Here is a 57,358-nt window from a genome sequence, read left to right as displayed (position 1 = left end):
GTTATCCAGGCTCAGATAGAAGATGCCGAGCTTGCGGCCGGCATCCCCGGCCTGCTCCGCCAACAGCTCGATCTTTTCGTAGGCGATGATATGGGTGGCCGAAGGCAGCGCCGCGTCCCGATCCAGCAGTTCGGCCATACCCGCGCGGGTTGAAGCCAGGGCGGCGTTGAGGTTGAACTCCTCTTCAACCAGAAGTGCCAGTTCGGTGAGCGTGTGGCGGGCATTGGGCTCGAACGCCCGCGGCTTGAAGTCCATTAACGCCACACAGCCCACCACCTCGCCGGTATCGGCCCGCAGCGCCTGCGCGGCGAAAAAGCGGATATTGCGAGACTGCGACGACTCGGCGTCCGAGCTGACTCCAGCGCCCGCGTCCAGGTCTTCAATCACGAACGGCGTTTCGTGGGCGCCGGCCTGGCGGCAAAGTTCCAGCTCCTGTCGCACGCTACCCAACTGAAAACCAAAGCGCGATTTGAACAGATGCCGGTCCGCGTCGAACAACAGAATCAGCGTCTCCGGGGCATCGAATATACGGGCCGCGAGTCGAGTGAAGCGGTCGTAGCGTTCCTCCTGCGCGTCGTCCCAGAGGTCCGAGCGAAGCAGTTCGCCGACCCGGGCATCGAGCGATTTAAGCTCGGGCGGGTCTGAAGTGCCCGCAGCCGCGTGGCCGCGCTTGCCGGCGTCGAGCGTGCCCGTTTCCGGCGCGCCGCTGCCTGCCCGATCATGCGTGTCCGCATTCTTGCGCTTTTTCACCACTGCCCCCGCCCTGGTCCGCCTGTGTCGCAGGATGCGACTTTCCCGCCAGCGCCTCGACGTGACGGCGCGTATTCGCGAGCGTATTCGCCACGCACGTATACCAGCTCGCCTGGGCGCAAGCAGGTTTCTCCCAACGACTGTACGCGATTACGTTTTTGTTATCGGCAAAACCGGCTCGGGTTGTAGTGCGCCGCGTTCATCCAATCGAGCCGATCGAGTCGATAAAGTCGGACGGGGCGATCATGAAACGTCATCAAATCGAAACGGCCAAAGCCAGCCTTCTCGGCCACCTTTAGCGATGCAACATGGTCAGGTTCGATAATCACCACAACCGACTCCACGCCTTGGCCTTGAAACGCGTGCGCCAGGACAGCCTTCGATGCCTCGGTAGCCAACCCTCTGTTCCAAAAGCGAGTCGCCAGGCGATAGCCGAGGTTCATCTCCTCGACTCCGTTCACGTTCTCCGGCCCCACCCCGCAGAAACCGATAAGCGAGGCGTCGTTTTTATCGACCAACGCCCATGGCCCGACACCATGGGTCGAATACGACTTTCGACACCAGACAATAAACTCAAGTGTGGCCCGCTCGTCGCGCACGCCACCCAGCGAGTGTTTCATAACCGCTGGATCCCCGAGGATCGCGGCCAACGCCGGCACGTCGTGCATCGAGAACGGCCGAAGACGCAAGCGTGGTGTTTCGATCAAAGTAGATTCAAAGTGCATCACGCCCCATTCCCGGCTTGTGCCAGGCTATAAGCAAAAGAAAGGTCCCGTGCCGAAACCCTGTAGCGGGCGTTGCGCGCCCATAGCTGAGCACGAGTCAGGCCGCTCGCCGCCGGGCGCAGCGCCATAGAGCCCGCAAAGAACTCAGGGTTATTGTAAATATTCGGTTCCACGGGCCTGCACAAGGCTTCATGTGACTTCGCGACGTCTGCAGAGCCCGGCGACTTCCCTGCGTTACCGCCGCCACGTGCCCTGTTCGTCGACCAGCACGTGGTCGCAGCCGCGCACCACTCGCAGCCGCCCATCCTCATGGACGTAATAGGTCACATTGCCGTTCTCGAAACGGTAGCCGAGAAAGCGACAGGGCGTGACACCGTCCGCGCAGCGTGAATGCCAGGTTCGGCCTTCGAGCGTGATCGCCTGACCACTGCGCTTGCTTTTGCCCTGGTAAGCAACGCGATCGCAAGAGACATTGCCCTCTTCGCACTGCGGGCTGATATCGACAACGTAGTGCGGGGTTTCCAGCACAGCCGCCGAGGCGGTGCCGGACCATAGTGCGATCGCAAGTAACCGTTTCATCATGAATTTGCTTGTTGCTGCTGCCCCGCCCTCGGCAACAGTTTACGCGATGAACGATCTTCGGCCGCAGCCTGCTTAACGCGGCTTTCTGCCGGGGGCGCAGACGTCGCTGGGAATCAAAACCGGCACGAGCATTCGCCCATGCCCCACGGTCGTTGAAGCGCGGGCGCCACCTCGACGCGTCATGAGCGGCGCTTATGCGGGACCGCATCAGTCGCGAGCAGTGCCCGGCCAGGCATCGAGCCGCCGAGCCAGGCCGGCTTGTCCCGATAGCCGGCCTTGTCTAACCCGTCCGGGCGAGTATGGGGGCACTCCACATGACTTTGCCGGGCGGCGTCGAGCCCGCCTGATCGCTGGCCCCCGCATCTTCCATGGACACCATCAGCTTCGCCTTCGAGGCCATCTGCTCAACCGTGGACCGGCTGAGCGACACGCTATAACCGCCCTTTTCATGCGGCCAGACGCCCAGCGGGATCGCCGCGCCGTCTTCCGGCTTGAGCCAGGCACGCAGCTCCTTGCCGTCGGGAACGTCATAGTCCCCCAGGGCGACCACCTGCATTTCGTCGTCGCCTGCCCAGGCGGTCACCAGCCAGCCGGTACCGGTCGGGTCGTCGTAGACGATGCTGGTGTAGGCATGCGGCGGATCAGGCTCGCCGTAGCCGTGGTGATACGTCGGCTGGGTCAGCAACAGGGCGCCCAGCACCATGGCCACCACGGAGGCAGCAATCGCCGCGCCGCGCCAGAACCTCAACTTGTTCGCCGCCGGGGCCTGGACGTGACGGGGCACGGGCGTAGGCGAAACCGACGCAGAGTCCTTGCGCGATATCGTGCGGGACACCTCTTCCCACACGTCGGCCGGGGGCTCGACGGGTTCCAGGGCCAGGCCGAGGCTGCCAAGCCGCTGCTCCCAGTAGGCCAGCTCGCGACGGGCGGCCGGATCTGTTTCCAGACGCCGCTCGAAGGTCGCGCGCGCATCGGGCTCGAGGGTGCCCAGCACGTATTCACCGGCTTCGAACACGAGGTTGTCGTCCCGTTCCTGAGATGTCACGACGCACGCTCCGCAAGGCATTCCCGTAGCCGCAGCAAGCCACGGCGAATCCAACTCTTGACCGTACCCAGAGGGGCATCCAGTCGCTGCGCGAGTTCCTGATGCGTCAGCCCCTCGTAATAGGCAAGCAACACACTGTCGCGCTGCTGTGCCGGCAACGTCTTCAGGCATTCCTGAATGGCGTCGAGCGACTGCTGGTTTTCGTTCTCTTCCAACGGAGAGAGCGCCTGCTCATCCTCGAGCAGTGTAGCCATCATGTCGGGTTCCTCCGGCATCGCCACTTCAGGGCGCTTGCGTCTGAGTACATCCAGTGCGCGATAGCGGGCAATCGACAACAGCCACGTCAGAGGCGCCCCCCGGTCCGGAGCATAGGTATCGGCTTTCTGCCAAACCCTCACGTAGGCATCCTGCAACGCATCCCGAGCCTGCTCCGGGTTACGCAGGATACGCAGCAACAGCGCATAGAGTTGCGCGGAAGTCGCCGAATAAAGCTGCTGAAAGGCGCGCTCGTCACCCTCGGCCGTGCGCGCCAACAACGCGGCCAATTGCTCCCGGTCGGCCACGTGCTAGCGGGCCGCCTCGCCCGCACCCGATTCGGCGGCGAACAAAGAGCTCGAAAAACAATGGCTTGATGTCAAAGTTCGACCTTATAAAAACGCGACGGCGCGTCATTATACGCGCGAAGCCCGCAGCCCGGCGTCGCTTGGTTTCGCTGCAAGGCAGCTTGCAAACTGCGGATTCGTGACCGCCATGTTGACGGTCGCGCAATGCCTTACACCCCAAAGCGGGTGCATAGGCTAACCTCCCCGCACACGGATCGCCACCCGGCCGGACTTTGGCCATTACCCCTACGCCAGCGCTGCGCGCGCAGCGCGTAAATGCGCTGCTACCGCAAACACAATTGCCGGTTCTTCGCCGAGCCCCGGCGGCAGGCAAACCAACCCACGTCGCGGCGACGAGTCCAGAGTCCACCATACCGCTTCCGGTTAAGAACCGGATGGGCTTTAATTTTCAGCGCGTCGCCGGTGCCGCCAAGAAAACACGACCACCTAGAGATTTTCGCAGTTCTCCTCTTCGCTGAAGGCGTCGATCATCTCGGGAAAATCCTTGAAGTGGGAGCTGATCGGAAGCTTGGTATTCGCGAACTCTTCATGCGCGGATTCGTACGTGTCTAGCGCCGTGGCATATCTCTCGCAGGTTTTTTCATGATCGTCGTCGATCGAGTACGCCACGCCCTGATTGAACTGATCCAACGCCATGCCGACATGATTATCGATCGATGCCCAGGTCTGTTCGGCTTTCTCGAAATGGAAGATCGATAAGCCGCTCGTTGGATCATAACGCCCCTGCTCGGCGAACCACTGCGCGTGCTCCCGGTATAGACCGCTTTTGTAGAAGTTGCCCAGATAGCGATGCGAATTCGCGATCGCCACCGGGTCACCAGACTGTTCGGCCATGGCTAGGGCTTCCCGACCCAATCCCTCGGCGGGAACCCATCGACCTACGCTCCACATTTGATACGCCTGATCTATCTTGCGGAGCGGGTCGCTGGTTTCCGGAACCAGCGCGTAAGAACAGCCTTGAAGCACGAGAACGACGGGAAAGAGCAAGGGCACACGGTTCAGACTCGGCATGGAAGACTCCTTGAAACCGAACGCTTGAAAGCCACCGATGCCAGGCAAGTGACCTCTAACTCCTCGCATCAGAAAGCATCGTATCCCGTTATTTGAACTGGCGGACAGAGCCTCGCGATCGTCGATCAGCGGCGTGGTAAACGCATGATGCAAGGCCTCCGAGCGCCCGCCCTACGGTTCGTACCCGGACAACGTCTAGTCGAAGCTGGGACAGACCTCTGATAGTTGCGTAGTGGTTGTACCACGTCCGGCGTGTATCTCTCGTAGTGCCGCGTGCTGGGCTCGCGGCGGGATGCGCCTTGCGTAGGAGGCTGGTCGCGAACCGCTGATTGAACCTGGCAGCCGCGCCCACGCCGCTATGGGCTCGCGCTAGCGTGCGGCAGACAGGGGTAAGCCGCCGTTCAAGCCTTCTTAACGAACGCCGCCGTCACCATCATTTCGCCGGCGCCGTCCACCTTGCAGTCCAGCTCGTGATCCTTCGCATCGAGAATTCGTCTCACCACGGCTTTCGTGCCGATTTTCAGCACCGTCGAACTGCCCTTTACCTTCACGTCCTTCGCGAGAGTGACCTTGTCGCCTTCGGATAAATCTGTGCCGTTCGCGTCTTTAACCCGGGGCTTGTCTTCCAAGGCCACCTCGTCCGGATTCCATTCGTGCGCACACTCCGGACACACCAGAAGCGCTTGATCACGATAGGCAAACTCGGACTGACATTCAGGGCACGGCGGCAACGACATACGACTCATCCCGGATGACTTGACGCGCCATAATAATGGCCGGGCGTGCCGCTAGCGAGCACTACCACGCTGGAGCTGAAAACCTATTCCCACGAACGTGATCGTACGCTGGCTTCGCCACACGACGAGGGGTGCCAAGACGCTATCAGCGTCTAAACCGTCGCAGCCGGCCTGCGCGCAGCTTCAAGACTCGTGCGCGCAGGCTGCCAAGGTCTCTACATCACCCGATACGATCCGCTCGAGGTGCCTCGTAATCTTTTCGATGGGCCAGTCCCACCACGCGATCTTGTTGAGCGTTGCAATCTCTTCGGCGCCGAAGCGCTGCTTTATCGGCCTGGCCGGATTGCCGCCCACGATCGTGTAAGCCGGCACGTCGGATACGACAACAGAACGAGAAGAAACAATCGCCCCGTTGCCGATATGGACACCCGGCATCACCAGCGCGTCGTAGCCTATCCACACATCATTGCCGATCACGGTATCGCCCTTGTATGGCAGGTCTTGGGGAGCCGGCATGACCTTCTCCCAACCATTCCCGAAAATCTGGAATGGATAGGTAGATATGCCTGACATCTTGTGATTCGCCCCGTTCATGATGAACTTCACGCCACGGGCGATGGCGCAGAACTTGCCGATAATCAGCTTGTCGCCGATGAATGGGAAGTGATAAAGCACGTTGCGCTCGAAATTTTCCGAATCCACCGGGTCGTCGTAGTAGGTGTAGTCGCCAATGACAATATTGGGATTACGCACCGTGTTCTTGATGAAGCACACCTGTGGGAACCCCTCCATCGGGTGCTTCGATTCTGGGTTCGGTCCTTGCACAACGCTTCTCTAGTGGCTAACGCCTAAGCTCAGCCGACGGCTGATCGCGCAGCGAGTAGCCGTGCGGCTGGAGCGCTTGGTCGGGCGTCATTCCGGATTTACCATACGCTGCCGGGCCTGGGCTGACGTGACACGCTCTCTATGCTCGTCCGAAAGCGGTGCAACGATTACTTCGATTCCAAAATGCTTAACCGCAGCAGCGACCCAAGACTGCCCTGTAACGTAGGCAGCTGCTTCTTCCGATGCGAAGCAAAGGATCCGACGCCAGTCGGGGCCGGCCTGCTGCCCAATCAGTGCCAGTTTGAGAACATCGCCTTTGATCTTGTGAAGCTGCGCGCCCTTTACCGGACCAACTCGGGCATATACCTCAACGATGATCTTTTTCACCGGATCGATCGCATCCGGTTGAACTCGAGAAGGAATGGGCAGCGGTGCGGCCGGATCGAACGTGGCACTCAACTCCGCTTCAAGTAACCGAAGAATGTACGTTTCTGCGTCCACCTGCTCAGTTGAGTCAGATTTGTGCATAGCAAACTCCATGTGACGCTCAACGCCGAAGGTCACTTGCCGCCCGAAGCGCGGCAGCGCTTTGGGCGGTCAACCGCAGCGCTTTGTCATGCGCCTGCCTATCGTTTTTCTCTAACGTTCTATATTCATTGCGCTCTAACGGGCCATATCCATACATGTGCTGAAGGCATCTTGACCGAACTTTGTCGCGTTTTGTGCGACTTCTTCGTTAGTATTGCCAAGCGGTCGATCATAAGCCGCGTCGACAATTGCAGAAAGAACCCCCCTCCGACGGTCGGGCATTTCCTTCTCAGAAAGCTTGTTATGCCAAGCATCGCGCTCAATTCCTTTGTACCGGCCAACGAACACGCCCTGCGCAAATTCTCTATTACGCTTGCAGCGCGTGGCATCTCTTTCGACTTGGTCGCGTAAGTGTTGATGCAGTTCTTCTCGACTTTTGTGTCGAGCGGCACCGCTGCCATCAGATGGCGATGACGTCGAGTGAACTTGTTCTTTGCTGGAATCGGTAGCGCACCCCGTAATGGCAATTGCCAAAAGAGCCATTGCAAGAACAATTGATCGCAACTCTTACCCCCCCTTTTTTACCTCAAATGTAATGCGTATCTTTTATGGTGACGATCGCGCATAACGCCCAAGGTCAGTTTGGGCAGTCAACTGCAGCGGACTGTTATGCGTAAAAGCTCAAGATCACGCCTATAGTTGAAACTATGACGCTTATACCACCGACAGCTTTTCCCTTTCCAACACATATTAGGAAAAGGATCGACCTCAGAAAAAACTGCGCCCAAAGAACCAACGGCGTCGCGGCGTAGAAAATTAGATACGCCTTGATATTTATCAATGACTCTAGGGCCTGGTCCTTAAGCTCTTGCGCTGTAACGACCTGGGGGCCCTTTAAAGCCTTCTTCATAGCCTGATCTGCTCTAGAAGCTAACTCTCGGAATCTTTCTCCGTATTCGACTCGAAAAGATTCAAGCGAACTTATACCTCGATTAAGGTTTCGCTCTATAGACTTCGAGACTTGGGGAAACCAAATTTCCACAACCGCGAGTAGAGCCCCGATAACTGTTACAGCTTGGCTAAAATATTGCAAAGAAAATCTAAATTATTTCGAGAAATAGGCATAACGCCTAAGCTCAGTTGCCACCGGAGCGGCCGAAGGCCGCGGAGGGAACCCGAAGCGCGCCAGCTCTTTGGGCGGTCAACTGCAGCGACTCGTTGTACGTGAACTGCGTCGGCTGACGTCCTCTCGAACTTGCCAGCGGATCCCAAAACCTGACGCGCCTCAAGAAAGAACGCGCTGACTTCGAATTTACCGCGAATAGCCGCTTACACAAAGGTGCCCAGCTCACCGACCCCGACAAGGCAGCTTCGATCCGACGAATGTCGAACGAAGGGGCCAAAGCGAGCTATTGGTACGAACTGGCTATCCGACTCCAACGCTAAACAGCCATACCAACCAACCGCCGTACAACGCCTGAGCTCAGCCGCCGCCGGAGCGGCCGAAGGCCGCGGAGGGAACCCAAAGCGCGACAGCGCTTTGGGCGGTCGGCTGCAGCGACTCGTTGTACGTGAACTGCCCCATTCGACGCTCCCTCGAACTTGCCAGCGGACCCCAAAACCTGACGCGCCTGAAGAAAGAATGCGTCGAATCCGAACTTACCGCGAATAGCCCATGACGGGAAGGCGTCGAGCTGGCCGACGTGGAGAAAGCAGCTTCAATCGGATAAATGTCGAACAAAGGGGCCAAACCGAGCTATTGGTACGAACTTGCTATCCGACTCCACCGCTAAACAGCCATACCAACCCACCGCCGTACAACGCTTAAGCTCAGTTGCTGCCGGAGCGCAAAGCGCGGAGGGTACCCAAAGCGCGGCAGCGCTTTGGGCGGTCAACTGCAGCGACTTGTTGGGTTTATTTCTTTTTGTTCGGATTCGTAGTGATCAGTCCGTGAGCTACGAAAGAACCACCAACAGCCCCTCCGAGAATTGTTGTTAGCTGAGTTACGAATTCCGGCAACGCTGTGGCATTAACTGCCGCGCTAGCGTCAGTCATATTAAGCGCAATCAGCGGTAGTGCTATGGATGCGAATACCAACACAATGCCGCCCCAGACCAGTGAGTACCTACATTTTGGATAGTGATCGACAAAGTAGCAGACAGCTAGGAATACCAGTAACCATACGATCAGAGCTACATAAACAGCCATAAGTTTCCCAAGTTTAGTCGTACCCAACGCCAAGTATACGGCTGATGCTAGGTATAGCACGCAACCCGAAATTCGTATAGCAATACGAACGTCTCATGCATTGCTCGTGTTTGCTGCTATTCTAAAACCCTATACCCCGTAGTCTGTGAAGCAATGACGGATTTGGCAAAGCGTCCGCGTAAGCTGATGGATCAGGTCAGCGATCGACTACGTCTGGGTCATTACAGCCTGCGGACCGAGAGAACGTATCTCGCCTGGATCAAGCGTTTCATCCTGTTCCATGACAAGCGCCATCCAAAGGATATGGGCAAGCCGGAAATCGAGGCTTATCTCACCCATTTGGCGGTCGATCGTCACGTGGCTGCCTCGACGCAGAATCAGGCATTGAACGCGATTCTCTATCTCTACCGGCAAGTGCTCGAAATCGACCTGCCGTGGATGGATGACGTGGTGCGTGCGAAACGCCCCGAACGTATCCCAGAGGTTTTAAGCACCCAGGAAGTGGGCCGACTGCTCGCTCAGCTCGAGGGCACCTACAAGCTGATGGCGTCGCTGCTCTACGGCTCCGGCCTGCGGCTGATGGAGGTTATTCGTCTTCGTGTGAAGGACGTGGACTTCGATTATCAGCAGATCGTGGTACGCGACGGTAAAGGGGCCAAAGACCGGGTAACACCCCTGCCCGCGTCGGTGACGGCCGATCTGAAGGCGCAGCTGGATTACGTGGCCTGCCTACATCGGGACGATCTGAAGGCCGGCTATGGTGCGGTGTACCTGCCGAATGCGCTGGCGACAAAGTATTCGAACGCGGAACACGAACTGGCCTGGCAGTACGTATTTCCCTCTTCGCGGTTATCCAAGGATCCGCGTTCGGGCGCGACGCGACGCCATCACGTCAACGAGAAAGGCCTGCAGCAGGCGGTGAAGCGTGCGGTGCGCCGGGCCGGCATCCACAAGAAGGCGAGTTGCCAAACCCTGCGCCATTCGTTCGCGACGCATTTGCTGGAACGCGGAAGCGATATCCGCACCGTGCAGGAGCTGCTGGGGCACAAGAATGTGCAAACCACCATGCGCTACACGCATGTGCTCAAACGCGGTGGCCGCGGTGTGGTTAGTCCGTTGGACGCCTAGCCGTTTGCCCGCAGTGTCGCGCATCGGCGTGAGATGCCGACGCGCTTACTTCAGGCCGAGCCGCCATGGCGCGCCACCACGTCCATACGATCGAGCACCGCATGAGCCTGGCGTACGTGGCCGACCCGCCAGCAGTCGCTGGTGCGTGCCTGGGCGTCGGTCATCGGTCCGGCGACGTCGTGGCGAGCCGCACGGGCCTTGAGCGCACTGACGCGTTCGGGGGTGGCCGGGCAGCAGTCGAGATACTGCACGAGGCGTTTGCTGATCAGGTTCACCACTGATAACAGCGCCAGCACGATGCCGGGCATGAGCACCCAGACATCGACGCCGGCGTTGGCGTGGCTCAGCCCGGCCATCACGCAGATCACGCTATAGCCGAAGCCGGCCATGAATACACCAAGCGACGGCAGCCGCCGCAGGGCGACCAGCAGCACGAGCGCGCCGCGGGGTTCGTGGTTCTCCAGGACAAAGGGCGCCTGATCGGGCCAGTCATCCATGTTCCCGCCGGTGGGCGGCGGCGATAGGTCGCCTACGAGCATACGTTCGTTATACATGTTCTATTCCTCTTGGCCGCGCGGCGCCAGGGCCGCTGCGGTTTGGGTGTTCGGTGGAAGCCGGCAGAGAGGCGGTGCGCTAGTGCGCGGGCCGGGCCGGCGGTTTGCAGAGGCGCGGCATGCGGCCTCTGCTCGACGAGCACGGAGGATGAAGGTCGAAATACCGAGATTCCATCCGTACAAGGCGGGATATTCGGCGCAAATGGCGGTCGATTTCTCCAACTCGCGTATTGCGCGCATAAAAAGGCCCGCCGAAGCGGGCCTTTCAATCCGGGCGGGAACCGCCCTATTTCTTGATGCCGCCCTTGGTGAGATCGGCTGGGTCGAGCAGGCGGTCGATCTCTTCTTCGCTGAGATCGGTCTGCTCCAGGGTGAGTTCCTTGATCGGCTTGCCTTCCTTGTACGCCTGCTTGGCGATGGCCGCGCCCTTGTCGTAGCCGATCACCGAGTTCAGCGCGGTCACGAGGATCGGGTTCTTCGACAGCGCATCGTCCAGGTTGGCCTGGTTGACGGTGAAGCTCGCAATCGCCTTGTCGGCCATGATCTGGCTGGTGTTGGCCAGCAGTTCGATGGACTGCAGCAGGTTGTAGGCAATCACCGGCAGCATGACGTTGAGCTGGAAGTTGCCGGACTGGCCGGCGACGGTAATCGTGCTGTCGTTGCCGATGACCTGGGCGGAAACCATGGCGGCGGCTTCCGGGATCACCGGGTTGACCTTGCCGGGCATGATGCTGGAGCCGGGCTGCAGCGCTTCCAGCTGGATTTCGCCCAGACCGGCGAGCGGGCCGGAGTTCATCCAGCGTAGGTCGTTGGCGATCTTCATCATGGACACAGCAATGGTCTTGAGCTGGCCCGAGAGCTCCACGGCCGCGTCCTGCGAGGACAGGCTTTCGAAGTAGTTGCTGCTGGTTTCAAAGCGGCAGCCGCTGGCCTTGCCGATGGCCTTGGCGAAACGCTCGCCGAATTCGGGATGGGCGTTGATGCCCGTGCCCACGGCCGTGCCGCCCTGGGCCAGCCGGCGCATGCGCGGCAGTGCGGCTTCCACGCGGTCGATGCCGGAATCGATCTGTGCGGCCCAGCCGCCCAGCTCCTGGTCAAAGCGGACCGGCATGGCATCCATGAGATGGGTGCGTCCGGTCTTGACCACTTCCGAGAGCTCTTCGCCCTTCTTGCGCAGGGTATCGCGCATGTGGGTGAGCGCGGGCAGCAGCTTGCGTTCGCATTCGATGACGGCCGCGACGTGGATGGCGGTCGGGATCACGTCGTTGGACGACTGGCCCATGTTGACGTGGTCGTTCGGGTGCACGGTCTGGCCGGCAGCTTCGGTGGCCAGATGAGCAACCACCTCGTTGGTGTTCATGTTGGTCGAGGTGCCCGAACCGGTCTGGAAGATATCCACCGGGAAATGATCATCGTACTGGCCTTCGGCCACGGCCGTGGCGCTGTCGATGATGGCCTGAGCGATATCGCCGTCGAGCAGTTCCAGGTCGCGGTTCACGTCGGCCGCACTCGCCTTGATCAGGCCCAGGGCGTTGATCATGGCGCGCGGCGCACGCAGATCCGAGATCGGAAAATTGTCGACCGCCCGCTGCGACTGGGCGCCCCAGAGCGCATCGGTGGGCACCTTGAGCTCGCCCATGCTGTCTTTTTCGATCCGGTAATCGTTATCTGCGGCCATCGAGTGCTCCTTCGTTTTCAAGGCTTGGCGGCCGGGCGCGGCCCGGACCGGGATGAAATCGTTCATGCGTGAACGAGGCCACGCACCACGAATGAATTCGGTAGAATCCGCAATTCTATCACCGACTATTGCAACCTCCGATCGCCTTGCGGCCCATGGCCAGGGCACGGCGGCGGCCGCAGCGTTCGCGCGCTAACGGCCTGCCCCGCCCAAGCCGGACACGCCCGCCACGATCGACGGTTACACAACGGATACACCTGCTCATGGCCATGCAACTCACCGCGCTCTCCGCGATTTCACCGATCGACGGCCGCTATGCGGATAAAACCTGGGATCTGCGCTCGATCTGCAGCGAATACGGTTTGATCCGTTATCGCCTGATCGTGGAGGTACGCTGGCTGCAGGCGCTCGCCGCAGAGCCCGAGGTGGGCGATATCGAGCCGTTCTCGGCCGAGGCCACCGAATTTCTCGACAGCCTCGTCAACGAGTTCGATATCAACGAAGGCCAGCAGGTGAAGTCCATCGAGGACACCACCAACCACGACGTGAAGGCCGTGGAGTACTACCTGCGCAACAAGATCAAGAACGTCGAGGAAATCGCGCACGTCAACGAGTTCATCCACTTCGGCTGTACCTCGGAAGACATCAACAACCTCGCCTATGCACAGATGCTGCGCGACGCCCGCGACGACAACCTGCTGCCCGCCATCGACCGGGTCATCGAAGCGATTTCGGCCCTGGCCGAAGCCCATGCCGATACGCCCATGCTCTCGCGCACCCATGGCCAGTCGGCCTCGCCCACCACGCTGGGCAAGGAAATGGCGGTGTTCGTACAGCGGCTTACGCGCCAGCGGGCCCTGCTCGCGGAAGTGACCATCTTCGGCAAGATGAACGGCGCGGTCGGCAACTACAACGCCCACTTTGCGGCCTATCCGAACGCCGACTGGCCGGGCATTGCCACCCGCTTCATTCGGGGCATGAATCTGGAAGTCAGCCCCGCCACCACGCAGATCGAGCCGCATGACTTCATCGCCGAGTTCTTCCATGCGCTCATGCGTGTGAACACCGTGCTGCTGGATTTCGCCAAGGACATCTGGGGCTATATCTCGCTGGGCTATTTCAAGCAGGCCACGGTCGAGGGCGAAGTGGGCTCTTCGACCATGCCGCACAAGGTGAACCCCATCGATTTCGAGAACGCCGAGGGCAACCTGGGCCTGGCGAACGCGATCATGGATCATCTGGCCGCCAAGCTGCCCATTTCGCGCTGGCAGCGCGACCTGACCGATTCCACCGTCCTGCGCAATCTGGGCGTGGGCCTGGCCCATGGCGGCGTGGCCTATGCTTCGCTGCTCAAGGGCATCAACAAGCTCGAGGCCAACCCGGCGCGGCTCGACGCCGATCTGGAAGATAACTGGATCGTGCTCGCCGAAGCCGTACAGACGGTGATGCGGATTCGCGGCATCAGCGGTGCCTACGAACAGCTCAAGGCGCTGACCCGCGGCAAGGTGATTGATGCAAACGCCATGCGCGACTTCATTGAATCGCTCGATATTCCGGCCAACGACAAGGCGCGGCTCAAGGCCATGCGCCCGCACGACTACGTGGGCAACGCGCCCGAACAAGCGCGTGCCATTCGCGGCACGCAGGGCTGATTCATGGATTTATTCGAAGCCATCTCCACGCGCCGCTCGGTGCGCCATTTCGACCCGGACCATCGCATGGCCGAGGACGAAGTGCGCGAGCTCATGGAGCACGTCCTGCTCTCGCCCACGGCCTTCAATATCCAGAACTGGCGCTTCGTCGCGGTCGAGAACGACGAGCTGCGCAGCGAAATCCGCAAAGCGGCCTGGGACCAGGCCCAGGTGACGGAATGCTCGCTGCTGCTCGTGCTCTGTCTGGACCTGAAAAGCTGGGCCAAGTCACCGGAGCGCTACTGGCGCAACGCGCCCACGGCGGTGGCCGAAAGCATGGTCCGCGAGATCAAGCACTTCTACCGCGACGACGAATGCCTGCAGCGCGATGAAGGCATGCGCTCCTGCGGCATGGCAGCCCAGACCGCCATGCTCGTTGCCCGCGCCATGGGCTACGACTCCTGCCCCATGGATGGCTTCGACTTCAAGCGTGTGGGCCACCTGATCAACCTGCCGCCGGATCATCGCATCTGCATGATGATCTGCATCGGCAAGACGCTTAAAGGCGCCCACCCGCGCAGCGGCCAGCTCGGCCTGGACGAGGTGCTCATGCGCGATCGTTTCCCCGAAAGCGAGCACGACGCCGACTAGGCGTCGCGGTGCCGGCTTATTCCTCCGGCGGCACCGCCTCGTATTCACGAATCCGTTCGCGAATGGTTTCGGGCACGCGCATGCTCGTTTGCGCACCGAAATCGAACCACACCACCACGGTGTTGTAGACCGCGATCACGTCGTCGGTTTCGGCAAAGAACAGGCATTGTTCCAGCTCGAAGCTGCTGCGGCCGATGCGCTTGACGCGCGTACCGATCTCCACATCCGCAGGAAAGCGCAGCTGCTGGCGAAAGCTGCAGCGCAGGTCGGCCAGGATCGGCCCGTCGCTGGTCTGCGTATCTCCGCCGTCGGAAATCATGTGGATGTAGTCGATCCGCCCGTCTTCCGAGTAGCGGTAGAACACGGTGTTGTTCACGTGGCCGAGGCTGTCCATCTCGCCCCATTTCACGCGGATCGGCACGTAGTGAACGAAATCGGAACGGGTGGGTTGACGCATGCAGGCTCCGCAAAAACTCCAGATCGGTCGACAACGGGCCCTCGCGGCCCGCCCAACTCCAACACGAACGCCGTCGCGTCTGCGCTTGCCAGACCACGGCCACATTACGCGCCCGCCTTCAGCGGGGGCGCTATCGTCGCCCAGCGGCCCCGCTGACGACAACCATTGCTTGTGTGCGGCCATTCGCTGTATCGGCTGCATTCTGTATCGGCCGCATGGTGAAACTCTTTTCCATACGCTGGCGTATTGACACGCCGCCACATATGCGCGAAGTTATACGTAAGTCTTATTGGTGCAGCGCCGCATGACGAAATCGCAGAAGGTGATGCTCACTGCCAACGATTGGGCCGAGGCCGCCCTCGACGCGATCGGGCGCCGCGGCGTGGAAGGCGTCGGGGTGGAGCCGATCGCGCGCGAACTCGGCGTGACCAAGGGCAGCTTCTACTGGCATTTCCCCAACCGGGAAGCGCTGCTGGTGGCCGCCCTGCAACGCTGGGAAGCCCGCGAAACCGACGAGGTACTCGACCGCGTACAACAGGAAACGGACCCACGTGCGCGGGTGAAACGGTTGATCACGGAAGTGAATACGTCCAAGAAGGCCAGCCGTATCTACAGCGCGCTTTCCAGCGCGACCAAACCGGCCTTCGTGCGCGATTACGTCGAGCGTGTTTCCAAGCGCCGGCTGGATTTCATCATCGACAGCTACGCAGCGCTGGGCCTGTCGGCCGAGAACGCCCGCCGCTGGGCGCTGATGACGTTTTCCGTGTTTCTCGGCTCGCTGCAGATCCGTCGCGATCTGCCGGATGAATGGCCGAACGCTGACGAGCCGGCGTTCGCGGAGTATGTGCGGTTTCTGATGGTGAGTCTCATGCCCTCGGAGCTCGACGCCGCCAGTAATACGCCGGCGCCCCAGGTGCCGGAATGGCCTGCCCGCAGCGGCGGCCACGGTTTTTAAACGGGAGGTTGTTATGACAGCTTTGATATCGATACTGGTCGCGATCGCGGCCGTCTGGACGCTGGCGTATGTCGGCGCATCCCTGGCGGTCTGGAGTGCTGCGGTCGTTGTTTATTTCGTGGCCCTGGCCGCGGTCGGCGCCATTGGTTGGCCGGGCATCATCGCAGCGGCGGTGATCTTCGTGCCCATTCTGGCTATCTTCAATACCACGAGCCTGCGCAAGAAGCTGGTCACCAAGCCGGTGTTCAAGGGCTTCAAGGCCGTGCTGCCGCCGATGTCGGACACCGAGCGCGAAGCGCTGGAAGCCGGCAGCACCTGGTGGGAAGCCGAGATGTTTCGCGGCAAGCCCGACTGGCAGTACCTGCTGGACTTCAAGCGTACCCAGCTGACCGCGGAAGAACAGTCGTTTCTGGATAACGAAACCGAAACGCTGTGCGACATGCTGGACGAATGGGAAATCATGTCCGAGCTCAAGGACATTCCCGAAGAAGGCTGGAAGTACATTCGCGACAACAAGTTCTTCGCGATGCTCATTCCCAAGGAGCATGGCGGCCTTGGTTTCTCGGCGGTCGCCCAGTCCACCATCGTGGCCAAGATCGCCTCGAGCTCGCTGACCACGGCCGTGACCGTGATGGTGCCGAACTCGCTTGGCCCGGGCGAACTGCTCGTGCATTACGGCACCAAGGAACAGCAGCAGAAATGGCTGCCCGGCCTGGCCGACGGCAGCGAAATCCCCTGCTTCGGCCTGACCGGCCCGGAAGTCGGCTCCGACGCCGGCGCACTGCCGGATACGGGCGTGGTCTGCAAGGGCGAGTACAACGGCGAAGAAGTGCTGGGCATGAAGCTCACCTTCTCCAAGCGCTGGATCACCCTGGCCCCGGTGGCCACGGTTATCGGTCTGGCGTTCAAGCTGTATGACCCGGAAGGTCTGCTCGGCGACGAGAACAAGACCGAATACGGCATTACCTGTGCCCTGATCTCGGCCGACGAGCCGGGCGTGGAAATCGGGACCCGTCATGCGCCGGGTGCGTTCATGAACGGTCCGATCTACGGCAAGGACGTGTTCGTGCCGCTGGATGCCATCATCGGCGGCAAGGAAAAGGCCGGCGGTGGCTGGCGCATGCTGGTCGAATGCCTGTCGGCCGGTCGCGGTATTTCGCTGCCGGCGCTGTCCTCGGCCGCTTCGAAGACGGCGTATCGCATGACCGGTGCCTTCGGTCGTATTCGTCGCCAGTTCAAGGTGCCGGTCGGCAAGTTCGAAGGCGTACAGGAAGCCACGGCCCGTATCGGCGGTCTGAACTACAAGATGGAAGCCGCACGTATCTTCACCGCCAGCGGTGTGGATCAGTGCACCCCGTCGGTGGTCACGGCCATGGCCAAGTACCACATGACCGAGTGGATGCGTCAGATCGTCAACGACTCCATGGACGTCCATGGCGGCCGCGGCATTCAACAGGGTCCGCGCAACTACCTGTTCGGCTCCTATCAGTCGGTGCCGATCGCCATCACGGTGGAGGGTGCGAATATCCTCACCCGCAGCCTGATGATCTTCGGCCAGGGCGCGATTCGCTGCCATCCGTTCGTCTTCCCGGAAATGGAAGCCGCACGCGAGGACGATCTGGACGAGTTCGATCACCTGCTGTGGTCGCATGTCGGCCATTCGGTCAACCGTGCCGCGCGTACGCTGACCTTCGGCCTGTCCGGCTCGATCACCGCCAAGGCACCGGTCGATGGTGTGGCTGCGCCCTACTATCGCAAGCTCGAGCGTTTCTCCTCGGCGCTGGCGATCTGTTCGGACATCACCATGGGCATGCTCGGCGGCGAGCTGAAGAAGAAGGAACTGCTCTCGGCGCGTCTGGGTGACGTGCTCTCCGAGCTGTACTTCGGGTCGGCCACGCTCAAGTACTTCTATGACGAAGGCAAGGAAGAGCCGGAAGATATCGCCCATCTGCAGTACGTGATGGAAGAGTGCCTGCACAAGATCGAAGAAGCCTTCGACGGGTTCTTCCGCAACTTCCCGAACAAGTTCGTGGGCGGTGCCATGCGGGTGCTGGTGTTCCCGACCGGCCGTCGCCACAAGGGCGCGAGCGACAAGCTCATCAACGCCCTGGGCAATGCCATTCTGGAACCCTCGGCCTTCCGCGATCGCATGACCGCGAACATCTATCTGGGCACGAGTGCCAAGAGCGCCACCGGCCGGATGGAGCGGGCCTTCAACAAGCTCGTGGAAGTCGAATCGGTCTACGACAAGTTCGCCAAGGCCGTGGCCAAGGGCGAGGCCGAAGGCTTCACCGTGGATGCACAGCTCAAGTCGGCTGTCGCCAACGGCGTGCTCACGGATACCGAAGCCCGCAAGGTCAAGGAATACGACGACCTGCGTTACGACGCCATCCTCACCGATGCGTTCACCAAAGAATACCTGCGGGATCCGGTGAACCACAAGCACGAGGACACGCGTCTGGAATCGCGCGTCGCCTAGGTTTTATAACCTGACACTCGCACCGCTTCTGCGGTACAAGGCCCGGGTGTTCTCACCCGGGCCTTTTTTATGTCCGACGACCTGCGCGCCGCCTTCGAAGCCACCAACTATCGTGTCTTCCTCGACGGCGACAGCCATGTGCTTCGAATCGGCGCGCCCTGCCCGCCTGCCGTGGCCGACTGGCTATCGCAGCGCGCCTGTGCCCGCCGCGCCTGGCTGATCACAGCCTACAACCCGAATGCCGAGCAGACCGACGACGCGAGCAACCACGCCCGCGACGCGCTGCTACGCGACTGGGCCGACCGCCGCGCCACCGCCTGGCTGGAAACCGTTAACGAAGATCCGCACGGCGATTGGCCCGACGAACCCGGTGTGCTGATCGCCGGCGTGGAAGAAGGCGAAGCACGGGCCATGGCACACCGCCTCGGCCAGGCCGCCTTGGTGCAGGTCGCGATGAATGAACCCACAGCGCTGGTCTGGCTGCTCTAATAAGAAGCGATTCGTTCAATTAGCGCGACGGACGCGGGTGGCGCTGCGCTGTTCAGGCAGGTTTGGCGCGCCTGCGCTAAGTACCCGCGATTCAGCGATCGCTGTGGCCGAGCCCGCGCTCGGGATCGATCCGATCGCGGATCATCTGCTTGATGGGCTTGGTTTCGGGAAAGCCGCCGTCGCGTTTGCGTGAGTGCAGCAGTTCGCCGTCGAGATGGATCTCGAACACCCCGGAGGCCGCCGGCACGATCGCGACTTCGCCGAGGGCTTCGCCGAAGGTGGTGAGCAGTTCCTGGGCCATCCAGGCAGCACGGGCCTGCCAGCGACAGCCGGGACAGAAATGGATTTCCACACGCGGCGCGGGCATGACTAGGCGTCGGCCGCGGGCCGGTAGGCGTCAACGAACAGCTGCGGCATGCGGCGGGCGCGCCCGTTCGACAGCTTGACCGTTACATAGTGGGTACGGGCACGGAATACCGTGCGGCCATCGCCGACCCGCCGAAACTGGAAGGCACGCCACATGGCGAGCCGGCCGTCGTTCTCGGCGATCCAGGTCGCCACTTCCAGCTCATCGCCCAGATGGGCGGGCATCAGATAGTCCAGCTCGTGGCGATGCACGACACAGGCGGCATCCAGGTCCACATAGCTCTGCCAGCCGATACCCAGCGCCTCGGTATGCTGCCATGCCGCCTGTTCCATGAAGGTCAGGTAGACGGCGTTGTTCATGTGCTCAAGACGGTCGATATGCGCCTCGGACACGTTAAAACGCGTCACGAAAGGTGCGGAAATGTCCCAGTCGTCAGTGCGCGCCATCGCGCCAACCTCGCAGCCGTGGTTCCAGATCGCCCGCTAGCCTAGCTCGTGAACGCCGTGCAGGCCATACGCGCATAAAAAAAGCCGGCATGTGAGCATGCCGGCTTGATCGTCGCGCGCTGCGCTCAGCCCGCAGAGGCCAGCGCCATATCGGGCGGCGTGCCCATGACGTCATAAAGACGAGTCAGCCACTGGTCGGCATCCGCATCGGATGCGAACAGCGCCTGATAGTTCGCCTGCACCTGCTTCTCGAAGGCCTGGGTATCTTCGGCGTGCATCATGTACGCCAGCGTTTCCAGGTTCTCGCCCTGGCCGCGAGCGGCTTCACGCTTGATCATGGCCATCTGCGAGCCCACGAATTCGCGCCGTGCGGCATGGGTGCGCGCATCCACGTCGTTGGCGGTGTTCGTAGTGACGTTGCTCGTGCCCTGCACCGCGTTGGTGGTGGCATCGGCGATGCGAGCGGTGCCGTCGACGATGGTGTCGGAGGTAATGGTGATCTGCGAGCAGCCGGCCAGGGCCGTGCCCGCCAGTGCCAATGCCCCCAGACGAATCATAGGCCGCATATGGAACTCCCTTGTATAGATGGTGAATGAGCATTAAAGCGATAAATCCGGTCGTTCGCAATATGTTAGCGCTACCAATCTCTTGAAGACTTTCAATAGAGCCCCACTATCATCGGTATCGGTATGGATGCCGCCGGGCGACCGCCGATTCACGTTATACTTGCGTCAATAAACGCGTAATTTCGAACGATCCAATCGCTATGGCCGCACATCAGGAAGACGTCGAAACACTGGTCGCCGAGCGCGAGTACGAAGCCGGCTTCGTGACCGACCTGGAGTCCGATACCGTCGCTCCGGGCCTCAACGAAGACGTGATTCGCTTCATCTCGGCCAAGAAGGACGAGCCGGAATGGATGCTGGAATGGCGTCTCGAAGCCTTTCGGCAGTGGAAGCAGATGCGTACGCCCACGTGGCCGCACCTGCACTATCCGGAAATCGACTACCAGAAGATTTCCTACTACTCCGCGCCCAAGAGCGCCAAGGACAAGCCCAAGAGCCTCGACGAAGTCGATCCCAAGCTGCTCGAAACCTACGAAAAGCTGGGCATCCCGCTGCACGAGCAGGAGATGCTGGCCGGCGTCGAAGGCGCGCAGTATCCGACCAAGAAGAGCAATGTCGCAGTCGATGCGGTGTTCGACAGCGTGTCGGTGGCCACCACTTTCAAGGACAAGCTCGCTGAAGCCGGGGTGATCTTCTGCTCGATCTCGGAAGCCATTCGCGAGTATCCGGAGCTGGTCAAAAAGCACCTGGGCACGGTCGTGCCGCGCGGCGACAACTTCTTTGCCGGGCTGAACTCTGCCGTGTTCACGGACGGTTCCTTCGTCTACATTCCGGAAGGGGTGCGCTGCCCGATGGAGTTGTCGACCTATTTCCGTATCAACGCGGAAAACACGGGTCAGTTCGAGCGCACGCTCATCATTGCCGAGAAAGGCAGCCACGTAAGCTATCTGGAAGGCTGTACCGCGCCCCAGCGTGACGAGAACCAGCTGCATGCGGCGGTGGTGGAGCTCGTCGCCGAAGAGGATGCCGAGATCAAGTACTCGACGGTACAGAACTGGTACCCCGGCGACGAAAACGGCAAGGGCGGCATCTACAACTTCGTGACCAAGCGTGGCGAATGCCGCGGCGATCGCTCCAAGATCTCCTGGACCCAGGTGGAAACCGGTTCGGCGATTACCTGGAAGTATCCGAGCTGTGTGCTCACCGGCGACAACTCCGTGGGCGAGTTCTACTCGGTCGCGGTGACTCGCGGCATGCAGCAGGCCGATACCGGCACCAAGATGATCCACGTGGGCAAGAACACCAAGTCCACGATCATCGCCAAGGGTATTTCGGCGGCACGGGGCGAGCAGTCCTATCGCGGACTGGTCAAGATCCTGCCGAGCGCGGACAACGCCCGCAACTTCACCCAGTGCGACTCGCTGCTGATCGGCGACAAGTGCGGGGCTCACACCTTCCCGTACGTCGAAACCAAGAACTCCACCGCCAAGCTTGAACACGAGGCCACCACCTCCAAGATTGGCGAAGACCAGATGTTCTATTGCCAGCAGCGTGGCCTGTCCGAGGAAGACGCCGTCAACCTCATCGTCAACGGCTTCTGCAAGGACGTCTTCAAGGAGCTGCCGATGGAATTCGCCGTCGAGGCCCAGAAGCTGCTCAACGTCACGCTCGAGAACGCCGTCGGCTAGTCGTTACCGACAGCCCGGCACAAGACTATCGGGCCCGCGCCATGTGCGCGGGCCTGCCACGTTCAACCGCTAAAAACACTCTATGCTTTCCATCAAGAACCTACAGGCCGAGGTCGAGGGCAAGCCGATCCTGCGCGGCATCGATCTCGAGATTCCCGCCGGTGAAGTCCACGCCATCATGGGTCCGAACGGCTCGGGCAAGTCCACCCTGGCCAGCATTCTCGCCGGCCGCGAGGACTACGAAATCACCGGCGGCAGCGTGACCTACAAGGGCAAGGATCTACTCGACCTCGAAGCCGACGAGCGCGCCTGCGAAGGCGTGTTCCTGGGCTTTCAGTACCCGGTGGAAATCCCCGGCGTGTCGAACCTCTACCTGCTGCGCGCGGCCCTGAACGCGCGCCGCAAGTATCGCGGCGAGCCCGAGATCGAGGCGATGGAGTTCATGCAGCTGGTCAATGAAAAGATCGCCCATGTCGGCATGAGCATGGACATGGCCAAGCGCGGCGTGAACGAGGACTTCTCCGGCGGCGAGAAAAAGCGCAACGAAATCTTTCAGATGCTCATGCTGGAGCCGAGCCTGTCGATTCTCGACGAAACCGATTCGGGCCTCGATATCGACGCCCTGAAGATCGTCGCCGACGGCATCAACCGCCTGCGCTCGCCCGAGCATTCCACCATTCTGGTGACCCACTACAAGCGCCTGCTCGAGCACGTGGTGCCCGACCGTGTGCACGTGCTGGCCCATGGCCGCATCGTGCGTTCGGGCGGCCCGGAACTGGCCGATACGCTCGAAGAACAAGGCTATGCGAACCTGGAAACCGATAGCGAGACCGCTTCGTCATGAGCAATATCGCGCCGCTTATCGACCACTATCTGGCCGAGTACGCCCGTCTCGAGCGTGATCTGCCGGGCAGCGACGCGAACCAGCGGGCCCGCAAGGACGCGCTCAAGGCCTTCGCCGAGGCCGGCTTTCCGGATACGCGCCAGGAAGAGTGGAAGTACACCAGCCTGCGCCCCGTGGAAAAACGCCGCTTCGAGGCCAGCTCGGAGGCCGGCGACGTATCGCAGGACGCCCTCGCCGCCTTTCTGCCGGCCGATCTGGATGCCTATCGCATCGTGATCGTGGATGGCCATTTCGACCCCCGGCTGTCGTCGCTCGATGGCCTGCCGCAGGGCGTGCAGGTCCAGTCGTTTGCGCAATACCTGAACGACAACGAAGACGCCCGCGTACGATCGGACGCCATCGATGCCCAGCCGGGCAGCCTGTCGGACATGAACGCGGCCTTCGCCACGGACGGCGCCTATGTGCACGTCGCTGCAAATACGGCCGCCGACAAGCCGATCCACGTGATCACCCTGTCCAGCGGCGGCCACGAAGACCGCATGTCGCAGGTGCGCCATCGCTACGTGATGGACCGCGGCAGCCAGGCCACGGTGATCGAGCACTACGCCGGCCTCGGCGACAAGCCCTACTTCACCAACGTGGTGACCGAGGCCGTCATGGGCGAGAACGCACAGCTCACCCGCTGTCGCGTTCAGCAGGAATCGGAGCGCGGCTACCACACCGCCTGCTTCTTCGCCCGCCAGACCCGCGACAGCCGAGTGATCAATCACGGCTTTGATCTGGGCGGGCGCCTGGCGCGTACCGATACCCATAGCCGTCTGGTCGACCCGAACGCCGAAGTGCACTTCTACGGCGTGTACGTGCCGACCGGTCGTCAGCATATGGACAACCACACCTGCGTGGATCACGACACCGAACACAGCGTGTCGCGCGAGATCTACAAGGGTGTACTCGCCGACCACGGTCGCGGCGTGTTCAACGGCAAGATTCTGATTCGCAAGGACGCCCAGAAAACCGACTCGGACCTGAGCAGCGACGCCCTGCTGTTGTCCGACAAGGCCGAGGTGGACGCCAAGCCCGAGCTGGAAATCTATGCCGACGACGTGGTGGCCGCGCATGGCTCCACCGTGGGCCAGCTCGACGAGGATGCCGTGTTCTATCTCAAGAGCCGCGGCGTGGCCGACGACGGCGCCCGTGCGATCCTGACCTACAGCTTCGCCAACGCGCTGGTGCAGAAGGTCGGCATCGCGCCGGTCGAACGGTTCGTGGAAGCCGCGCTGCTGTCCAAACTTCCCGGCGGACAGGGCTACGCCGACCTCGCCTGAATACGTCGGGTCAACCCGGAGGACTCATGGCTATTGCAAACGCTGCCGGACATACCGCATTCGACGCCGCCCGCTTTCGTGCCGATTTTCCGATTCTTTCGGAAGCGCTCGACGGCGGCATGCGGCTGTCCTATCTGGACAATGCGGCGACCACGCAGAAGCCGATGGCCGTGATCAAGGCGAGCGACGACTACTATCGCCACGCCAACGCGAACGTGCATCGCGCCATCCATGCCCTGTCCCAACGGGCCACGCGCCAGTACGAAGGCGCGCGTGATCGGCTCATGCGCTTCATCAACGCCAGCACCCGTGCGGAGCTGGTCTATACGCGGGGCACGACCGACGGCATCAACCTGGTTGCCCAGTGCTATGCCCGGCCGCGTCTGAAGGCGGGCGACGAAATTCTGCTCACCGAACTCGAGCACCACTCGAATATCGTGCCGTGGCAGATCGTGGCCGAGCAAACCGGCACCAAGATCGTCGTTGTGCCGGTCGAGGACGACGGCAGCGTCACCCTGGAAGCCTTCAAGAGCCGGCTGTCCGAGCGCACCGCGATCGCTGCCTTTGCGCATGTATCCAATGCGCTGGGCACGGTGTTGCCGGTGGCCGAGATGGTTGAGGCCGCCCACGCGGTGGACGCCGTCACGCTCATCGACGGCGCCCAGGCCGTGGCGCATATGCCCGTCGACGTACAGGCGCTTGGAACCGACTTCTACGCGTTTTCCGGCCACAAACTGTTCGGCCCGACCGGTATCGGCGTGCTCTACGGCCGCGAGGCCCTGCTCGATGCCATGCCGCCTTACCAGGGCGGCGGCGACATGATCGAAACCGTCTCCTTCGAGGGCACCACCTGGAACGAGCTGCCCTACAAGTTCGAAGCCGGCACGCCCAATATCGCCGGTGCCGCCGCCCTGGGCGCGGCCATCGAATACCTCGAAGGGGTGGATCTCGATGCCGTGGCCGCCTACGAACACGGCCTGCTGGAACGCGCGACCGCGGGGATGCAGGCTATCGATGGGCTGCGCATCATCGGCAATGCCCCCGGCAAGGCCGCCACCATCTCCTTTGTGATGGACGGCGTGCATGCCCACGATATCGGCACCCTGCTCGACGAATCGGGCGTGGCCATTCGTACCGGGCATCATTGCGCGATGCCGCTGATGACCCGCTTCGGCGTACCGGCCACGGCGCGGGCTTCGTTTGCCGGCTACAACGACGACGACGATGTCGATGCCCTGATCAAGGGCCTGGAAAGCGTGCAGCGTATCTTCGGCTGATACGCGCCACGGATCGCACAGCAGCAACGAGAGCGAACCATGACCGATTGGGTGAATGTCGCCAAGGACGGCGAACTCAGGGAAGGCCAGTGCCGCGTTGTCGACGTGGACGACGTGATGGTGGCCGTGTTCTATCGCGAAGGCAGCTACTACGCCATCGAGGACATGTGCACCCACGACGGCGGCGAACTCGCCAGCGGCGAGGTCGAGGGCGATGAAATCGTCTGCCCGCGCCACGGTGCCCGGTTCTGTATCAAGAACGGCAAGGCGCTGACCCCGCCCGCCTACGAGGACGTGCACGCCTTTCCGGTGCGCATAGAAGACGGTATGGTCCAGGTCTGCGACGATCGTTTCGACTGACACCGGCCGCTAGCGCCCAACGCCGGGACCTGGCCGGGCTTGATGAGGGCTGGCCATGGGCGTACTCGTACTGATCTTCCTCGGCTGGACGGCCAGCCGGTTCGGGCGGCCTTTCGTCTTCGCCGGCGGCTGGGCGCTGTTCGTACTTTTTAGCGAACTAGCGCTCCACGGAGCGGGGCTCGGCGGCGCTTTGATCTCTGCCCTGCTCGGCTTCCTCTTCGCTGCCGCCTATTTCTGGCTGCTGGACCGTTTTGCCGATCAGATACTGCTGTGGTTGGCCATTCTCATCGGCGTGCCCGCGCTCATGTTCGTCTTTCAGCTACAGCTGCTCGCCCGGCTCGAGGCCGGCGGCTAGAGCGCGGTACCCTCAGTCCGGGCGGATCGTACTGACGATGAGGTTGGCGCTCATGCGCTCGCGAAAGACATTGACCGCCAGGCGATACACCAGCCGATAAACCGCCCCGGTTTCCAGCAGGTCGGCATGGTTGAAGACCATCGCTTCGATGGTATGGCTGGCCTGCGGATGCCGCACCTCGAGCTTGAGATGTCGTTCGCCAACGATGCGCTGCGACACGATTTCGAACAGCCCGTGAAAGAGCGGTTCTTCGAAGCCGTTGCCCCAGGGGCCACTCGCCTCCAGCAGCTTTGCGGTTTCCAGATCGAGTTCCTGCACGGCCAGCGATCCATCGGTGACGATATCCGGGCTGAGCATTTCCGCCGTCAGCCGCTGTGCGACCGTGGCCTCCAGCGCCTGCTCGAACGCGTCCACGACGTCTGGCGAAAGCACCAATCCCGCGGCTTGAGCATGGCCGCCAAACTGGTCGATCAGGCCCGGATGGCGGGCGTCCACCGCCGCCAGCGCATCGCGAATATGCAGGCCCGCGATCGAGCGCGCCGAGCCCTTGAGCCGGCCGTTCGCACCCGGGGCAAACGCCACCACCGGCCGGCCATGACGTTCGCGTAGCCGGGATGCGATCAGCCCGACGATGCCTTCGTGCCAATCGTCGCTATGTACCACCAGGGCCGCACGCTCGGCCGGCCTGCGCTCGAGGGCTTCCAGCGCGGCATCGGCCTCGCCCTGCATGCGCCGCTGTACGCTCTGACGCTGGCGATTGATGGACGCCAGTTCACTGGCGGTCGCACGCGCGCTGGCGGCGTCTCTGGCCCGCAGGCAGGCCACGCCGATAGACATATCCTCGAGCCGGCCTGCCGCGTTCAGGCGCGGGCCCACCGCGAAGCCGATATCGGCGGCGTTCAGCCGGCTGGCATCGCGGCCGGCCACCTCGATCAGAGCCGCGATGCCGGGGCGGGCCAGGCCGCGACGGATACGCCGCAGCCCCTGGCTGACCAGCATGCGGTTGAGGTGATCCAGGCGTACGACGTCGGCCACCGTGCCCACGGCCACCAGATCGAGATAATCGCTTAGCCGCGGCAATGCGCACTTGGGCTCGCTCCTGGCCAGGCGTGCCCGTACCGCGGCCATCAGGTAGAAGGCCACGCCCACCCCGGCAAGCGCCTTGCCAACGAACTCGCAGCCCGGCTGGTTCGGGTTCACGATCGCCTCGGCCTTGGGCAACGCCTCGCCGGGCAGATGGTGATCGCAGACCAGTACGCGCCAGCCGGCACGCTGAGCGGCTGCCACGCCGGCCAAGCTGGCAATCCCGTTATCGACGGTCACGATCAGATCGCCCGGCTCGCCTGCGCCGACGGCTTCCACCACCGCGGGCGACAGCCCATAGCCGTGGCGCGCGCGATGTGGCAGAAAATAGGACACACGGGCCGCGCCCATGGCTTCGAGCAGATCGCAGACGAGCGCGGTGCTGGTCGCCCCGTCGGCGTCGAAATCGCCCACCACCAGAATGCGATGGCCGCCCTGCATGGCGACATCAATGAGTTCGCTCGCCGTATCGATACCGCGCAGGCCGGAAAAATGCGGCAGCCCGCGCAGGCCATAATCCAGTTCTTCGGCGGTCGTGACGCCGCGGCCCGCATACAGGCGCTGCAATAACGGCGATTGGATAGCGCCTAACGACGGCGGGATCTCCACGCGGCGCTCGACGATGCGAGCCGGCACGGCATCGTCATGGCTCATGGCCTTCTCGGGCATAGCGATTCATCGGGCGCAGGCGACGCCGAGGCGTCGCCCGTGGGCCCTAGTGGCGATGTTCGGCGACGTAGGCCTGCACCGCTTTCAGTTCGGCCGCCAGCACGTCGTAACGCTCTTCGCGCGTCATCAGATCGTGCATGTTGTCCGGCAGCGGTGCGCCCTTGAAGCCGGCCTTGACCACGGCCTCCTCGAACTTGGCGGGGTGCGCGGTGGCCAGGGTGATCATGGGCGTGGTCTCGTCAGCACGCGCACGCTGGGCCGCCCGATAGCCGGTCGCCGTATGCGGGTCCAGCAGTTCGCCGGTATGCTCGAAGGCTTCCTGGATCACTTCCAGAATCGTGTCGTCATCCACGCTATGGCTGGCGAACAGCTTGCGCAGCTCGGCCAGCGGGGCGTCGTGCAGCGAGGTCGGGGAGTCGGCGAACCGAGCCATCAGATCGGCTACGGCCTGGCCGTCGCGATCATAGGCTTCGAACAGCAGGCGTTCGAAATTCGAGGAAACGACGATATCCATGGACGGCGCCAGCGTGGCCTTGAGCTCGGTCTTGGAAAAGTCGTTGTCGGTGAGCGTGCGATGCAGAATATCGTTGGCGTTGGTTGCGATCACGAACTGCTTGACCGGCAACCCCATGCGTTTGGCCATATAGCCGGCAAACAGGTTGCCGAAGTTGGCCGAGGGCACACAGAAGCTGACTTCGCGATGCGGCGCGCCCAGGGCCACTGCCGAGGCCACGTAGTAGACGATCTGAGCCATGATGCGGGCCCAGTTGATCGAGTTCACCGCGATCAGCCGCGTGCCCTGTAGAAAACCCTGGTCGGCGAAGCTCGCCTTGACCATGGCCTGGGCATCGTCGAAATTGCCTTCGATGGCGATGTTATGCACGTTGTCGGCAAGCACCGTGGTCATCTGGCGACGCTGCACGGCCGACACCCGCTGGTGCGGGTGCAGAATGAATATGTCCAGATTGTCGCAGTGGCGACAGCCCTCGATGGCGGCGGAGCCGGTATCGCCCGAGGTCGCCCCCATGATCACGCCCTTCTCGGCGCGCTTGGCGAGGAAATGATCGAGCAGCCGCCCCAGCAACTGCAGCGCGACGTCCTTGAACGCCAGCGTCGGCCCGTGAAACAGCTCAAGCAGATAATGATTGTGCGACAGCTGCTTGAGCGGCACGACCGCATCGTGCTTGAAGGTGGCATAAGTCTCGTCGATCAGGCGACGAAAGGTATCGTCGTCGATCTCGCCGCCCACGAAGGGCTTCATCACCCGAAAGGCGATCTCGCTGTACGGCAGCCCGGCCATGGCCGCCAGCTCGTCGTGCGAGAACGTCGGCATATGCTCGGGCACGTACAGGCCGCCATCGTTTGCGAGGCCTGTCAGCACGACCTCTTCGAAACTCAGCGCAGGCGCCTTGCCCCGGGTGCTGATATATCTCATGTGCTGCCTCGGCGCGTTAATCTTCGAACTGGGCCACGCGCATATGCACGATGCCGTCGCGTACATAGGGTAGCGACCGGATATGATCGAGCACCTTCAACAGATTGCTTTCACGCGCTGCCTTGGTGACGATCATGACATGGGCATCGTCTTCCTCGGTGGGCGGATCCTTCTGCAGGATCGCTTCGATGCCGATCTGCTGATCGGCCAGCGCACGGGTGATTTCGGCCATGACGCCGATCTGGTCGGCGACCTGAACCCGGAAATAATGCCCGCAGACGAAGTCGTCGCTGCCCACGATCGGCTCTTCGGTGAGCTGGTCGGGCTGGAAGGCCAGATGCGGCACCCGCCCTTTCGGGTCGATGCTCATGATACGTACGGTATCGATCAGATCGGCGACCACCGAGGAAGCGGTCGGCCCTGCGCCGGCGCCCGCGCCGTAGTACACGGTGGGGCCCACGGAATCGCCGTAGACCATGATCGCGTTCTTTTCGCCTTCCACGTTGGCCAGCAACGCCTTCTGCGAGACCAGCGTGGGATGCACGCGTAGCTCCACGCCCTCGTCCGCGCGGCGAGCGATACCGAGATGCTTGATGCGATAGCCCAGCTCCGCGCAGTACTCGATATCCATGCTGTCGATATCGCGAATGCCCTGGGTATAGATCTTGTCGAACGACAGCGGAATACCGAAGGCGATCGCGCCGATGATGGCCAGCTTGTGGGCTGCGTCGGTGCCTTCCACGTCGAAGGTCGGGTCGGCTTCGGCAAAGCCCAGGCGCTGGGCGTCCGCCAGCGCGTCCTCGAAGCTCTGATCCTCGAAGATCATCTGGCTGAGAATGAAGTTGCCGGTGCCGTTGATGATGCCGGCCACCCATTCGATATGGTTGGCCGCCAGGCTTTCGCGCATGGCCTTGATGATGGGAATACCCCCGGCCACCGCGGCCTCGAACGACACCACCACGCCGGCTTCGTCGGCCGCGGCGAATATCTCGTTGCCGTGCAGCGCGATCAGATGCTTGTTGGCGGTGACCACATGCTTGCCGTTGGCGATGGCGGCCATGACCAGATCATAGGCCTCGGTATCGCCGCCGATCAGCTCGATGACCACGTCGATGTTCGGATCGGTGACCACGGCATTGCAGTCGGTACCGATCTCGATACCGGTGGTCGCGCACTCGCGCGGCTTGTCGGGGTTGCGTACCGCAGCACGCACCACGCGAATCTCGCGCCCCGCACGCCGGGTGATTTCCACGCCGTTGCGTTCGAGCAGATTGACCGCACCCGCACCCACGGTGCCGAGCCCGAGTAGTCCCACGTTGACCGGTTTCACTCTCGTCTCCTGGTTTTGTTCGAGCGCAGCGCGCCTACAGGCTGTCGATCAGCCCGTCGCGCTTGAACATGCGCTTGATGTTGCGCAGCGCCTGACGCGTGCGCTGTTCGTTTTCGATCAGGCCGAAGCGCACGTGCGTATCGCCGTATTCGCCAAAGCCGATGCCCGGCGATACCGCAACCTCGGCATCCGCCAGCAGCTTCTTGGTGAACTCCAGCGACCCCATTTCCAGATACGGCTCGGGAATCGGCGCCCAGACGAACATCGTTGCCTTGGGGCGATCGACCTGCCAGCCGATATCGTTGAGGCCGTCGCAGAGCACGTCGCGCCGTTTCTGATACATGTCGCGGATTTCTGTCACGCAGTCCTGCGGGCCGTTGAGCGCCGCGATCGCGGCCACCTGCACCGGCGTGAACATGCCGTAATCCAGATAGGACTTCATGCGCGCCAGTGCGGCGATCAGCGTCGGATTGCCGCACATGAAGCCAACCCGCCAGCCCGGCATGTTGTAGCTCTTGGAAAGCGTATAGCACTCCACGGCCACGTCCTTCGCACCCGGTACCTGCAGGATCGACGGCGCCTCGTAGCCGTCGAAGCACAGATCGGCGTACGCCAGATCCTGCACGATCCACAGATCGTACTCGCGGGCCATTTCCACACAGCGCTCGAAGAATTCCAGCTCGACACACTGGGTGGTCGGATTGGCCGGAAAGTTGAGCAGCATCATCTTCGGACGCGGCCAGGATTCCTTGATCGCGCGTTCCAGCTCGGCGAAGAAATCCGAGTCCGGCATCATGCGCACATGACGCACGTCAGCACCCGCGATCACCGCGCCGTAGGGATGGATCGGATAGGCCGGGTTGGGCACCAGCACCTGATCGCCGTGCTCGAGGATGGCGAGCATGAGATGCGCCAGGCCCTCTTTCGAGCCCATGGTGACGATGGCTTCGCTCGCCGGATCGAGATCGACATCGAACTTGCGCTTGTACCAGTCGCAGATCGCCAGCCGCAGGCGCGGCACGCCCTTGGATACGGAATAGCGATGCGTATCCGGACGCTGGGCCGCGTCCGTAAGCTTTTTGACGATATGTTCCGGCGTCGGCTGATCGGGGTTGCCCATGCCGAAGTCGATGATGTCCTCGCCCCGCGCTCGCGCCGCCTGCTTGAGTTCGCCGATGATGCCGAACACATACGGCGGCAAGCGATTGATTCGCGCGAATTCAGATTTGGGCGACGGATTAGACATGATCGATCGGGTTCGGGAGCCGTGGCGGGCTCGGTGGGCCATTTACAGGAACAAAACAAGACGCGGCAGTTTGCCAGAATCGCGATAAGCCGACTACCGACGACACGAGCGCCGCAGGGCTTGCAACACAACGCTGAAACCTACTGCCGCACCGAAAACGCGATGCACGCGACGCGCCGATCCCGTCGCGCGCCATGGGCGCCCTGGCCTAGTCGGCGTTCGGCAACACGCTCGCCGGGTCGATAGGCCGCCCATCACGACGGATTTCGAAGTGCAGCATCGGCCGGTTCTGCGGGCCGAGGCCCATATCAGCGATATGCATGCCCGCGGCCACGTCCTGGCCCTGCGAGACCCGCGTATTGCGGGTGAAACCATAGGCCGAAAGATACTTTTCATCGTGCTTGATGATGAGCAGCTTGCCGTAGCCTTTCAGGCCGGTGCCGTTGTAGACCACCCGGCCGCTGGACGCCGCATACACCGGCGAGCCTTCCCGGCCGCCGATATCGATGCCCTGACGCGTACGCTGGGCCGCATAGCCGCGGATGATCGAGCCGCTGGCCGGCCATTGCCAGCCGTCCTCGCTCGGCCCGCCGGTGCGCGTGGGCTGGGCAGCGGATTCGCGACTTGCCTGATTGATTTCGGCCTCGGCGGCGACATCAGCCTGCTCGGTCACCGTTGCGGCCGGCTCAGGCGCCGGGCGGTTTGGCGCACTCGGGGTCGTACCCCGGGCGGGCGAACCCGACTGTTCGATCGTGCGCGTGAGCTGTGGCGTCGACGCCTGAATGGCCGCCTCCTGAGCCGCCCGGGAGTCCTGAGGCGCGCGTGCGACCTGTGGCTGTCTGGCCGCCGGTGGCGCGGCCGGCTGCGGGCCGCGCGTGGGACGGCTCGCACGTGAATAGTCGAGCGGCGGATATGGATCCAGCGACAGCTGCTGGCCCACTTCGATGATGTAGGGGGCCCGGATGTTGTTCCAACGCGCCAGGTCGCGCCAGTCCATGCCATAGGTCGCCGCGATCTGCGAGAGCGTATCGCCCCGGCGTACGGTATAGGTATCCGGGCGCATCGCGGTGCGCAGCGAACAGCCGGCTACCGCGAGCGCGACCAACAGCACCAGCCCCAGGCGCTTCATCGCAGCTGCAGTACCGCGATTACGACAACGATGACGGCGACGATAGCCCATCCGATCCAATCGATATATTTGAGCAGACGCTGCTCGAAAACCGGCCCGAGAAAGCGTACCAGCCCGGCCACCAGAAAAAAGCGAACGCCGCGGCCGACAATGGAGCCGGCCATGAACGGCACAAACGGCATGGCCACCGCGCCGGCGGCCACCGTGAACACCTTGTACGGTATCGGCGAAACGCCGGCGAGCAATACCGCCCAGAAGCCGTAGCTTTCGAACCAGTCGCGTGCGGTCGTGTAGGCCGAATAATAGCCCAGCTCCTTGAGCCACGGCAGCAGCGCTTCCAGAAACAGCGCCCCGATCCAGTAGCCCAGCATGCCGCCAAGCACGGAGGCGATGGTGGTAATGGCGGCGAACCGCCAGGCGCGTTCCGGGCGTGCCAGCGTCATCGGCGCGAGCATGACGTCCGGCGGAATCGGAAAGAACGAAGACTCGGAGAACGCAAGCAGGGCGAGAAAAGAAGGCGCCCTGCGGTGGCCGGAGGCGCGTACGACCCAGTCGTAAAGACGGCGAAACATCGGTGGGAACGTCCCCTAACGGCTATTAATGGCTGGGTTCATCGCTACGCTGCTCGATAAGCGGTACAAAACTGACCGCATCCAGCGCCTGCTGTTCAAAATAGCCGCCATCGCGACGGACCACGATCAAACGCTGATCGCCGCTGGGGCCGACGGGCACGATGATGCGCCCGCCGTCGGCAAGCTGTTCGTAGAGCGAGGTGGGCAGCGTCTCGGCACCCGCGGTCACCACGATCGCCGCAAACGGCCCGTAGTCGGGCAGTCCCAGCATGCCATCGCGCGCCAGGCGCGCACGCACGTTGCGATAGCCGAGTTCGGCAAAACGTCGCCTTGCGCGTTCATAAAGCGGCTCGATGCGTTCCACGGTATAGACCGCGGGCAGAATCTCGGCGAGTACGGCGGCCTGATAGCCGCTGCCGGTCCCGATCTCGAGCACGTTGTCCGGTACACCGCCGGCGATCAGCAACGACGTCATCTGCGCGACGATATAAGGCTGGGAAATCGTCTGCCCGTAGCCGATCGGCAAGGCGGTATCGTCGTAGGCACGACTGCTCATGGCCTCGTCCACGAACTGATGCCGCGGCACCGTCTCCATGGCCGCGAGCACGTGCTCGTTGTCTATCCCCAGCTCACGCAGCCGCTCGATAAGACGCGCACGGCTGCGCCCCGAGGCCATACCGAAGCCACGGACGTGGGGATGTTTTGGAAGCCCGAATCTAGTCATGCACGCGTTGCGTTTGAACCCCGACAGCCGTTCCGGCCGTGTTCTGGTCGAGGTCGCCCCCGCCGCGTCGAGCCCGGAACGCGCACAGCGATGATACCGCTCCGGTCAAAGCCGCCCCACCCAGTCGCCCAGCGCGCCGAGCGCGTCATGGCGGGTCAGATCGATCTGTATCGGCGTGATCGAGACCTGACCAGAGGCGATGGCATGAAAGTCGGTGCCCGGGCCGGCATCGGCCTCGCCGCCGGCACGGCCGATCCAGAAGATCGGGCGCCCGCGCGGATCGCTGTCCTCGACCAGCCGTTCGGCGCGATGCCGGTTGCCCAATCGGGTGGCAGCAAAGCCGGAGAGTTCTTCGTAGGCCAGGTCAGGCACGTTCACGTTGAGGATCGTATCGTTGGGCAACGGCTGGTCGATAAGCAGCTTCACTACCGATACCGCCACCCGAGCCGCCGTATCGAAGTGGCGCGGATTCTCGCCCACCAAAGAGATCGCGACCGCGGGCAGGCCAAGCGAACGCCCTTCGGTGGCCGCGGCCACGGTGCCCGAATACAGCACGTCGTCGCCGAGATTCGCGCCATGGTTGATGCCGGAGACGACCATGTCGGCGTCCTGCTCGAACAGGCCGGTGGTCGCCAGATGCACGCAGTCGGTGGGCGTGCCGTCGACAGAATACAGCCCCTCGGCGACCTGGCTCACGCGCAGAGGCCGCTCCAGCGTGAGCGAGTTGCTTGCCCCGCTGCGGTTGCGGTCGGGCGCGACCGTGACGATATCGTCACAGATCTTGGCGAGGGCGCCGCGCAGGGCCGTCAGCCCGGGCGCGTGACAGCCGTCATCGTTACTCAGCAGTAATCGCATGCAAGGATTCGATGGAAAGCGAGATTATCGGCGCGTGCAAGCACGCCGCAGGCTCGCTAGCATAGCCTAAATCGAGGCTTTCCTGCTTGAGTGAATCACCGGCATGGCCGACCGTTCCCGTTCCCAAAACCGCGCCCGCACCAACCGCGACAGCCAGATTAGCGACGACGACAGCGCCCTGTTTCGTGACGCGGTCGGGCCGGTGACCGAAGTTGCGAAGGGCCAGCGGCGTCGTCCCTGGCGGCATATGCCCTCGGCCCGGCCGGCCATGCGTGAGGCCGACGAACAGGCGGTGATCGGCGAACTGCTGGATTTCTCGCCCGGCGACGATATCGAAACCGGCGACGACCTGTTCCACCGTCGCGAAGGCGTACAGCTATCGGTGATGCGCAAACTGCGACGCGGCCAGTACCGCTGCCAGGCCGAGATCGACCTGCATGGCATGATCGTGGACGTCGCCCGCCATTGCCTTGCGGTGTTCCTGAGAGAAGCACTCGATCGCGACTATCGCTGCGTGCGCGTGGTCCACGGCAAGGGGCTGCGCTCGGGCAACCGCGGCCCCGTGCTCAAGGTCAAGGTCGCCCACTGGCTGCGCCAGCGCGACGAGGTGCTGGCCTATTGCTCGGCACGCGAAAACGACGGCGGTACCGGCGCGGTGTATGTGCTCCTGCGGCGCGGCTGAGCGGCATGGAAATCGGTATCTACATCTACGAGGGCGCCGAGGTCCTCGACTTCAGCGGACCTTATGAGGTTTTCACTACTGCCACTCGTCTCGGCGACGCCCATCTTCAACCGCGTCTGGTAGCCGCGACTTCGAACGTTGTAAACGCGCGCGGCGGTTTTCGCGTGGTCCCGGACGATGTGCTGGGCAGCCACGCCCCGCTGGACGTGCTCATCGTCGCCGGCGGCGAACACGAATCCCAGTTGCAGCGACCCGAGACGCTGGCGGCGCTCCATGCAGCGGCTAAACCGGCCCGGGTGGTCGCAAGCGTGTGTACCGGCGCGTTCCTGCTGGCCGCGACCGGCCTGCTCGATGGCCGCAGCGTGACCACGCACTGGGAGGATCAGGCGATGCTTGCCGACCGCTTTCCGGCACTGACGGTCCAGCCCGATCAACGCTGGGTGCAGGACGGCCGCTATGTCACCTCGGGCGGGATTTCGGCCGGCATCGACATGAGCCTTTACCTGGTGGCCAAACTGGCCGACCCCGCGCTTGCCCGGCGTACCGCACGGCAGATGGAATATCGCTGGCTCGATGCCTCGGCATAGCCGCGGGCCGCTCATCGATCAGGTACGCGGATCCGTCGTCGCGGCGCTCAAGGCGGAATATCGTGAGCAAATAGACGCGGCCACGCGCAGAAAAGGCATTCGGAATAAAGAATGCGCCGAGCGTGAACGCCGATGCCGAACCTGGTAAATACTTGGCCGCGAGTCATCTCGCCGTGGGTCAGCCTTGCTCGTCTGTTTGTAGCAGTTCGCGCAGCAGGCTGGTCGCAAACGCGCCGGGGGGCAGCCAGAACGAGAGCACCAGTGTGGCATCGTCCTCGAATTGCCATTCCAGCGACGGCACCGCCAGGCGCAGCGCGCGGCGGCCGGCATCGACATCACAGCGCTCGAGCCCGGCCACGAGATCCGCGTATTCCGCCAGTACGGCCTGTTCGAGTGCCTGCGCACGGCCGCGGATCACGTCCTTGCCACCACGGCCGGCCAGCGGCCCGCTCGGATGGATATCGAAACGCGCCAGCCGCTGTTCCAGTTCGTCGGTGCTCTGATCTGTATCGGCCAGCGAAAAGACGCTGTGACTGCCGTCGAGCATCACGGCTTCGCCGTCGATCAGGGTATTCCAGCTGGCCTCGCGCACGCGGGCATCGACCACCGCATTGAACAGCAGCGAACGCGCGGCCGATAGCGCGAAGCCGCGCCGGTTGCGCGACAGCCGCTTGCCGGCGAACAGCGCCCGCGACAGGCCGAGGTTGCGACCGCCATGACCAAACCGCTGGGCGCCGAAGTAGTTGGGTACGCCCTGGGCGCGCACCCGGGCCAGGTCGGCCTCAAGCGTATCGCGATCGCCGTCGAGCTCGCGCAGGCGCAGCACGAAGTGATTGCCGCGATGGGCACCGCGTTTGAGCTTGCGCTCGTGGCGGCCCATTTCGAGAACCTCGATACCGTCGATACCGCCCAGCTCGGGCAGATCGCGGGCAATCGGCCAGGCGATGGACAGCCACTGGCGCGTGACCGCGACCCGGTCCTTCATGCCGGCAAAACCGATCTGGCGCGGGTGTACGCCCGTGGCGCGGGAAAGCGCCTGCACGGCGTCCTGCGTGTTCAGCCCGGTCTTTTCGATACGACACCACAAGTGTTCGCCGCTGCCGGACAGGGCAATATCGCAGTCTTCATCCACGAAAAAATCGGCCGGGCATGCCCGTAACCGGGCACGAGCCTGCGGCACCTCGCCGCGCGCATAGGCCAATGCGGCCATATCGACCGCATCGCCGTTGACCAACGTCATTGTGCGTCGGATCCGTCGTCGCTTCCGGCGTTGCCCTGCTGTCTGTCCTGGCTCTTGGGCTGCGTCGGGCCGGGCGGCGCAATGGTCAGAAAGAATTCCTCGTCGCGCCGGATCATGCCCATATCGGAGCGCGCCCGGCCTTCGGTCGCGCTCTCGCCGGACTTGAGGTCGTCCACCTCGGCCTGCAGCGCATCGTTACGGACCTGATTGCGCTCGTTGGCCTCGGCCAACTCCTGCTTCATCTCGCTCAGACGATGCACTTCGGCCCAGCCGCCATCGGCGACCCACAGCCGGTATTGCAGCGCGGCGAGCACGAGCACAAGCACGATGATGACGGCGCGATACATACGCCGATTGTAGCGCGGGGGCCGGTCCTGTCTAGCGCCCGCCAGATCGGTGCTCAGCCGCGCCAGGCGGCTGCCGATCTCGGCGCGCATCGTGCTCATGTCGCGACGCCAGTCTTGCATGGACGATTGGCTCGTGTGGCGACTCGTCTAGAAGCCGACATTGAATGCGCTGCGCCCCGGATACACCGCCCGGGCACCCAGCTCCGCCTCGATCATGAGCAGGCGGTTGTACTTGGCGATGCGGTCGGAGCGCGACAGCGAGCCGGTCTTGATCTGGGTCGCGGAGGTGGCCACTGCCAGATCGGCGATGGTGGAATCCTCGGTTTCGCCGGAGCGATGCGACACCACGGCCGTGTATTCGGCGCGGGTGGCCACGTCGATGGCCCGCAGCGTTTCCGTGAGCGTGCCGATCTGGTTGGGCTTGATGAGAATCGAGTTGGCGATGCCTTCCTCGATACCTTTCTGCAGGATGCGCGTATTGGTCACGAACAGATCGTCGCCGACCAGCTGTACGCGATCGCCCAGGCGCTCGGTGAGCAGGGCCCAGCCGTCCCAGTCGTCTTCGGCCATGCCGTCTTCGATGGTGATGATCGGGTACTTGTCGACCAGCCCGGCCAGATAGTCCACGAAGCCCGCCGCATCGTAGTCGGCGTTTTCCGAAGCCAGCTTGTAGCGCCCGTTTTCGCAGAACTCGGTGCTGGCTGCGTCCAGGCCGAGCCAGACATCGCCGCCGGGCTTGTAGCCGGCCCGTTCGATGGCTTCGACCAGCGTATCCAGGGCGGCGGCATTGGACGGCAGATCGGGGGCGAAACCGCCCTCGTCGCCCACGGCCGTGGCCAGGCCGCGCTCTCCCAGCAGCTTCTTGAGATGCTGGAAGATCTCGGCGCCACAGCGCATGGCTTCCGAAAAGCTCGGCGCGCCGGCAGGCACGATCATGAACTCCTGCATGTCCACGTTGTTGTTGGCATGGGCGCCGCCGTTGATGACGTTCATCATCGGCACCGGCAGGTTCACCGCATCGTCGTGGCCGAGGAAATCGTACAGGCCCTGCTTGTTGTCGTTGGCCGCGGCATGGGCCACCGCCAGCGATACGCCCAGCAGCGCGTTGGCACCCAGGCGGCCCTTGTTATCGGTACCATCGAGTTCGATAAGCGTCTTGTCGAGGCCGGCCTGGTCATCCGCTTCAAAGCCCTTGAGCTTCTTGGCGATCTCACCGTTGATATTGGCCACGGCTCGGGTCACGCCCTTGCCCAGGAAACGATCGCCGTCGCCGTCGCGCAATTCGACCGCCTCGAGGCTGCCGGTGGAGGCGCCCGAGGGCACCATGGCCGTGCCCACGGCACCGGTTTCCAGCGTCACACGGGCGGCGACCGTCGGGTTGCCGCGCGAATCGATGACCTGATATCCACGAATCTGCTTGATCTTCGACATAGGAATACTGCTTTCGCGTTTCGTTTAAGGTTGGACGAGCGTCGACTCGATCGTGCCACGGCGTTTGACCACGCCGTCGAGCTCGACCAGCGTCTCCAGCAGCTCGCGCATATGCGCCAGCGGCCATGAATTGGGCCCATCACAAAGGGCCTTGTCGGGGTCCGGATGCGTTTCCATGAACAAACCGGAAATTCCGGCCGCCACGGCAGAGCGCGACAATACCGGAATCTGTTCGCGCGCGCCGCCCGAGCGGCTGCCCTGCCCGCCCGGTAGCTGGACCGAATGGGTGGCATCGAACACCACCGGACAGTTCGTATCGCGCATGATCGCCAGGCTGCGCATATCCGCAACCAGATTGTTGTAGCCAAACGCATAGCCGCGCTCACAGACCATGATCTGCTCGCCGCCGGCCGCGCGTGCCTTGGCCACCACACCGTTCATTTCGCCCGGGGAGAGAAACTGCCCCTTCTTGATATTCACCGGCGTGCCGCTGGCCGCGACCGCCTGGATGAAATCGGTCTGGCGACAGAGAAAGGCCGGTGTCTGTAACAGATCTACCACGGCAGCCACGGGCGCGATCTGGTCTTCGACATGCACGTCGGTGGTCACGGGCACGCCGATATCGCGTTTGACCGCGGCCAGCATATCCAGCCCGGCTTCGATGCCGGGGCCACGGTAGCTGTCGCCGGAACTGCGGTTGGCCTTGTCGAACGACCCCTTGAAGATGTAGCCGATGCCCAGCTCACGACAGAGCTCGGCCAAATGCCCGGCCACGTCCATGACCATGCCGGGCGATTCCAGGCTGTCCGGACCGGCAATAAGAAACAGCGGCCGGTCCATGCCGACTTCAAAACCGCAGAGCTGCATCGCCATCAGGCGTCGGCGCCCGCCGTGCTATGCGCGCGGGCGGCCGCAATAAAGCCGATGAACAGCGGATGCCCTGCCCGCGGCGTGGAAGTGAACTCCGGATGGAACTGGCAGCCGAGAAACCAGGGGTGATCGGGCAGTTCCACGATCTCGACCAGGTTGTCTTCGGCCGAAATGCCGGAAAACACGAGCCCCTTCTCGGCCAGCACATCGCGGTAGTGATTGTTGAACTCGTAGCGATGGCGATGGCGTTCGAACACTTCGGTGGCGTCGTAGCAGCGCGCCGCCAGCGTGTCGGCGACCAGATCGCAGCGCTGTTCGCCCAGACGCATGGTGCCGCCGAGGTCCACATCGGCATTACGCTTTTGCACTTCGCCGGCCAGATCGTGCCATTCCGTGACCAGGCCGATCACCGGATGCGCGGGCTCGGCCACGAACTCGGTGCTGTGGGCGCCTTCCAGACCGGCGATGTCGCGGGCGAACTCGATACAGGCCACCTGCATGCCCAGACAGATACCGAAATACGGAATGTTATGGGTCCGAGCATAGCGCGCGGCGGTGATCTTGCCTTCGATGCCGCGTTCGCCAAAGCCGCCGGGCACCAGAATCGCATCCATGCCGGCCAGACAGTCGCCGCCATCGCGCTCGACCGTCTCGGAATCCAGATAATGAATATCCACGCGCGTGCCGGTATGCAGCCCCGCATGCGATAGCGCTTCGTTGACCGACTTGTAGGCATCGGCCAGGTCGACGTACTTGCCCACCATGGCCACCTTGACGGTGACGTCCTGGGTCCGGCGGGCTTCGACCAGCTTGGCCCAGTTGGACAGATCCGCGCTCGGCGCAGAAATATTGAAATGCTCGAGCACCAGCGCATCCAGCGACTGGGCCTGTAGCAGGCCCGGCATCTTGTAGATGTCGTCGACGTCGATACAGGCGATCACGGCGCGCTCGGAGACGTTCGTGAACAACGCGATCTTGCGGCGCTCGTTCTCCGGCAGCGGCCGGTCCACGCGACACAGCAGGATATCCGGCTGGATACCGATCGAGCGCAGTTCCTTGGCCGAATGCTGGGTGGGCTTGGTCTTCATCTCGCCGCTGGAGGCGATATAGGGCACCAGCGTCAGGTGCATGAACAGCACGCGGTGATGGCCAAGCTCCACGGCGAACTGACGGATCGCTTCGAGAAACGGCAGCGATTCGATATCGCCGACGGTACCGCCGATCTCTACCAGGCAGATATCAGCGCCCTCGCCGCCTTCGAGAATGCAGCGCTTGATCTCGTCGGTGATATGCGGAATGACCTGAACCGTGCCACCCAGGTAGTCGCCGCGGCGCTCCTTGTTGATGACGTTGTTGTAGATCTGACCGGTCGTGAAATTCGACAGCCGCGAGGTGCGCGTTTTCAGAAAGCGCTCGTAGTGGCCCAGATCGAGGTCGGTTTCGGCGCCGTCGCGGGTGACATACACCTCGCCGTGCTGGAACGGGCTCATGGTGCCCGCGTCCACGTTGAGATACGGATCGAGCTTGATCACCGAGACGCGTTGGCCCCGTGATTCAAGCAGTGCGCCGAGCGACGCTGCCGCGATGCCTTTGCCGAGCGAGGACACCACCCCGCCGGTCACGAAAATATAGCGGGTGCCCGCCGCGTCGCCTGCCATCGCGATCCAAGACTCATGCCGGGGAATAACAGCGCGCATGCTAGCCGAAAGGTCGGCGACCGACAACGCGCTTGCGCGTTCAGGCGCGCGATTTGTGCCAGACGAAGGCGCCGATATCTTCACCCGCGAGTTGCCGGATATGGGGGTGGCGCCAGATATCGCCGAGCGCAATCGGGGTATCGCCGAGGTAGACCAGCGGCATACGCTCGCGCAGCCAGGGCGGCAGACGCGCTTCACGCAGTACGTCCTTGACGCGCCGATGGCTGCCCGAGCCGTCGGGCACGCGCTCACCGCCACGCCGCAGGACGACGTTCAGAGCGAGGTCCGCGCGCGGCGGCGGCGCGATCGCGAGCGTCCCGCAACCCGGCGGCAGCGACAGCGGCGTACGTCCATCCCAGCGCCGCTCGAAGTCGCCGTGCACGCACGGCAAGCGCGCCATGGCATGCAGCCGGCCGTCGAAAAGTCGTACTTCGGTATCCGCGAACGCGACCACGGGGCTCGCAACGAGCCGCGAGCCCCCCAGTTCGACGATCTGCGTCGCATGACGATGATCGGGACGATCGTGCCCCGCGCGTGCAAGCCAGCGCCGAACGACCTGCTTGGCACGCGCCGGCCCGAGACGGTCGAGCACGTCGGTATCCAGCGTATCGTCAGCCGACGAGGCCTGTTCGAGATCGATCGCCGCCAGGGTGTCGATGGCCTCGGCGGCCTCGTTCGCGTGGGCTGCGCTCCGCGCCAGCAGCCGGTCGGCCTGCGGCCAAAGCTGTCTGAGCTGCGGCATCACCGATTCGCGCAGAAAGCTGCGTGCCACCTGTGGATCGTGGTTGCTGGGGTCGTCGATCCACGCCAGGCCATGCATCTCGGCATAGGCCATGATCGTGTCATGGTCGATATCCAGCCAGGGCCGCCAATGACAGTGTTCGCCCAGACGGGCGATAGGCCCCATGGCGGCCAGGCCCCTTGGCCCTGCGCCGCGCAATGCCTGCAGCAGAAACGTCTCCGCCTGATCGCGGCCATGGTGCGCTGTAATCAGCGTCTCGTCGGCCGTCAGCTCTGCGCATAACGCCGCATAACGGGCATCGCGGGCGGCGGCTTCCAGACCGCCGTTGGTCACGGTTACGTCGACGTCTAGCCGAGTGAATGCCAGGTTCCAGGCGGCCGCCTGGCGGGCGCAGCCCGCGGCCCAGCGTTCCGCCTCGGGCTGCAGGTGATGGCAGACATGGATGGCTCGCACGGGCAGCGCCGGCACGCATTCTTTCAGGGCATGCAAAAGCGCGGTGGAATCCAGGCCGCCGCTGAATGCGAGCGCGAGCCGGCGCGTGCCTGCCGGCGGGCGCTCGAGCGCGGCCTGCAGGGGCGCGAAGCGCGGGTTCACCCCACGAGCTTGAAGTCGCCGAAGGCCATCCAGCGGTTGTAGCGGGCTTCCAGCAGCTCGTCCACGCCCATACGCTTGAGCCGGGTCATGTTCGCGAGCAGGCGTTCGCGCATCTGCTTCATCAGCTGCTTGGGGTCGCGATGGGCGCCGCCGAGCGGCTCTTCGAGCACTTCGTCAACGAGCTTGAGGCGGTGCAGGTCTTCCGAGCCGACCTTCATCGCCTCGGCCGCTTCCTCGGCCCGTTCGGCCGACTTCCAGAGAATCGAGGCACAGCCTTCCGGCGAAATCACCGAGTAGATGCTGTACTGGAGCATCATCAGGTGATCGCCCACGCCCACGGCCAGCGCGCCGCCGGAGCCGCCCTCGCCGACCACGGTGCAAAGGATCGGCACCCGCAGGCGCGCCATTTCGAACAGGTTGCGGGCGATGGCTTCGGACTGATTGCGCTCTTCCGCGCCAATGCCCGGATAGGCGCCCGGCGTATCGATGAAGGTGAGCACCGGCATGTTGAAGCGCTCGGCAAGCTTCATCAGCCGCAGCGCCTTGCGATAGCCCTCGGGCCGCGGCATGCCGAAGTTGCGATAGATCTTTTCCTTGGTATCCCGGCCCTTCTGGTGGCCGATCACCATCACCGACTGGCCGCCCAGGCGGGCCGTGCCGCCAACGATGGCGGGGTCGTCGGCATAGGCTCGATCGCCGTGCAGCTCGACGAAATCGGTGAACATGCCGTCGATATAATCCTGCATGTACGGGCGCAGCGGATGGCGGGCCATCTGTGCGACCTGCCAGGTCGAGAGCTTGGAAAAGATCTGCTCGGTCAGGCTGCGACGCTTGCCCTCGAGCTTGGTGATCTCTTCGCTTAGATTGACCTCGCTGCCGTCGGCGACGAAGCGCAGCTCCTCGATCTTTTCCTGCAACTCGGCAATCGGCTGTTCGAAATCGAGGTAGTCGAGGTTTTTCTGCGCCATCGTGTATCGCTGCTTCGCCCGCTGCGCGGCTTATTGGGTAATAGACTGTTCGCGACGATAACGTACTTGTACATGATCCGCACCCACAAGCTGGCGCAGATCGCTCAGCAGTTCGTCGCATAGACGCACCCGCGTTTCCCCCAGCGTGAGCACCGCGCGGGCCTGATCGTTGCTGTAGCGCACGACCACGTCACAGCCGGCCTGCTCGGCGCGGTGGCGATCCACACAGCCCACCAGCGCATCGACATCCACCTTGGGCGTGGCCCGCAGCAGTACGCGATGCGCAAAACGCGCCTGGGCGGTATCGAAGTCCATGACCGTTTCCGCGTTCAGCCGGAAGCCGTCGCTGAAATCGTCGTACTGCAGCTTGCCTTCGACCACCACCAGCTTGTCCGCCGCCAGCAGATGACCGTATTCGGCGGCCTTTTCCTCGAACAGCGGGCATTCGATGCGCGCGCTGCCGTCGTCCAGCACCACGATAATGCGACGGCCCTTTTTCATGCGGCGGACTTCGACCACCAGACCAGCCACTACCGCGCTGCGCTTGTTGCCGCCGCGCCGCCCGCGACCGCCCTCTTCCGGGCGCGGCATGGCGGCCACCTGTTCGGCGATCTTGCCCTGGGTCATGAGGGCGAGCTCGTCTTCCCAGGCCTTGATCGGATGCCCGGTCAAATACAGACCGAGGGTGTCGCGTTCGGCGCGCAGGCGCTCGTCTTCGGGCCATTCCGGGCGTTCTTCCAGCGGCGGGCCGACGTTGTCGGTGGCGTCTTCGGCCAGGCCGAACATATCGTTCTGGCCGGCGCTGGCCGCGCTGCGATCCTGCTCGGCGGCAGCCAGCGCACGGGTGAGCCCCTGCATGAGGCTGGCCCGGTTCGGGCCGAGCTGGTCCAGCGCGCCGGCGTTGATCAGGGCCTCAAGCGCACGCCGGTTGGCCTTGGAGGTATCGATACGCCGGCAGAAGTCGTAGAGATTGGCGTATTCGCCGTTCTGGCGACGCTCTTCGATGACGGTTTCGATCGCGCCGCGGCCCAGGCCCTTGATCGCGCCCAGCCCGTAGCGGATCGCGCTGTCGTCGACCACGGAGAAATTGTATTCCGAGGAATTCACGTCCGGCGGCAGCACATCGATATTCAATCGATGGCATTCGTCGATCATGATCACGACCTTGTCGGTGTGATCCATATCCGCCGACAGCACCGCCGACATGAAATCGGCCGGGTAATAGGCCTTGAGCCAGGCGGTCTGATACGACACCAGCGCATAGGCCGCCGAATGCGACTTGTTGAAGCCGTAGCCGGCGAATTTCTCGACCAGGTCGAAGATGTAGGCGGCCGTGTTTTCTTCGATGCCGTTGGCCACCGCGCCCTTGACGAAGCCTTCGCGCTGCTTGGCCATCTCCTCGGGCTTTTTCTTGCCCATGGCACGCCGCAGCAGGTCGGCGTTGCCGAGGCTGTAGCCGGCGAGCACCTGGGCGATCTGCATCACCTGTTCCTGATACAGGATCACCCCGTAGGTCGGCTCCAGCACCTCGGCCAGGCTGTCGTGCGGATACACCACCCGGGCCTTGCCGTGCTTGCGGTCGATGAAGTCCTCGACCATGCCCGATTCCAGCGGCCCCGGACGATAGAGCGCGACCAGGGCCACGATATCCTCGAGCTCGTCGGGCTTGAGCTGTTTGACCAGCCGCCGCATGCCGGAGGATTCGAGCTGGAACACGGCCGTGGTATCGCCGGCCTTGAGCAGTTCGTAGGGCTTCTTGTCGTCCAGCGGGATGGAGCGGATATCGATCGGGTCCTTGCCCGATTTGGCCAGACGCGCGTTGGCTACCTGCACCGCCCGATCGATGATGGTGAGCGTACGCAAGCCCAGAAAGTCGAACTTCACCAGGCCCACGGCTTCGACATCGTCCTTGTCGAACTGGGTCACGCGGTTGCCGCCGCCGGCTTCGCAATACAGCGGGGTGAAATCGATGAGGTTTGACGGCGCGATCACCACGCCCCCGGCATGCTTGCCGGGGTTGCGCGACAGGCCCTCCAGTGCCAGCGCGAGATCGAGCAGATAGCCGACCTCTTCGTCCTCGCGCGACTGGCGCAGCTCTTCGGACTCCTCGAGCGCGCGGGTGAGCGTCATGTCCGGTGCGAACGGCACCTGCTTGGCGATACGATCGACCATGCCATAGGGATGGCCCAGCACACGGCCGACGTCGCGGACCACGGCCTTCGCGGCCATGGTGCCGTAGGTGATGATCTGGCTGACCTTTTCCTGGCCGTAGCGCTGGGCGACGTATTCGATTACGCGGTCGCGCCCGTCCATGCAGAAGTCGACGTCGAAGTCGGGCATGGATACACGTTCGGGGTTGAGAAACCGCTCGAACAGCAGGTCGTAAGCCAATGGATCCAGATCGGTAATACCCAGCACATAGGCCACGAGCGAACCGGCACCGGAACCACGGCCCGGGCCCACCGGCACGCCGTTCTCACGCGCCCAGCGGATGAAGTCCGCGACGATGAGAAAGTAGCCGGGAAAGCCCATCGTCTTGATCACGTCGAGCTCGTGATCGAGGCGCGCGTCGTATTCGGGCTTGCGGCGTTCGCGCTCGTCTTCGTCCGGGTACAGCAGCTCGAGGCGTTCGGCCAGGCCGGATTCGGATTCCGAGCGCAGGAACGTGGCTGCGTCGTGCCCTTCCGGCACCGGGAAGTCCGGCAGCACGTTCTCACCGAGCGTAAGTTCGAGGTTGCAGCGACGTGCGATCTCGACGCTGTTTTCCAGTGCTTCCGGCAGATCCGCGAACAGCTCGGCCATCTGTTCCGGCGTTTTCAGATACTGCTCGGGAGTATAGTTCTTGGGCCGGCGCGGGTCGGCCAGCGTATAGCCGCCGTGAATGGCCACGCGGGCTTCATGGGCATCGAAATCGTCGGCGTGGGGAAAGCGCACGTCGTTGGTGGCCACGATCGGAATATCGTGACGCAGGGCCAGACCCACCGTCTCCGACAGCCAGGCGGCTTCGCCACTGCGCTCGCAGCGGGTGACCTCAAGATAGTAGCGATCGCCGAAGATCTGCTGCCAGGCCAGCGCGCGCGCATCGGCAATCTCGGGCTTGCCGGCCATCAGCGCCATACCGGTATCGCCGACCATGCCGCCGGAGAGCGCGATCAGCCCCTCGGCCTTCTCGGCCACCCATTCACGCTGGCACAACACCTGCCCACGATGCTGGCCTTGCAGATAGGCCTGGGTGAGCAGATCGCAGAGATTGCGATAACCGACCCGGTCCTGGGCCAGCAGCGTCAGCCGCGCCGGCGTTTCCTGCGGGCCTTCGTCGATATGCAGGTCGACGCCCACGATCGGCTTGATACCGGCGCCGAGCGCGGCCTTGTAGAACTTGACCATGCCGAACAGGTTGACGTTGTCGGTGATCGCCACCGCCGGAATGTTGGCCTCCCGCGTCTGCGCCAGCAGCGGCTTGATCCGGACGATCCCGTCGGACAGGGAATACTCGGTATGGACACGCAGATGGACGAATTCGGCGGACATAGGCTCTTCTGTCGGTCACTCAGGCACGCCGACGCGGGCGTCGTCGGCATGGGCAAACGTATCACCGGGCACGGACGCCCAGCGGTGGGCGCAGGCCGGCGTTGCGTGTTCGTCATTCTAACGAGCAATCCGCTGCGATTGTCCCAACGTTCGGCCACTCGACATTCGCCCGCGTCGGAAACGCGTGCCGTGCGGGCGTTGCGGGCCGTGGCATGCGTTGCGCCTTAGTCAGCCGCGGTCGTATCCGTGCGGCCCTTTGCGCGAATACGAACAGCGACAGCTTTGTCCCCCGTGCGCGCTCTAGCCGAAGTGATCGATGAAGTCGATCTGGCGCGCCTGAAGGGCTCGGGCAATCGGCGCGAAACTGCGCCGATGTATGGGCGTCACCCCGTGGGCGTCGATGGCGTCACGATGTGCCTGCGTGCCATAGCCCTTGTGCTGGCCGAACCCATAGCCCGGATAGTGGGCATCGAACTCGCTCATCTGCCGATCGCGGGCCACCTTGGCAATGATCGAGGCCGCGCTGATCGCCGGTACGCTGCCGTCACCGCCGACCACCGTACGCAGCGGCATATTCAGCGGCGGCGGCTGATTGCCATCGACCCAGGCCACAAACGGCGTCAACCGCAGTGCCGCCACGGCGCGCTGCATGGCCAGCAGGCTGGCCTGCAGAATATTGAGGCTGTCGATCTCAGCCGCCGAGGCTTCGGCGATGGCATAAGCCAGTGCACGCTGGCGGATGCGTTCGTCCATGCGTTCGCGCTCAGCCGCGCCGATCGCCTTCGAATCCGTCAGGCCGCGCAGCAACGGCCTCGCCGGCAGGATGACCGCGGCGGCAACGACCGGGCCGGCGAGCGGACCCCGCCCCACTTCGTCCACGCCGGCGACCAGGGGACAGGCAAAGCGACGCGTGCGACGCCTCATTGGCGTGCCTCGATCAGGGCCGCGACCGCGTTCGCGGCACGCTGGTCGGCGTCGCAGGCCAGCTGCTGATGGATGGCGTCGAAGGCATCGGTCTGGGCCGCGCGTGCCTCGCCCGATTCCAGAAGCCGCTCGACCTCGGGGCCGAGCACCGACACCCGTGCCTGTTGCTGCAGGCATTCCGGCACCAGCGCACGCTGCGCCAGCAGATTGGGCATGCTCACATGCTCGGTCTTGATCAGATTGAACAGGCGGGCGATCGCATAGTTCATCGGCGACAGCTTGTAGGCCACGACCATGGGCGTTTTCGCCAACAGCGCCTCCAGCGTGGCCGTGCCTGAGGCAAGCAGCAGCACGTCGGCCGCGCGCATGATCTCCCGCGAACGCCCGTCGATGAGCCGGATATTCAGGTCCGCACCGGCCTGGTCGATCTGGGCTTCGAATAGTTCGCGCACGGCGGGCGTGGCCATGGGTGCCACGAACTTCAGTTCGGGGGGGCGCGCCTGCAGCCAACGCGCGGTTTCGATGAACACCGGCCCGAGCCGGCTGACCTCGGAACGGCGGCTGCCTGGCAACAGGCCCAGCAGTGGCGCGTCGCTGTCCAGCCCCAGGGCCCGCCGCGCGCTGGGGCTGTCGGGATGCAGGGGCAATTCGTTGGCCAGGGGGTGGCCGACGAAAGTGACCGGGATATCGAAACGACGAAAGAACGCCTCTTCGAACGGGAATATCGCCAGCAGCAGGTCGACGGCCTTGCGAATGCTTTTGGTGCGCCCCTGCCGCCAGGCCCAGGCGGTCGGACAGACATAGTGCACGGTGGCAATGCCGCGCTGGCGCACTCGTATTTCCAGCGCGGTATTGAAAGCCGGGGCATCGATGCCGATGAATGCATCGGGTCGGGTGTCGACGATGCGCTCGAACAGGCGCCGCCGCAAACGCAGCAGCCGCGGTATCTGGGCGATCACTTCGCTGATGCCGAACAGCGACAGCGCTTCGATATCGGCCAGCGTTTCACAACCGGCCTCGCGCATGAGTGGGCCGGTGACCCCTTCGAAGCGAGCGCCGGGGTAGCGTTCTCGCAGTGCGCGAATCAGCCCCGCGCCGAGTACATCGCCGGACTGTTCGCCGGCCACGATGAAGAAACGGGGCTGGGCATCGACCACGTGCTAGCGAATGATGCCGCGCTCGGCCTGTTCGAGCGATTCCAGCATCAGACGTACTGCCTCGCTCGACTGGGCCGGTTCGCGCAGTGCTTCGCGGGCCTGTTCAAGACGCAGCTTGGAACGATAGATGGTGCGATAGGCGCGCTTGGCCGCGGTGACCTCTTCTTCGCTGTAGCCGCGACGACGCATGCCCACCGAGTTGACCCCGTGCGGCACGGCCGGCGCGCCGGCGCTGCGAACGAAGGCCGGCACATCCTGCTGAACGCCGCTGCAGTAAGCCAGAAACGCCATCGTGCCCACACGCCGGAACTGATACACGAGCGCGAAGCCGGCGAGAATACAGAAATCACCGATTCGCACATGCCCGGCCAGGCTCGCACCGTTGGCCATGGTGATGCCGTTGCCCAGCACGCAGTCGTGGGCAATATGGGTATAGGCCATCAGCAGATTGTCGTCGCCGATGATGGTCTCGCTCTGGTCGATGACGGTACCGCGATGCACGCTGCAGTATTCGCGAAACGTGTTGCGATCCCCGATCGTCAGGCGCGTGGGCTCACCGGCATACACGCGGTGCTGCGGCTCGGCACCCAGCGATACGAACTGGAAGATCTGGTTCTCGCGGCCGATGGTGGTATGGCCGGAAATGACCACATGCGGGCCCACCCGGGTACCGGCGCCGATCTTGACGTGCGGGCCGATAACGGTGAACGGGCCGATATCCACATCGTCGGCGATCTCGGCTTCGGGATGAACTTGTGCGCTGGGATCAATTGGCATCGGGCTTCCCCGGGACGGCCATCATTTGTGCACGGCAGGCCAGCTCGTCGCCGACCCAGGCTTCGGCATCGAAACGCCAGATCCGTTTCTTGGCCGAACCCACCACGAGTTTGAGCAGCAGCTGATCACCCGGCACCACGCGCCGCTTGAAGCGTGCCTTGTCGATACCGGCGAAATAGACGATCGTGCCCTCTTCCGATTCCACCGTGCGCATACCCAGAATCAAGCCGGCCTGGGCCAGCGCTTCGAGGATGAGCACACCCGGCATGACCGGCTCGCTGGGGAAATGCCCCGGAAAGAACGGCTCGTTGATGGTGACGTTCTTGATCGCCGTGATGGACTTGCCCGGCTCGCAGGAGAGCACCCGGTCCACCAGCAAAAACGGGAAACGATGCGGTAACTGCCGCATGATCGCCTTGATATCGTCTTGATCGCTCATTCATTGTTCTCCGAGGAAGGGGTCGCGCGCTCCACCCGCCGCAGGCGTCGCTCGAGCTTGTCGAGTTGTCGAAACAGGGCGAGGCGCTTGCGCCAGCCGGCGGCCGGCATGGCACGAAAAGTCGAGGAGTATACGCCGCTTCGGTCGATGTTCTTGGGCACCTGGCTGGCCGCGGTCACGATCACACCATCGGCGATGGTGACGTGATCACCGATGCCCACGCCCCCGCCGATCATGCAGTTCGAGCCGATCGTGCAGGAACCGGCAATACCGGTACAGCCCGCCACCACGGTATGTGCGCCGATGCGGCAGTTATGGGCGATGTGGACCTGGTTGTCGATCTTCACGCCCTGCTCGATCACCGTGTCGTCCAGCGCGCCGCGATCGATGGTGCTGCCGGCGCCGATTTCCACCTCGTCGCCGATGCGCACGCGGCCCATCTGCGGGATCGGCTCCCAGCCGGCGCCGTTGTGCACGAGCCCGAAACCGCGACCGCCGATCACGGCGTTGGCTTCGATGCTGACCCGGGCGCCGATATGTACGCGATCGCCGATACTGCAATTGCTGGCGATACGGCTGTCGGCCCCGATATGGACCTCGTCACCGATCACCGTGTTCGCGCCGATCACTGCACCGGCCTCGATGACGCTGTTCTCGCCGATGACCACATTCGCGGCAATGCTGGCCTGCTCATCCACGCGGGCGGTATCGGCGACCACGGCACGGGGATGCATGCCGGCGCGCGGCGGCGGGCGATCAAACAGTGCCGCCACGCGAGCAAACGCAAGACGGGGCTGTTTCGCGACCAGTGCCGGTATGTCGACGGCCTCGGCGACCGCGGGCGGACAGATCACGGCCGCAGCCGCGCTGCGGCGGATCGCTTCGATCTGGCCTGCGTTTTCGGCAAAGGCAATACAATCGCGCTTGCCCGGCTCCAGCGCGCATACGCCGACGATCGCCGTCTGCGCCGCATCGGCAGACACGGCCAGATCGAAACGCTCGGCTAGCGCCTCGAGCGTGAGCGCGGGCGACGTGTTCGTCGCCATGACTTAACCGTCCCCGAGTTCGGCCAGGATCTCGTCGGTTACATCGACTGCATCGCTGCTATAGATCACGCCCTCGCCCAGAATCAGGTCGTAGCCGTTGTCCTCGGCATACTGATTGATGATGTCCAGAATATCGCCGCGCATCTGCTCGAACTCTTTATGCTCGGCGTCGGAGACGTCGTCGTTGTACTTGCTGCGTTCGAGCTGCAATTCGCGCTGACGGTCGCGGATATCGCTCTGCAGCTTGTCGCGATCCTCGTCGCTCATCACGCTGGCATCCTGGGCGAGCCGGTCCATATCCTGGCGCAGCGCATTCGACTTGGCCTCGAGGGCGTTCTTTCGCTTGGCGAACTGGGTGGCCATGCTCGACTTGGCCCGCGCCGCCTGGGGCGATTCGTTGATCACCCGCGAAACGTCCACCACGCCGATACACAGCACCTTGTTCCCGCCGTCGCCGGCCACGGGCGCCGCCTGCAGCGACGTCGTGAACGCGAGCATGCACGTCAGGACAATCGCGGCCGGAATGCGTCGTATCGAATACATGTCGCTACCGAACCGTGCCGGACTAGAGCCCGACACCGAAGGAGAACTGGAAGCGATCCACATCGTCGTTGTCGGGATCGTCCACATAGGCGGCATAGCTCACACGCAGCAGCCCGAAGAACGGCGTGAACCAGTAGAACGCCACACCGGCGGACTTGCGCAGATCCGAGGCTTCGAACGCGCTCGCGTCCTCATAGACGTTACCGATGTCGTAGAAGGCCGTCAGTCGCGTGGACTTGTTGTCGGACTCCAGGAACGTCGGAATCACGAGTTCGCTTTGCAGCGTGGTCAGGAACTGACCACCGAACGGGTTATCGAAGGAGTCGCGCGGGCCGAGACCACCGTTGGAGTAGCCACGCACCGAGCGTGCACCACCGGCGAAGAAGTTGTCGTAAGGCGGCACGTCCTCGCCGTCGCCCCAGACATCGGTCTGGGCCACACGACCATCCATGGACAGCACCATCTTGTCGGACAGGCCCGGCACCCAGGCGCCCACACGGAAATAGCGCTCATGTTCGAGGCTGGTGTCGTAGTACTCGAGGTCGGAGCCCGGCCCCTTGATGTTGAACTGGAACTCGGTGTTGGTACCGCGGGTGGCGAAGAAGGTGCGGTTACGCGTGTCGCGCGACCAGCCGGTCTGCAGTTCGTAGGTGGTGGCTTCCTTGCCGTTTTCGTCGATGAACTCGGCAAGCTCGTCCGAGAGCCGCTGTTCGCCGTTGCGGTTGACCGCCGAGTTGATCTCGTTGCGCTCCACGCCGAGGCCGGCACGGAGCTGCGAATACTCGGTGATCGGCAGACCGAAGGTGACCGCACCGCCGACCGAGTTGAGGTCGAAGCCCGAGCCGATACGGATCAGCTGGTCGGTGTTGCGATAGAACCCCGAGATGGTGCGCGAGACGCCCTCGTCGGTGAAATAAGGGTCGGTCCAGCTCGCGCCCACGCTCTTGGCGTAGTCGTTGGTTTCGGCGCGCAGGCTCAGACGGTTGCCGGTGCCCCGGAAGTTGCTGTGCGACACGCTGCCGTTGACCAGGAAACCCTGGGCATCGGAGAAGCCCACGCCGAACTGAAGCGTACCCGCAGCGCGCTCGGTGACGTCGTAGTCCACGTCGACCAGATCTTCGCTGCCGGCCACTTTCTCGGTGTTGACCTGTACATCCTGAATGTACGGCAGACGCGCCAGACGGGTGCGGGAACGCTCCACGCCACGGCGCGAGAAAGGCGCGCCTTCGAACTGGCGCATTTCGCGTCGCAGGGTTTCGTCGTTGGTCTTGTCGTTGCCGTTAAAGGTGATCTGACGGACATAGGCCCGCTTGCCGGGATCGATGAAGAAGGTCAGATCGACGGTCTTGTCTTCCTCGTTGACGCGGGTCAGCGGGTCGACATCGGCAAAGGCATAGCCGAAGTCCGCCAGGCCGGAGCTGATGCTGTTGGCCGAGGCATCGACGTCGCCGCGCGAGAAGGTCTGGCCCGGCTCGACCGTGACCAGCCGCTGAAGGCTGGTCTGCGGCACGATCATGTCGCCGGCGAATTCGTAATCGTTGATGGTGTACTGATCGCCCTCGTCCACGTTGATGGTGAGGAAGATGTTGCGGTTATCCGGGGACAGCGACACCTGGATCGACGACACGTTGAACCGGACATAGCCACGGTTCTGGTAGAAGGAGTTCAGCGACTCCAGGTCGCCGAGCAGCTTCTCGCGCGAGTAACGATCGCGGCTGCGCCAGAACGTCAGCGGATGCGTATAGGCCGGCGAGCTGGCCTTGAGTTCGAACACGTCGCGCAACTCGTCGTCGCTGAAGTGCTCGTTGCCGATGATGTTGATGTCCTTGATCGAGGCGACCTCGCCTTCGGTCACATCGATATCGATGGCCACGCGATTGTTGTCGAGCTCCTTGACCTCGGTATCGATCGCCACGCTGTAATAGCCGTTGGCGTAGTACTGACGACGCAGCTCCTGCTCGAGCTGGTCGACGAGCGATCGCTTGTAGAGCTCGCCCTGGGCCAGCCCCTGCTGTGCGAGCGCATCCTTGAGCTGCTCGCCGCCGATGTTCTTGTTGCCCTCGATCGAGAAACTCGCGATCTCGGGGCGCTCGGTCACGTCGACGACCAGCGTATTGCCTTCACGCTGCAGGGCGACGTTCTCGAACAGGCCCGTGTCGTAGAGCGCACGAATCGACTGCTGCGCGCGAGCCTCGCTCAGACGATCGCCTACCGACAACGGCAGGTAGGTGAGCACGGTGCCCGGCTCCAGGCGTTGCACGCCGACCACGCGCACGTCGTCCACGCGAAAGTCGTAACCGGAATTCGACGATTGAGCCTGCGCCCAGGCGCTTGCAGCAAAAAGACACAGGAGCACGGCGAGCGCGCGCGACACACATACAGGCATATTTCAAGAACCTTACTTACCCGAGCAAGCGCAGGATATCGTTGTAGAAAGCCAGGGTCATCAGCATCAGGAGAGCGACCATGCCGACCTGCTGACCTGCGACCTGTACCGCCTCCGAAAGAGGTCGGCCCCTGATCCATTCGATCGAATAATACAGAAGATGCCCCCCGTCTAACACCGGAATCGGCAGCAGGTTGAGCACCGCCAGACTGACGCTAACCAGGGCAAGAAATCCAACAAACGCTTCCAGACCGATACTCGCGGTCTGTCCGGCGTAGTTGGCGATCTGAATCGGGCCGCTGACATTACGCAGCGAAACATCGCCGGTGATCATGCGCCCCATAAGGCGTACGGTCAGCGCCGAGACCTCCCATGTCTTGGCCACGGCCGCCGGAACGGCAGCCAGCGGGCCGAGCTGCCGGGTGGTACGCATACTCTGCCACGCCTCGGCATTCACGCCGATCTGCGCGCCCAGGCGGCCCTCGGCGACGCCGTCGTCGTTGTCGACCGAGGCGAGCGTGACCGGCATATCGAGGGTTTGGCCATCGCGCAACACGGTGAGCGTTACGCGCTCGCCCGGGCTCGCCTGGATTCGCTCGACCAGGGCCTGCGGGGTGTCCATGGCGTCGCCATCCACCGCTTGAATCTCGTCGCCTTTTTGCAATCCGGCCCGGCTGGCCGCGCTATCGGCCACGACATCCGCGATCAGCGGCGTGGCCGGCGGTTGATAGGGCATAAGCCCGAGCCGGTCGAACAGCTTCTCCGGGTCGGCTGGCACGTCGCTCAAATCCAATCCGACGCGACGTACCGAGCCCTCGCCGTTACGCACCTGCAGCTGCACCGCATCGCCATCGAGGCCACGCTCGATCAGGCCCAGGCGCAGGTCTTCCCAGTTCTCGATACGCCGCTCGTCGATCGCCACGATCTCGTCGCCCGAACGCAGGCCCGCCTCGGCGGCCAGACTATTCTCGGGCGCGGCGGCAATCATGGGTTTGATGCCGGCGACCCCGATCATGAACACCAGCCAGTAGGCCGCGATCGCGAAGATAAAGTTGACCCCCGGCCCCGCGGCGACGATCGCGATTCGGCGGGCCGGATGCTGGCGATTGAAGGCATAGGGTTTGTCGGCCTCGGCGACCGGTCCTTCGCGCTCGTCGAGCATCTTGACGTAGCCGCCCAGCGGGATCGCCGACAGCCAGTATTCGATGCCGCTGCGACGGCCGGTGAAACCCCAGATGCGGTTGCCGAAACCGATCGAATAACGCAGCACCTTCACGCCCATACGGCGTGCGACCCAGAAATGGCCGTATTCGTGTACGGCCACGAGCAGGCCGATGGCCACGATGAACGCCGGAACCGACATCAGCCAGTCAGACATGTAATTCGTTTCTCCCGAACATTGGCGTTACAGCCGGCGTGGATTGGATCACCGAATCGCGCGCCTGTTGTGGATATGCGCAACCCCTGCCAGTTTACCTGCGTCGTCGCAGCATACGGCGAACGCTGCTAGACGGCGCTGGGCAACCAGTGCAGCCCGGCAACAAACCAGGGCGCGGCCGCCAGCACGCTGTCGAGCCGGTCGAGCACACCGCCATGGCCGGGGAACAGCGTGCCGCTGTCCTTGATGCCGGCGTGACGCTTGAACATGCTGATGGTCAGATCACCCACGATGGAGATCACCGCCACCCAGGCGCCAAGCAGAACAAACCCCACCAGGCGCGCCTCGCCAAAACCGAGCACCCACGCACCCAGGCCCGCAAAGACCATGGCAGCGACCACGCCGCCGACGGCGCCTTCGCGGGTCTTGCCCGGACTGACCGCGGGCGCCAGCTTGTGCCGGCCGAAGGTGCGCCCCGCGATATAGGCACCGGTATCCGCGGCCCAGACGAGGAAGAAGAAAGCGAGCAGCAGCAGTGCGCCCTGATCGCTCTGGTGCAGATAGGTCACCGCTGCCACGGCGGCCACCAGGGTCAGCAGGCCGGTGGCAGTACCGATATCGGTACGCCCCATCACCCGCGCCCAGCCGGTCGGATAGCGCACGATCCAGCCGATCGCGATCAGCCACCACAG

At 63.2% G+C, this 57,358-nt stretch carries 55 protein-coding genes (1 of these 55 cut by a window edge); 14 read left to right on the top strand and 41 right to left on the bottom strand.

Annotated elements, in window-relative coordinates:
* The 10 genes from CMN27_RS09055 to CMN27_RS09010 all read right to left on the bottom strand — a co-directional run.
* On the bottom strand, positions 1-750 hold the start of the coding sequence (locus CMN27_RS09055) for a sensor domain-containing phosphodiesterase (protein WP_293625748.1). It extends 1,197 nt beyond the left edge of the window; only the first 750 of its 1,947 coding nucleotides appear in the window; the start codon lies at positions 748-750; its stop codon lies off the left edge, out of view.
* Positions 751-911: 161 nt separating this feature from the next.
* The gene (locus CMN27_RS09050) at positions 912-1,475 is read right to left on the bottom strand and encodes a GNAT family N-acetyltransferase (RefSeq protein WP_293625780.1); all 564 of its coding nucleotides are present in this window, start codon (positions 1,473-1,475) and stop codon (positions 912-914) included.
* 234 nt (positions 1,476-1,709) lie between these two features.
* Positions 1,710-2,054, bottom strand: coding sequence for a hypothetical protein (locus CMN27_RS09045; RefSeq protein ID WP_293625746.1), 345 nt, complete (start codon positions 2,052-2,054; stop codon positions 1,710-1,712).
* Between the two features lie 283 nt (positions 2,055-2,337).
* Positions 2,338-3,102 (bottom strand): anti-sigma factor, encoded by a 765-nt coding sequence (locus CMN27_RS09040; RefSeq protein ID WP_293625744.1) that lies wholly within the window; start codon positions 3,100-3,102, stop codon positions 2,338-2,340.
* Entirely contained in the window at positions 3,099-3,665 is a 567-nt protein-coding gene (locus tag CMN27_RS09035) for a sigma-70 family RNA polymerase sigma factor (protein ID WP_293625742.1), read from the bottom strand. Before CMN27_RS09035 ends, CMN27_RS09040 begins: the two co-directional genes overlap by 4 nt.
* Positions 3,666-4,151: 486 nt before the next feature.
* A complete protein-coding gene (locus tag CMN27_RS09030; RefSeq protein WP_293625741.1) occupies positions 4,152-4,736 on the bottom strand; it encodes a hypothetical protein in 585 nt (194 codons plus the stop codon).
* Between the two features lie 401 nt (positions 4,737-5,137).
* A complete protein-coding gene (locus tag CMN27_RS09025) occupies positions 5,138-5,473 on the bottom strand; it encodes a zinc ribbon domain-containing protein YjdM (RefSeq protein WP_293625740.1) in 336 nt (111 codons plus the stop codon).
* Positions 5,474-5,656: 183 nt separating this feature from the next.
* Entirely contained in the window at positions 5,657-6,298 is a 642-nt protein-coding gene (locus tag CMN27_RS09020; protein WP_293625738.1) for a Vat family streptogramin A O-acetyltransferase, read from the bottom strand.
* Positions 6,299-6,385: 87 nt separating this feature from the next.
* Positions 6,386-6,826, bottom strand: coding sequence for a hypothetical protein (locus CMN27_RS09015; RefSeq protein ID WP_293625737.1), 441 nt, complete (start codon positions 6,824-6,826; stop codon positions 6,386-6,388).
* 135 nt (positions 6,827-6,961) lie between these two features.
* The gene (locus CMN27_RS09010) at positions 6,962-7,369 is read right to left on the bottom strand and encodes a hypothetical protein (RefSeq protein WP_293625735.1); all 408 of its coding nucleotides are present in this window, start codon (positions 7,367-7,369) and stop codon (positions 6,962-6,964) included.
* A gap of 1,818 nt (positions 7,370-9,187) precedes the next feature.
* On the opposite strand from CMN27_RS09010, the gene CMN27_RS09005 reads away from it, so the two are divergent.
* A complete protein-coding gene (locus CMN27_RS09005; RefSeq protein WP_293625733.1) occupies positions 9,188-10,162 on the top strand; it encodes an integron integrase in 975 nt (324 codons plus the stop codon).
* A gap of 50 nt (positions 10,163-10,212) precedes the next feature.
* Here the strand turns inward: CMN27_RS09005 and CMN27_RS09000 are convergent, their stop codons facing one another.
* Positions 10,213-10,716 (bottom strand): hypothetical protein, encoded by a 504-nt coding sequence (locus tag CMN27_RS09000; protein WP_293625731.1) that lies wholly within the window; start codon positions 10,714-10,716, stop codon positions 10,213-10,215.
* Between the two features lie 286 nt (positions 10,717-11,002).
* Positions 11,003-12,394, bottom strand: coding sequence for a class II fumarate hydratase (locus tag CMN27_RS08995; RefSeq protein ID WP_293625729.1), 1,392 nt, complete (start codon positions 12,392-12,394; stop codon positions 11,003-11,005).
* Positions 12,395-12,663: 269 nt separating this feature from the next.
* On the opposite strand from CMN27_RS08995, the gene purB reads away from it, so the two are divergent.
* Together purB and CMN27_RS08985 are read left to right on the top strand one after the other, a co-directional pair.
* The gene (gene purB / locus CMN27_RS08990; protein WP_366515437.1) at positions 12,664-14,046 is read left to right on the top strand and encodes an adenylosuccinate lyase; all 1,383 of its coding nucleotides are present in this window, start codon (positions 12,664-12,666) and stop codon (positions 14,044-14,046) included.
* A gap of 3 nt (positions 14,047-14,049) precedes the next feature.
* Complete coding sequence (locus CMN27_RS08985; protein ID WP_293625725.1) at positions 14,050-14,676, top strand: nitroreductase family protein; 627 nt, start codon at positions 14,050-14,052, stop codon at positions 14,674-14,676.
* A gap of 16 nt (positions 14,677-14,692) precedes the next feature.
* Here CMN27_RS08985 and CMN27_RS08980 read toward each other — a convergent pair whose 3' ends face one another.
* Positions 14,693-15,133: a thioesterase family protein gene (locus CMN27_RS08980; protein ID WP_293625723.1), complete on the bottom strand. Its 441-nt coding sequence runs from the start codon at positions 15,131-15,133 to the stop codon at positions 14,693-14,695.
* A gap of 304 nt (positions 15,134-15,437) precedes the next feature.
* On the opposite strand from CMN27_RS08980, the gene CMN27_RS08975 reads away from it, so the two are divergent.
* The 3 genes from CMN27_RS08975 to CMN27_RS08965 all read left to right on the top strand — a co-directional run bounded on the left by CMN27_RS08975 (position 15,438) and on the right by CMN27_RS08965 (position 19,056).
* Positions 15,438-16,088 (top strand): TetR/AcrR family transcriptional regulator, encoded by a 651-nt coding sequence (locus CMN27_RS08975; RefSeq protein ID WP_293625721.1) that lies wholly within the window; start codon positions 15,438-15,440, stop codon positions 16,086-16,088.
* 13 nt (positions 16,089-16,101) lie between these two features.
* Positions 16,102-18,567 (top strand): acyl-CoA dehydrogenase, encoded by a 2,466-nt coding sequence (locus tag CMN27_RS08970; RefSeq protein ID WP_293625719.1) that lies wholly within the window; start codon positions 16,102-16,104, stop codon positions 18,565-18,567.
* Between the two features lie 69 nt (positions 18,568-18,636).
* The gene (locus tag CMN27_RS08965) at positions 18,637-19,056 is read left to right on the top strand and encodes a DUF3293 domain-containing protein (protein ID WP_293625717.1); all 420 of its coding nucleotides are present in this window, start codon (positions 18,637-18,639) and stop codon (positions 19,054-19,056) included.
* 91 nt (positions 19,057-19,147) lie between these two features.
* On the opposite strand, the gene CMN27_RS08960 is transcribed toward CMN27_RS08965, so the two are convergent.
* The 3 genes from CMN27_RS08960 to CMN27_RS08950 form a co-directional block, all read right to left on the bottom strand.
* Positions 19,148-19,423: a SelT/SelW/SelH family protein gene (locus CMN27_RS08960; protein ID WP_293625715.1), complete on the bottom strand. Its 276-nt coding sequence runs from the start codon at positions 19,421-19,423 to the stop codon at positions 19,148-19,150.
* A 2-nt stretch (positions 19,424-19,425) separates the two neighbouring features.
* Positions 19,426-19,869 (bottom strand): thioesterase family protein, encoded by a 444-nt coding sequence (locus CMN27_RS08955; protein WP_293625713.1) that lies wholly within the window; start codon positions 19,867-19,869, stop codon positions 19,426-19,428.
* Positions 19,870-19,994: 125 nt separating this feature from the next.
* Positions 19,995-20,435 (bottom strand): DUF3015 family protein, encoded by a 441-nt coding sequence (locus CMN27_RS08950; protein ID WP_293625711.1) that lies wholly within the window; start codon positions 20,433-20,435, stop codon positions 19,995-19,997.
* A 200-nt stretch (positions 20,436-20,635) separates the two neighbouring features.
* On the opposite strand from CMN27_RS08950, the gene sufB reads away from it, so the two are divergent.
* From sufB to CMN27_RS08920, 6 genes are all read left to right on the top strand, one after another.
* Positions 20,636-22,123 (top strand): Fe-S cluster assembly protein SufB, encoded by a 1,488-nt coding sequence (sufB, locus tag CMN27_RS08945; RefSeq protein WP_293625709.1) that lies wholly within the window; start codon positions 20,636-20,638, stop codon positions 22,121-22,123.
* A gap of 82 nt (positions 22,124-22,205) precedes the next feature.
* The gene (sufC, locus tag CMN27_RS08940) at positions 22,206-22,967 is read left to right on the top strand and encodes a Fe-S cluster assembly ATPase SufC (RefSeq protein ID WP_293625707.1); all 762 of its coding nucleotides are present in this window, start codon (positions 22,206-22,208) and stop codon (positions 22,965-22,967) included.
* A complete protein-coding gene (gene sufD / locus CMN27_RS08935) occupies positions 22,964-24,292 on the top strand; it encodes a Fe-S cluster assembly protein SufD (RefSeq protein ID WP_293625705.1) in 1,329 nt (442 codons plus the stop codon). The genes sufC and sufD overlap by 4 nt, the downstream gene beginning before the upstream one ends.
* A gap of 26 nt (positions 24,293-24,318) precedes the next feature.
* Positions 24,319-25,569 (top strand): cysteine desulfurase, encoded by a 1,251-nt coding sequence (locus CMN27_RS08930; RefSeq protein WP_293625703.1) that lies wholly within the window; start codon positions 24,319-24,321, stop codon positions 25,567-25,569.
* A gap of 39 nt (positions 25,570-25,608) precedes the next feature.
* Positions 25,609-25,929 (top strand): non-heme iron oxygenase ferredoxin subunit, encoded by a 321-nt coding sequence (locus tag CMN27_RS08925; RefSeq protein WP_293625701.1) that lies wholly within the window; start codon positions 25,609-25,611, stop codon positions 25,927-25,929.
* A 55-nt stretch (positions 25,930-25,984) separates the two neighbouring features.
* Positions 25,985-26,284, top strand: a complete 300-nt coding sequence (locus tag CMN27_RS08920) for a hypothetical protein (RefSeq protein ID WP_293625699.1) — start codon at positions 25,985-25,987, stop codon at positions 26,282-26,284.
* Positions 26,285-26,296: 12 nt separating this feature from the next.
* On the opposite strand, the gene recJ is transcribed toward CMN27_RS08920, so the two are convergent.
* From recJ to surE, 8 genes are all read right to left on the bottom strand, one after another.
* Positions 26,297-28,021, bottom strand: coding sequence for a single-stranded-DNA-specific exonuclease RecJ (gene recJ / locus CMN27_RS08915; RefSeq protein ID WP_293625697.1), 1,725 nt, complete (start codon positions 28,019-28,021; stop codon positions 26,297-26,299).
* A 61-nt stretch (positions 28,022-28,082) separates the two neighbouring features.
* Complete coding sequence (gene thrC / locus CMN27_RS08910) at positions 28,083-29,471, bottom strand: threonine synthase (protein ID WP_293625695.1); 1,389 nt, start codon at positions 29,469-29,471, stop codon at positions 28,083-28,085.
* Positions 29,472-29,487: 16 nt separating this feature from the next.
* Positions 29,488-30,801 carry a homoserine dehydrogenase gene (locus tag CMN27_RS08905; RefSeq protein ID WP_293625693.1) on the bottom strand — a complete coding sequence of 438 codons (1,314 nt, stop codon included), beginning with the start codon at positions 30,799-30,801 and terminating at the stop codon, positions 29,488-29,490.
* A gap of 34 nt (positions 30,802-30,835) precedes the next feature.
* Complete coding sequence (gene alaC / locus CMN27_RS08900) at positions 30,836-32,047, bottom strand: alanine transaminase (protein WP_293625691.1); 1,212 nt, start codon at positions 32,045-32,047, stop codon at positions 30,836-30,838.
* Positions 32,048-32,255: 208 nt separating this feature from the next.
* A complete protein-coding gene (locus CMN27_RS08895; RefSeq protein WP_293625689.1) occupies positions 32,256-33,176 on the bottom strand; it encodes a peptidoglycan DD-metalloendopeptidase family protein in 921 nt (306 codons plus the stop codon).
* Positions 33,173-33,748 (bottom strand): YqaA family protein, encoded by a 576-nt coding sequence (locus CMN27_RS08890; protein WP_293625687.1) that lies wholly within the window; start codon positions 33,746-33,748, stop codon positions 33,173-33,175. The genes CMN27_RS08895 and CMN27_RS08890 overlap by 4 nt, the downstream gene beginning before the upstream one ends.
* Before the next feature lie 25 nt (positions 33,749-33,773).
* Positions 33,774-34,424: a protein-L-isoaspartate(D-aspartate) O-methyltransferase gene (locus CMN27_RS08885; RefSeq protein ID WP_293625685.1), complete on the bottom strand. Its 651-nt coding sequence runs from the start codon at positions 34,422-34,424 to the stop codon at positions 33,774-33,776.
* A gap of 153 nt (positions 34,425-34,577) precedes the next feature.
* On the bottom strand, positions 34,578-35,327 hold the full coding sequence (gene surE, locus CMN27_RS08880; RefSeq protein ID WP_293625683.1) for a 5'/3'-nucleotidase SurE: 750 nt from the start codon (positions 35,325-35,327) through the stop codon (positions 34,578-34,580).
* A gap of 103 nt (positions 35,328-35,430) precedes the next feature.
* Here surE and CMN27_RS08875 point away from each other — a divergent pair, with 103 nt between their 5' ends.
* Both CMN27_RS08875 and CMN27_RS08870 read left to right on the top strand, forming a co-directional pair.
* Positions 35,431-36,009, top strand: coding sequence for a Smr/MutS family protein (locus tag CMN27_RS08875; protein WP_293625681.1), 579 nt, complete (start codon positions 35,431-35,433; stop codon positions 36,007-36,009).
* A 5-nt stretch (positions 36,010-36,014) separates the two neighbouring features.
* A complete protein-coding gene (locus CMN27_RS08870; RefSeq protein WP_293625679.1) occupies positions 36,015-36,596 on the top strand; it encodes a DJ-1/PfpI family protein in 582 nt (193 codons plus the stop codon).
* Between the two features lie 178 nt (positions 36,597-36,774).
* Here the strand turns inward: CMN27_RS08870 and CMN27_RS08865 are convergent, their stop codons facing one another.
* From CMN27_RS08865 to CMN27_RS08785, 17 genes are all read right to left on the bottom strand, one after another.
* On the bottom strand, positions 36,775-37,836 hold the full coding sequence (locus CMN27_RS08865) for a tRNA pseudouridine(13) synthase TruD (protein ID WP_293625677.1): 1,062 nt from the start codon (positions 37,834-37,836) through the stop codon (positions 36,775-36,777).
* Positions 37,833-38,303, bottom strand: a complete 471-nt coding sequence (locus CMN27_RS08860) for a septum formation initiator family protein (RefSeq protein WP_293625676.1) — start codon at positions 38,301-38,303, stop codon at positions 37,833-37,835. Before CMN27_RS08860 ends, CMN27_RS08865 begins: the two co-directional genes overlap by 4 nt.
* Positions 38,304-38,330: 27 nt before the next feature.
* On the bottom strand, positions 38,331-39,614 hold the full coding sequence (gene eno, locus CMN27_RS08855; protein ID WP_293625675.1) for a phosphopyruvate hydratase: 1,284 nt from the start codon (positions 39,612-39,614) through the stop codon (positions 38,331-38,333).
* 24 nt (positions 39,615-39,638) lie between these two features.
* Positions 39,639-40,481: a 3-deoxy-8-phosphooctulonate synthase gene (kdsA, locus tag CMN27_RS08850; RefSeq protein ID WP_366515436.1), complete on the bottom strand. Its 843-nt coding sequence runs from the start codon at positions 40,479-40,481 to the stop codon at positions 39,639-39,641.
* Between the two features lie 5 nt (positions 40,482-40,486).
* The gene (locus CMN27_RS08845) at positions 40,487-42,142 is read right to left on the bottom strand and encodes a CTP synthase (protein ID WP_293625673.1); all 1,656 of its coding nucleotides are present in this window, start codon (positions 42,140-42,142) and stop codon (positions 40,487-40,489) included.
* Between the two features lie 79 nt (positions 42,143-42,221).
* A complete protein-coding gene (gene tilS / locus CMN27_RS08840; RefSeq protein WP_293625672.1) occupies positions 42,222-43,517 on the bottom strand; it encodes a tRNA lysidine(34) synthetase TilS in 1,296 nt (431 codons plus the stop codon).
* Entirely contained in the window at positions 43,514-44,485 is a 972-nt protein-coding gene (locus tag CMN27_RS08835) for an acetyl-CoA carboxylase carboxyltransferase subunit alpha (protein ID WP_293625671.1), read from the bottom strand. Before CMN27_RS08835 ends, tilS begins: the two co-directional genes overlap by 4 nt.
* 30 nt (positions 44,486-44,515) lie before the next feature.
* Positions 44,516-48,016 carry a DNA polymerase III subunit alpha gene (gene dnaE / locus CMN27_RS08830; RefSeq protein WP_293625670.1) on the bottom strand — a complete coding sequence of 1,167 codons (3,501 nt, stop codon included), beginning with the start codon at positions 48,014-48,016 and terminating at the stop codon, positions 44,516-44,518.
* A 300-nt stretch (positions 48,017-48,316) separates the two neighbouring features.
* Positions 48,317-48,940: a ribonuclease HII gene (gene rnhB / locus CMN27_RS08825; protein WP_293625669.1), complete on the bottom strand. Its 624-nt coding sequence runs from the start codon at positions 48,938-48,940 to the stop codon at positions 48,317-48,319.
* Positions 48,937-50,097 (bottom strand): lipid-A-disaccharide synthase, encoded by a 1,161-nt coding sequence (lpxB, locus tag CMN27_RS08820; RefSeq protein WP_293625668.1) that lies wholly within the window; start codon positions 50,095-50,097, stop codon positions 48,937-48,939. Before lpxB ends, rnhB begins: the two co-directional genes overlap by 4 nt.
* Before the next feature lie 3 nt (positions 50,098-50,100).
* Complete coding sequence (gene lpxA / locus CMN27_RS08815; protein ID WP_293625667.1) at positions 50,101-50,874, bottom strand: acyl-ACP--UDP-N-acetylglucosamine O-acyltransferase; 774 nt, start codon at positions 50,872-50,874, stop codon at positions 50,101-50,103.
* Positions 50,864-51,313, bottom strand: a complete 450-nt coding sequence (fabZ, locus tag CMN27_RS08810; RefSeq protein ID WP_006911868.1) for a 3-hydroxyacyl-ACP dehydratase FabZ — start codon at positions 51,311-51,313, stop codon at positions 50,864-50,866. Before fabZ ends, lpxA begins: the two co-directional genes overlap by 11 nt.
* Positions 51,310-52,359 (bottom strand): UDP-3-O-(3-hydroxymyristoyl)glucosamine N-acyltransferase, encoded by a 1,050-nt coding sequence (gene lpxD, locus CMN27_RS08805; RefSeq protein ID WP_293625666.1) that lies wholly within the window; start codon positions 52,357-52,359, stop codon positions 51,310-51,312. Before lpxD ends, fabZ begins: the two co-directional genes overlap by 4 nt.
* A 3-nt stretch (positions 52,360-52,362) precedes the next feature.
* Positions 52,363-52,857: an OmpH family outer membrane protein gene (locus tag CMN27_RS08800; protein WP_293625665.1), complete on the bottom strand. Its 495-nt coding sequence runs from the start codon at positions 52,855-52,857 to the stop codon at positions 52,363-52,365.
* Positions 52,858-52,924: 67 nt separating this feature from the next.
* Entirely contained in the window at positions 52,925-55,288 is a 2,364-nt protein-coding gene (gene bamA, locus CMN27_RS08795) for an outer membrane protein assembly factor BamA (protein WP_293625664.1), read from the bottom strand.
* A gap of 16 nt (positions 55,289-55,304) precedes the next feature.
* Complete coding sequence (gene rseP / locus CMN27_RS08790; RefSeq protein WP_293625663.1) at positions 55,305-56,666, bottom strand: RIP metalloprotease RseP; 1,362 nt, start codon at positions 56,664-56,666, stop codon at positions 55,305-55,307.
* A 128-nt stretch (positions 56,667-56,794) separates the two neighbouring features.
* On the bottom strand, positions 56,795-57,358 hold a 564-nt coding region (locus tag CMN27_RS08785), incomplete at its 5' end, for a phosphatidate cytidylyltransferase (protein ID WP_293625662.1).

Origin of the sequence: Salinisphaera sp. (assembly GCF_002729955.1) — a bacterium.
Classification (GTDB): Bacteria; Pseudomonadota; Gammaproteobacteria; order Nevskiales; family Salinisphaeraceae; genus Salinisphaera.
Note: the sequence above shows the minus strand (reverse complement) of the source record. Positions and strands in the feature narration are given on the sequence as shown.

Bases quoted from the DNA above. Each gene is read 5' to 3' on its own strand.
- CMN27_RS09050 (WP_293625780.1), bottom strand. From the start codon at position 1,475: ATGCACTTTGAATCTACTTTGATCGAAACACCACGCTTGCGTCTTCGG.
- CMN27_RS09045 (WP_293625746.1), bottom strand. From the start codon at position 2,054: ATGAAACGGTTACTTGCGATCGCACTATGGTCCGGCACCGCCTCGGCG.
- CMN27_RS09030 (WP_293625741.1), bottom strand. From the start codon at position 4,736: ATGCCGAGTCTGAACCGTGTGCCCTTGCTCTTTCCCGTCGTTCTCGTG.
- CMN27_RS09025 (WP_293625740.1), bottom strand. From the start codon at position 5,473: ATGTCGTTGCCGCCGTGCCCTGAATGTCAGTCCGAGTTTGCCTATCGT.
- CMN27_RS09015 (WP_293625737.1), bottom strand. From the start codon at position 6,826: ATGCACAAATCTGACTCAACTGAGCAGGTGGACGCAGAAACGTACATT.
- CMN27_RS09010 (WP_293625735.1), bottom strand. From the start codon at position 7,369: ATGGCTCTTTTGGCAATTGCCATTACGGGGTGCGCTACCGATTCCAGC.
- CMN27_RS09005 (WP_293625733.1), top strand. From the start codon at position 9,188: ATGACGGATTTGGCAAAGCGTCCGCGTAAGCTGATGGATCAGGTCAGC.
- CMN27_RS09000 (WP_293625731.1), bottom strand. From the start codon at position 10,716: ATGTATAACGAACGTATGCTCGTAGGCGACCTATCGCCGCCGCCCACC.
- CMN27_RS08995 (WP_293625729.1), bottom strand. From the start codon at position 12,394: ATGGCCGCAGATAACGATTACCGGATCGAAAAAGACAGCATGGGCGAG.
- purB (WP_366515437.1), top strand. From the start codon at position 12,664: ATGCAACTCACCGCGCTCTCCGCGATTTCACCGATCGACGGCCGCTAT.
- CMN27_RS08985 (WP_293625725.1), top strand. From the start codon at position 14,050: ATGGATTTATTCGAAGCCATCTCCACGCGCCGCTCGGTGCGCCATTTC.
- CMN27_RS08980 (WP_293625723.1), bottom strand. From the start codon at position 15,133: ATGCGTCAACCCACCCGTTCCGATTTCGTTCACTACGTGCCGATCCGC.
- CMN27_RS08975 (WP_293625721.1), top strand. From the start codon at position 15,438: ATGACGAAATCGCAGAAGGTGATGCTCACTGCCAACGATTGGGCCGAG.
- CMN27_RS08970 (WP_293625719.1), top strand. From the start codon at position 16,102: ATGACAGCTTTGATATCGATACTGGTCGCGATCGCGGCCGTCTGGACG.
- CMN27_RS08965 (WP_293625717.1), top strand. From the start codon at position 18,637: ATGTCCGACGACCTGCGCGCCGCCTTCGAAGCCACCAACTATCGTGTC.
- CMN27_RS08960 (WP_293625715.1), bottom strand. From the start codon at position 19,423: ATGCCCGCGCCGCGTGTGGAAATCCATTTCTGTCCCGGCTGTCGCTGG.
- CMN27_RS08955 (WP_293625713.1), bottom strand. From the start codon at position 19,869: ATGGCGCGCACTGACGACTGGGACATTTCCGCACCTTTCGTGACGCGT.
- CMN27_RS08950 (WP_293625711.1), bottom strand. From the start codon at position 20,435: ATGCGGCCTATGATTCGTCTGGGGGCATTGGCACTGGCGGGCACGGCC.
- sufB (WP_293625709.1), top strand. From the start codon at position 20,636: ATGGCCGCACATCAGGAAGACGTCGAAACACTGGTCGCCGAGCGCGAG.
- sufC (WP_293625707.1), top strand. From the start codon at position 22,206: ATGCTTTCCATCAAGAACCTACAGGCCGAGGTCGAGGGCAAGCCGATC.
- sufD (WP_293625705.1), top strand. From the start codon at position 22,964: ATGAGCAATATCGCGCCGCTTATCGACCACTATCTGGCCGAGTACGCC.
- CMN27_RS08930 (WP_293625703.1), top strand. From the start codon at position 24,319: ATGGCTATTGCAAACGCTGCCGGACATACCGCATTCGACGCCGCCCGC.
- CMN27_RS08925 (WP_293625701.1), top strand. From the start codon at position 25,609: ATGACCGATTGGGTGAATGTCGCCAAGGACGGCGAACTCAGGGAAGGC.
- CMN27_RS08920 (WP_293625699.1), top strand. From the start codon at position 25,985: ATGGGCGTACTCGTACTGATCTTCCTCGGCTGGACGGCCAGCCGGTTC.
- recJ (WP_293625697.1), bottom strand. From the start codon at position 28,021: ATGAGCCATGACGATGCCGTGCCGGCTCGCATCGTCGAGCGCCGCGTG.
- thrC (WP_293625695.1), bottom strand. From the start codon at position 29,471: ATGAGATATATCAGCACCCGGGGCAAGGCGCCTGCGCTGAGTTTCGAA.
- alaC (WP_293625691.1), bottom strand. From the start codon at position 32,047: ATGTCTAATCCGTCGCCCAAATCTGAATTCGCGCGAATCAATCGCTTG.
- CMN27_RS08895 (WP_293625689.1), bottom strand. From the start codon at position 33,176: ATGAAGCGCCTGGGGCTGGTGCTGTTGGTCGCGCTCGCGGTAGCCGGC.
- CMN27_RS08890 (WP_293625687.1), bottom strand. From the start codon at position 33,748: ATGTTTCGCCGTCTTTACGACTGGGTCGTACGCGCCTCCGGCCACCGC.
- CMN27_RS08885 (WP_293625685.1), bottom strand. From the start codon at position 34,424: ATGGCCTCGGGGCGCAGCCGTGCGCGTCTTATCGAGCGGCTGCGTGAG.
- surE (WP_293625683.1), bottom strand. From the start codon at position 35,327: ATGCGATTACTGCTGAGTAACGATGACGGCTGTCACGCGCCCGGGCTG.
- CMN27_RS08875 (WP_293625681.1), top strand. From the start codon at position 35,431: ATGGCCGACCGTTCCCGTTCCCAAAACCGCGCCCGCACCAACCGCGAC.
- CMN27_RS08870 (WP_293625679.1), top strand. From the start codon at position 36,015: ATGGAAATCGGTATCTACATCTACGAGGGCGCCGAGGTCCTCGACTTC.
- CMN27_RS08865 (WP_293625677.1), bottom strand. From the start codon at position 37,836: ATGACGTTGGTCAACGGCGATGCGGTCGATATGGCCGCATTGGCCTAT.
- CMN27_RS08860 (WP_293625676.1), bottom strand. From the start codon at position 38,303: ATGCAAGACTGGCGTCGCGACATGAGCACGATGCGCGCCGAGATCGGC.
- eno (WP_293625675.1), bottom strand. From the start codon at position 39,614: ATGTCGAAGATCAAGCAGATTCGTGGATATCAGGTCATCGATTCGCGC.
- kdsA (WP_366515436.1), bottom strand. From the start codon at position 40,481: ATGCAGCTCTGCGGTTTTGAAGTCGGCATGGACCGGCCGCTGTTTCTT.
- CMN27_RS08845 (WP_293625673.1), bottom strand. From the start codon at position 42,142: ATGGCAGGCGACGCGGCGGGCACCCGCTATATTTTCGTGACCGGCGGG.
- CMN27_RS08835 (WP_293625671.1), bottom strand. From the start codon at position 44,485: ATGGCGCAGAAAAACCTCGACTACCTCGATTTCGAACAGCCGATTGCC.
- dnaE (WP_293625670.1), bottom strand. From the start codon at position 48,016: ATGTCCGCCGAATTCGTCCATCTGCGTGTCCATACCGAGTATTCCCTG.
- rnhB (WP_293625669.1), bottom strand. From the start codon at position 48,940: ATGAGGCGTCGCACGCGTCGCTTTGCCTGTCCCCTGGTCGCCGGCGTG.
- lpxA (WP_293625667.1), bottom strand. From the start codon at position 50,874: ATGCCAATTGATCCCAGCGCACAAGTTCATCCCGAAGCCGAGATCGCC.
- fabZ (WP_006911868.1), bottom strand. From the start codon at position 51,313: ATGAGCGATCAAGACGATATCAAGGCGATCATGCGGCAGTTACCGCAT.
- lpxD (WP_293625666.1), bottom strand. From the start codon at position 52,359: ATGGCGACGAACACGTCGCCCGCGCTCACGCTCGAGGCGCTAGCCGAG.
- CMN27_RS08800 (WP_293625665.1), bottom strand. From the start codon at position 52,857: ATGCTCGCGTTCACGACGTCGCTGCAGGCGGCGCCCGTGGCCGGCGAC.
- bamA (WP_293625664.1), bottom strand. From the start codon at position 55,288: ATGCCTGTATGTGTGTCGCGCGCGCTCGCCGTGCTCCTGTGTCTTTTT.
- rseP (WP_293625663.1), bottom strand. From the start codon at position 56,666: ATGTCTGACTGGCTGATGTCGGTTCCGGCGTTCATCGTGGCCATCGGC.